Origin of the sequence: Chryseobacterium indologenes, from assembly GCF_018362995.1 — a bacterium.
Lineage (GTDB): Bacteria > Bacteroidota > Bacteroidia > Flavobacteriales > Weeksellaceae > Chryseobacterium > Chryseobacterium indologenes_G.
In genome coordinates, this window is the sequence record NZ_CP074372.1 from 692,058 (window position 1) to 749,728 (window position 57,671).

Annotated in this window: 50 protein-coding genes and 1 tRNA gene (2 of these 51 cut by a window edge); 22 read left to right on the forward strand and 29 right to left on the reverse strand. The window is 36.6% G+C overall.

Translation table 11 applies throughout. The features are described 5' to 3' along the window. A protein-coding gene (locus DYR29_RS02880; protein WP_213279216.1) for a lysozyme crosses the window boundary here: on the forward strand, window positions 1-59 show its final stretch. 382 nt of this gene lie to the left of the window's left edge; 59 of the gene's 441 nt are visible here — the last part of the coding sequence; its start codon lies beyond the left edge, outside the window; the stop codon is at window positions 57-59. An 848-nt stretch (window positions 60-907) separates the two neighbouring features. On the opposite strand, the gene DYR29_RS02885 is transcribed toward DYR29_RS02880, so the two are convergent. Both DYR29_RS02885 and DYR29_RS02890 read right to left on the reverse strand, forming a co-directional pair. After that, window positions 908-979, reverse strand: a tRNA-Arg gene (locus DYR29_RS02885). Window positions 980-1,690: 711 nt separating this feature from the next. Beyond that, on the reverse strand, window positions 1,691-2,800 hold the full coding sequence (locus DYR29_RS02890) for an epoxide hydrolase family protein (protein WP_213279217.1): 1,110 nt from the start codon (window positions 2,798-2,800) through the stop codon (window positions 1,691-1,693). A gap of 346 nt (window positions 2,801-3,146) precedes the next feature. Between DYR29_RS02890 and DYR29_RS02895 the strand changes: the two genes are divergently transcribed. Continuing rightward, complete coding sequence (locus DYR29_RS02895; protein WP_213279218.1) at window positions 3,147-3,788, forward strand: NAD(P)-dependent oxidoreductase; 642 nt, start codon at window positions 3,147-3,149, stop codon at window positions 3,786-3,788. 70 nt (window positions 3,789-3,858) lie between these two features. On the opposite strand, the gene DYR29_RS02900 is transcribed toward DYR29_RS02895, so the two are convergent. Beyond that, window positions 3,859-4,626, reverse strand: a complete 768-nt coding sequence (locus DYR29_RS02900) for a methyltransferase domain-containing protein (RefSeq protein ID WP_213279219.1) — start codon at window positions 4,624-4,626, stop codon at window positions 3,859-3,861. A gap of 128 nt (window positions 4,627-4,754) precedes the next feature. Continuing rightward, window positions 4,755-7,547, reverse strand: a complete 2,793-nt coding sequence (gene uvrA, locus DYR29_RS02905; protein WP_142716718.1) for an excinuclease ABC subunit UvrA — start codon at window positions 7,545-7,547, stop codon at window positions 4,755-4,757. Between the two features lie 642 nt (window positions 7,548-8,189). On the opposite strand from uvrA, the gene DYR29_RS02910 reads away from it, so the two are divergent. Continuing rightward, window positions 8,190-10,001, forward strand: a complete 1,812-nt coding sequence (locus DYR29_RS02910) for a TonB-dependent receptor plug domain-containing protein (RefSeq protein ID WP_213279220.1) — start codon at window positions 8,190-8,192, stop codon at window positions 9,999-10,001. Between the two features lie 71 nt (window positions 10,002-10,072). Continuing rightward, the gene (locus DYR29_RS02915) at window positions 10,073-10,789 is read left to right on the forward strand and encodes a DUF2490 domain-containing protein (RefSeq protein ID WP_213279221.1); all 717 of its coding nucleotides are present in this window, start codon (window positions 10,073-10,075) and stop codon (window positions 10,787-10,789) included. On the opposite strand, the gene DYR29_RS02920 is transcribed toward DYR29_RS02915, so the two are convergent. The 13 genes from DYR29_RS02920 to DYR29_RS02980 form a co-directional block, all read right to left on the reverse strand. Next, the gene (locus DYR29_RS02920) at window positions 10,786-12,186 is read right to left on the reverse strand and encodes a hypothetical protein (protein WP_213279222.1); all 1,401 of its coding nucleotides are present in this window, start codon (window positions 12,184-12,186) and stop codon (window positions 10,786-10,788) included. The genes DYR29_RS02915 and DYR29_RS02920 overlap by 4 nt on opposite strands. A gap of 11 nt (window positions 12,187-12,197) precedes the next feature. Then, the gene (locus DYR29_RS02925; RefSeq protein WP_047375800.1) at window positions 12,198-12,644 is read right to left on the reverse strand and encodes a phosphohydrolase; all 447 of its coding nucleotides are present in this window, start codon (window positions 12,642-12,644) and stop codon (window positions 12,198-12,200) included. 80 nt (window positions 12,645-12,724) lie between these two features. Beyond that, entirely contained in the window at window positions 12,725-13,060 is a 336-nt protein-coding gene (locus DYR29_RS02930; RefSeq protein WP_047422779.1) for a YegP family protein, read from the reverse strand. Between the two features lie 27 nt (window positions 13,061-13,087). Next, entirely contained in the window at window positions 13,088-13,357 is a 270-nt protein-coding gene (locus tag DYR29_RS02935) for a hypothetical protein (RefSeq protein WP_213279223.1), read from the reverse strand. A 180-nt stretch (window positions 13,358-13,537) separates the two neighbouring features. Then, the gene (locus tag DYR29_RS02940; protein WP_213279224.1) at window positions 13,538-15,313 is read right to left on the reverse strand and encodes an acyl-CoA dehydrogenase family protein; all 1,776 of its coding nucleotides are present in this window, start codon (window positions 15,311-15,313) and stop codon (window positions 13,538-13,540) included. 105 nt (window positions 15,314-15,418) lie between these two features. Next, complete coding sequence (locus DYR29_RS02945) at window positions 15,419-15,796, reverse strand: four helix bundle protein (protein ID WP_213279225.1); 378 nt, start codon at window positions 15,794-15,796, stop codon at window positions 15,419-15,421. A gap of 69 nt (window positions 15,797-15,865) precedes the next feature. Continuing rightward, window positions 15,866-17,044 carry a thiolase family protein gene (locus tag DYR29_RS02950; protein ID WP_047431107.1) on the reverse strand — a complete coding sequence of 393 codons (1,179 nt, stop codon included), beginning with the start codon at window positions 17,042-17,044 and terminating at the stop codon, window positions 15,866-15,868. A 107-nt stretch (window positions 17,045-17,151) separates the two neighbouring features. Continuing rightward, window positions 17,152-17,616, reverse strand: a complete 465-nt coding sequence (gene tnpA / locus DYR29_RS02955; RefSeq protein WP_213279226.1) for an IS200/IS605 family transposase — start codon at window positions 17,614-17,616, stop codon at window positions 17,152-17,154. A gap of 84 nt (window positions 17,617-17,700) precedes the next feature. After that, window positions 17,701-20,094 (reverse strand): 3-hydroxyacyl-CoA dehydrogenase/enoyl-CoA hydratase family protein, encoded by a 2,394-nt coding sequence (locus DYR29_RS02960; protein ID WP_213279227.1) that lies wholly within the window; start codon window positions 20,092-20,094, stop codon window positions 17,701-17,703. 54 nt (window positions 20,095-20,148) lie between these two features. Continuing rightward, on the reverse strand, window positions 20,149-20,601 hold the full coding sequence (locus DYR29_RS02965; protein ID WP_034694513.1) for a MarR family winged helix-turn-helix transcriptional regulator: 453 nt from the start codon (window positions 20,599-20,601) through the stop codon (window positions 20,149-20,151). Between the two features lie 165 nt (window positions 20,602-20,766). Beyond that, the gene (locus DYR29_RS02970) at window positions 20,767-21,690 is read right to left on the reverse strand and encodes an ABC transporter ATP-binding protein (protein WP_213279228.1); all 924 of its coding nucleotides are present in this window, start codon (window positions 21,688-21,690) and stop codon (window positions 20,767-20,769) included. A gap of 225 nt (window positions 21,691-21,915) precedes the next feature. Continuing rightward, window positions 21,916-22,887 carry a FecCD family ABC transporter permease gene (locus DYR29_RS02975; RefSeq protein ID WP_213279229.1) on the reverse strand — a complete coding sequence of 324 codons (972 nt, stop codon included), beginning with the start codon at window positions 22,885-22,887 and terminating at the stop codon, window positions 21,916-21,918. A gap of 25 nt (window positions 22,888-22,912) precedes the next feature. Continuing rightward, a complete protein-coding gene (locus DYR29_RS02980) occupies window positions 22,913-23,473 on the reverse strand; it encodes a TlpA family protein disulfide reductase (RefSeq protein ID WP_142716729.1) in 561 nt (186 codons plus the stop codon). 33 nt (window positions 23,474-23,506) lie between these two features. Between DYR29_RS02980 and DYR29_RS02985 the strand changes: the two genes are divergently transcribed. Together DYR29_RS02985 and DYR29_RS02990 are read left to right on the forward strand one after the other, a co-directional pair. Beyond that, window positions 23,507-24,631: a ferredoxin--NADP reductase gene (locus DYR29_RS02985; protein ID WP_213279230.1), complete on the forward strand. Its 1,125-nt coding sequence runs from the start codon at window positions 23,507-23,509 to the stop codon at window positions 24,629-24,631. Window positions 24,632-24,687: 56 nt separating this feature from the next. Then, window positions 24,688-25,245, forward strand: a complete 558-nt coding sequence (locus tag DYR29_RS02990; protein WP_374200534.1) for a SanA/YdcF family protein — start codon at window positions 24,688-24,690, stop codon at window positions 25,243-25,245. On the opposite strand, the gene DYR29_RS02995 is transcribed toward DYR29_RS02990, so the two are convergent. Then, window positions 25,242-27,851, reverse strand: a complete 2,610-nt coding sequence (locus tag DYR29_RS02995) for a BamA/TamA family outer membrane protein (RefSeq protein WP_213279231.1) — start codon at window positions 27,849-27,851, stop codon at window positions 25,242-25,244. The two genes, DYR29_RS02990 and DYR29_RS02995, sit on opposite strands and share 4 nt — an antisense overlap. Here DYR29_RS02995 and DYR29_RS03000 point away from each other — a divergent pair. Beyond that, window positions 27,837-28,562, forward strand: coding sequence for a TrmH family RNA methyltransferase (locus DYR29_RS03000; protein WP_213279232.1), 726 nt, complete (start codon window positions 27,837-27,839; stop codon window positions 28,560-28,562). The two genes, DYR29_RS02995 and DYR29_RS03000, sit on opposite strands and share 15 nt — an antisense overlap. 68 nt (window positions 28,563-28,630) lie before the next feature. Here the strand turns inward: DYR29_RS03000 and DYR29_RS03005 are convergent, their stop codons facing one another. The 5 genes from DYR29_RS03005 to porQ form a co-directional block, all read right to left on the reverse strand. Next, the gene (locus tag DYR29_RS03005) at window positions 28,631-29,131 is read right to left on the reverse strand and encodes a hypothetical protein (protein WP_047375134.1); all 501 of its coding nucleotides are present in this window, start codon (window positions 29,129-29,131) and stop codon (window positions 28,631-28,633) included. Between the two features lie 3 nt (window positions 29,132-29,134). After that, complete coding sequence (locus DYR29_RS03010; protein WP_034694332.1) at window positions 29,135-29,443, reverse strand: phage holin family protein; 309 nt, start codon at window positions 29,441-29,443, stop codon at window positions 29,135-29,137. 79 nt (window positions 29,444-29,522) lie between these two features. Continuing rightward, a complete protein-coding gene (locus DYR29_RS03015) occupies window positions 29,523-29,873 on the reverse strand; it encodes a YtxH domain-containing protein (protein WP_047375131.1) in 351 nt (116 codons plus the stop codon). Between the two features lie 96 nt (window positions 29,874-29,969). After that, window positions 29,970-30,644 (reverse strand): (d)CMP kinase, encoded by a 675-nt coding sequence (cmk, locus tag DYR29_RS03020; RefSeq protein WP_213279233.1) that lies wholly within the window; start codon window positions 30,642-30,644, stop codon window positions 29,970-29,972. 83 nt (window positions 30,645-30,727) lie between these two features. Further along, window positions 30,728-31,720: a type IX secretion system protein PorQ gene (porQ, locus tag DYR29_RS03025; protein WP_213279234.1), complete on the reverse strand. Its 993-nt coding sequence runs from the start codon at window positions 31,718-31,720 to the stop codon at window positions 30,728-30,730. Window positions 31,721-31,886: 166 nt separating this feature from the next. Here porQ and pyrH point away from each other — a divergent pair, with 166 nt between their 5' ends. Beyond that, window positions 31,887-32,594 (forward strand): UMP kinase, encoded by a 708-nt coding sequence (gene pyrH / locus DYR29_RS03030; protein ID WP_047375127.1) that lies wholly within the window; start codon window positions 31,887-31,889, stop codon window positions 32,592-32,594. An 80-nt stretch (window positions 32,595-32,674) separates the two neighbouring features. On the opposite strand, the gene DYR29_RS03035 is transcribed toward pyrH, so the two are convergent. Beyond that, complete coding sequence (locus tag DYR29_RS03035; protein WP_213279235.1) at window positions 32,675-34,033, reverse strand: lipase family protein; 1,359 nt, start codon at window positions 34,031-34,033, stop codon at window positions 32,675-32,677. A gap of 418 nt (window positions 34,034-34,451) precedes the next feature. Here DYR29_RS03035 and frr point away from each other — a divergent pair, with 418 nt between their 5' ends. After that, the gene (gene frr, locus DYR29_RS03040; protein ID WP_047422796.1) at window positions 34,452-35,006 is read left to right on the forward strand and encodes a ribosome recycling factor; all 555 of its coding nucleotides are present in this window, start codon (window positions 34,452-34,454) and stop codon (window positions 35,004-35,006) included. Between the two features lie 230 nt (window positions 35,007-35,236). Then, the gene (locus tag DYR29_RS03045; protein WP_213279236.1) at window positions 35,237-36,298 is read left to right on the forward strand and encodes a 3-oxoacyl-ACP synthase III family protein; all 1,062 of its coding nucleotides are present in this window, start codon (window positions 35,237-35,239) and stop codon (window positions 36,296-36,298) included. 198 nt (window positions 36,299-36,496) lie between these two features. Here the strand turns inward: DYR29_RS03045 and DYR29_RS03050 are convergent, their stop codons facing one another. The 5 genes from DYR29_RS03050 to DYR29_RS03070 form a co-directional block, all read right to left on the reverse strand. Further along, complete coding sequence (locus DYR29_RS03050; RefSeq protein ID WP_213279237.1) at window positions 36,497-37,006, reverse strand: hypothetical protein; 510 nt, start codon at window positions 37,004-37,006, stop codon at window positions 36,497-36,499. A gap of 75 nt (window positions 37,007-37,081) precedes the next feature. Further along, entirely contained in the window at window positions 37,082-37,879 is a 798-nt protein-coding gene (locus DYR29_RS03055; RefSeq protein ID WP_213279238.1) for a hypothetical protein, read from the reverse strand. A gap of 108 nt (window positions 37,880-37,987) precedes the next feature. Further along, window positions 37,988-39,445, reverse strand: a complete 1,458-nt coding sequence (locus tag DYR29_RS03060; protein ID WP_213279239.1) for an LptF/LptG family permease — start codon at window positions 39,443-39,445, stop codon at window positions 37,988-37,990. A 111-nt stretch (window positions 39,446-39,556) separates the two neighbouring features. Beyond that, entirely contained in the window at window positions 39,557-40,204 is a 648-nt protein-coding gene (locus tag DYR29_RS03065; protein ID WP_047375113.1) for a LolA family protein, read from the reverse strand. Between the two features lie 64 nt (window positions 40,205-40,268). Next, window positions 40,269-42,848: an FtsK/SpoIIIE family DNA translocase gene (locus DYR29_RS03070; RefSeq protein WP_213279240.1), complete on the reverse strand. Its 2,580-nt coding sequence runs from the start codon at window positions 42,846-42,848 to the stop codon at window positions 40,269-40,271. A 372-nt stretch (window positions 42,849-43,220) separates the two neighbouring features. On the opposite strand from DYR29_RS03070, the gene DYR29_RS03075 reads away from it, so the two are divergent. The 12 genes from DYR29_RS03075 to DYR29_RS03130 form a co-directional block, all read left to right on the forward strand. After that, a complete protein-coding gene (locus tag DYR29_RS03075) occupies window positions 43,221-43,862 on the forward strand; it encodes a cysteine hydrolase family protein (RefSeq protein WP_213279241.1) in 642 nt (213 codons plus the stop codon). 66 nt (window positions 43,863-43,928) lie between these two features. Next, a complete protein-coding gene (locus DYR29_RS03080) occupies window positions 43,929-44,507 on the forward strand; it encodes a Crp/Fnr family transcriptional regulator (RefSeq protein ID WP_213279242.1) in 579 nt (192 codons plus the stop codon). Between the two features lie 277 nt (window positions 44,508-44,784). Continuing rightward, window positions 44,785-48,060, forward strand: coding sequence for a cytochrome c biogenesis protein CcsA (gene ccsA, locus DYR29_RS03085; protein ID WP_213279243.1), 3,276 nt, complete (start codon window positions 44,785-44,787; stop codon window positions 48,058-48,060). A 351-nt stretch (window positions 48,061-48,411) separates the two neighbouring features. After that, complete coding sequence (locus DYR29_RS03090; protein WP_047422804.1) at window positions 48,412-49,278, forward strand: SPFH domain-containing protein; 867 nt, start codon at window positions 48,412-48,414, stop codon at window positions 49,276-49,278. A 79-nt stretch (window positions 49,279-49,357) separates the two neighbouring features. Then, window positions 49,358-49,546 carry a hypothetical protein gene (locus DYR29_RS03095; protein ID WP_047431047.1) on the forward strand — a complete coding sequence of 63 codons (189 nt, stop codon included), beginning with the start codon at window positions 49,358-49,360 and terminating at the stop codon, window positions 49,544-49,546. Window positions 49,547-50,022: 476 nt separating this feature from the next. Further along, window positions 50,023-51,573, forward strand: coding sequence for an L-piperidine-6-carboxylate dehydrogenase (gene amaB / locus DYR29_RS03100; RefSeq protein WP_213279244.1), 1,551 nt, complete (start codon window positions 50,023-50,025; stop codon window positions 51,571-51,573). Window positions 51,574-51,685: 112 nt separating this feature from the next. After that, on the forward strand, window positions 51,686-53,011 hold the full coding sequence (gene lat / locus DYR29_RS03105) for an L-lysine 6-transaminase (protein ID WP_142716748.1): 1,326 nt from the start codon (window positions 51,686-51,688) through the stop codon (window positions 53,009-53,011). A 61-nt stretch (window positions 53,012-53,072) separates the two neighbouring features. Beyond that, complete coding sequence (locus DYR29_RS03110; RefSeq protein WP_213279245.1) at window positions 53,073-53,303, forward strand: DUF2007 domain-containing protein; 231 nt, start codon at window positions 53,073-53,075, stop codon at window positions 53,301-53,303. A gap of 164 nt (window positions 53,304-53,467) precedes the next feature. Then, window positions 53,468-53,980 (forward strand): GNAT family N-acetyltransferase, encoded by a 513-nt coding sequence (locus DYR29_RS03115; RefSeq protein ID WP_213279246.1) that lies wholly within the window; start codon window positions 53,468-53,470, stop codon window positions 53,978-53,980. A gap of 115 nt (window positions 53,981-54,095) precedes the next feature. Then, a complete protein-coding gene (locus DYR29_RS03120) occupies window positions 54,096-54,551 on the forward strand; it encodes a transcriptional regulator (RefSeq protein ID WP_047422811.1) in 456 nt (151 codons plus the stop codon). 1 nt (window position 54,552) lies between these two features. Continuing rightward, a complete protein-coding gene (locus tag DYR29_RS03125) occupies window positions 54,553-55,740 on the forward strand; it encodes an efflux RND transporter periplasmic adaptor subunit (protein WP_213279247.1) in 1,188 nt (395 codons plus the stop codon). After that, window positions 55,740-57,671 carry the 5' portion of an efflux RND transporter permease subunit gene (locus DYR29_RS03130; protein ID WP_213279248.1) on the forward strand. 1,215 nt of this gene lie beyond the right edge of the window, so the window shows 1,932 of its 3,147 coding nt (coding positions 1-1,932); it begins with the start codon at window positions 55,740-55,742; its stop codon lies off the right edge, out of view. The genes DYR29_RS03125 and DYR29_RS03130 overlap by 1 nt, the downstream gene beginning before the upstream one ends.

Below are 57,671 nucleotides of genomic sequence, written 5' to 3' on the forward strand. Positions count from 1 at the left end.
TTTTAAACGGGCTTATCCGAAGAAGAAAGGCGGAAGCTGATCTGTTTTTTTCTAAATAAAAAATACCTACTTTTAGATGGGGAGGTTTTAATAAACCTTAAGATGAGCTATTTGGATATTTAAAATAAAGACTATTTATATTCTTATTTGCGTTTAAAGCTTCATTTTGTTTATTAATTTTTTCATTTTTCATCTTGTTTGTAGTTTATTTATGAACTAATAAATATTCATGTGCTACTCTTTTTGAGAGGTTTTTTTGTTTGTAGGTCCTATGAATAAAGGATTTTTGATGAATCATTCATTATATCACTTATTAATGAAATAATTTATATATTTAAGTGTTCGATTTTTTCTTAAAAATTTCGGATGATATGTATTTAACCTCCTATTGAACTGGGAGGTTTTTTTATATTAATCGATAGCTCGAATTATCGTCTACTTAATTTATGTTGCCTCTGTACATTGGGAGGTTTTTTATTTGGCATTTAAAAACCATATTTTGATTTATGTCGTATATCAATACGCAACTCATTAGTTTGAGTTTTCATGGTTATTAGTTTTATCCCCGGTTTGCCGGGGATTTTTGCGTCAAAAGAAAATGTACCACAAAAAGAACGATTTCATTAAACAGTGAAGTTTATGGCATATGCATTGTTAATGATAAAAAAGAGTTTTTAAGAGAGACTTTATTTAACACCACATCATTATAACTTATATCATTTTGCACTTTTACCTCCCTATTGACACGGGAGGTTTTTTTATGACTCAGATCATAATTCAATTAATAGAGATTTATTAATTTTGAAATGTTAATAAAATTTTTTATTATAAGTTTGTATCCCCGGAGAAATCCAGGGATTTTTCTTTTTAAAAAGAATGTAGTACTGAAGATTTTAAGTATGAATTGTGACCTCACCAAGGATCGAACTTGGATCTAAAGTTTAGGAAACTTTTATTCTATCCATTGAACTATGAGGCCTGGTTTAAAAAGTGCTGTCTTTATTTTTTAACTGCATTGTTTGAAATTTTTTTAACGCAAAGACAAAATTCAATCCATTATTAATAAGGGAGCTAAGAAAGCGACAATGTCGCAGATGAAGCTAAGCGTTTGCTTATAAAGAATCAACGAAGTTGATTACATCTCTGCTCCCTTTAGAATATACATTTTATATTATTAAACCTTTGCGTGAAAATGTAAGCAATACAAAATACTTTTTTCAGATTTTGACTGAATCAAATAATCTTCCGAAAGTGTTATTTAAAAGGGTATATGGATAAAAGAATCTGCCCTTTAGGAGCAGATCCAGTAGATAAATACATCTCATTTTTTTAATTAGACAACAATAAAAAGCACAGCCGACAATGCTGTGCTTAAATTTTTATTTCAAATTTAATTGCAATTTCAATAGTAGTAAGAAAAGCAAATAAAGTTTCCACTTCGATGTTTATTACATAGTAAATGTAGTAATAATTTTAATACGAAATATAAATTTAATGTTAAAATTCACAAGTTATCCACAATTTGTTGTGGATAACTTGTGAGGTTCTTTGAAATTAGCCCTCAGAAAGGTTAAAGTATCCAGTTTTTACTTCATAATCATGACTTTCAGTGTGTTTATTTTGTACAACACAGCTGGTTATAAAAAGAGGAATAGAAAAGGAGGGCAAAGAAGTACTTCATGGATGGTTTTTATTTGACAGAATAAAAGAATGATCTTAGTTCATCTGCAAATATATAAGGTAATTCCAGGGCGGCAAAATGACCACCTTCATTCATCTTTTTAAAGCTGGTTACATTCACGAAACGTTCTGCCCATTCTTTTGGAAACTGAGCCTCACGGGGAAATACGAGTACGCCGGCCGGAACATTGCTCTTTTGATGAACATGCATTCCGCTCCATAAGGCTGCTGCATCTTCTTTGTACATTTTCGCAGAAGATCCTATCGTTTGAGTTACCCAGTAAATCATAATATTGGTAAGCATCTCATCCCTTCCTCCAAACGCAGTCTCTATTAATTCAGGTGGTGCTCCGGCGTTTATGAAGCTGATAATCCAGCCTGCAAGCCCTACAGGAGAATCGTTCAGTCCATAAGCAAGGGACTGAGGTTTGGTAGACTGTACCATTGCATAAGCTCCTTCGCTATACCACCAGTGCTGGACAAACTGAGCGAACTGTTTTTCATCTTCACTCATTGTTGCCGGATCTTCCTGTCCGGTTGGATATCCAACGTCTGTAAGATGAACCGCTTCCATGACATCAGGATATTTTGAAATCAACGCTTTTACGACTCCCATGCCTATATCACCTCCGGCAGCACAGAATTTTTCATACCCAAGCACTTCAGTCATCAGCTTTTTCCAAAGATCAGCAACTCTTGCACTGCTGACCACAGTTTTATCGGAAAAGCCAAACCCGGGAATAGAAGGGATAATCAGATCAAAACTCTGTTCGCTTTCGGTGAGCAAAGGAATAATTTTATGAAAACGGTAATAGCTGTCCGGCCAGCCATGGGTAAGGATCAAAGGTTTGGGATTGGAACCTTTTCCTCTGATGTATTGAAAATGAATCAGAATTCCGTCTATGCGGGTTGTATACTGTGGATGTTGATTTAACTGCTGCTCATGCATTTTCCAGTTGTAATCATTTAGCCAGTAGGTAGTAAGCTCTTTCAGATAAGTTTCGTTGGTGCCGTAGTTCCAGCCAGAGCCTTCGGGTTCTTCGGGCCATCGGGTGTTTTGGATACGGTTTTTCAGGTCGGTTATTACCGATTCGGGAATGTTAACAGTAAATGGTTCCATATTAATAGATTAAATTGGTGTAAAGTGACTGTTTTGAAAGTTGCTGATAATAAGATTGTTATCAAAGTTATAAACTTTCTCTTTTAATAAGTGTTGTCAAAATCATAAATTTTTTGATTTTTTAATGATGAAAAAAATGTAACTTTATTTCATTAAAATCTCGTAATACATATTACTGATTCAGGAATCATTCTGAAACCTGAAAATCTTAGGTTCAATTTTCTGAACCCAATACATTTATTATATCATATCTAAAAAGCAAAGGCAATACGTCATTTGTAGTGTCAACAGTCATTAGCGGCTAATCTGCTGTTGATTATTGATGTTTAATATTAAAAAAATCATTATGAATACCTATAAAATTGCCGTTATCGGCGGAACAGGAAAATCTGGTCAATATCTGGTTCAAAACCTTTTGGAAAAAGGATATTCCCTTAAACTTTTAGTAAGACATCCTGAAAATTTTACCATTCAAAATTCCTTAATTGAGGCGGTAAAAGGAGATGTAAGAGATGAAGCAGCTGCCCGTTCATTAATTGAAGGGACTGATATTGTAATGAGCACTTTGGGGCAACCCAAAGGGGAGAAATCTATTTTCAGTGATGCTGCGAAAAATATTATCGGAGTGATGAATCATCATGGGATCAGTCGTTATGTTGTAACTACGGGTTTGAGTGTGAATACAGCATCTGATCAAAAAAATGAAAGGGTAAAAATGGCAACCGACTGGATGTACCAGAATTATCCTGAAACAACAGCAGATAAGCAAAAAGAGTATGAACTTCTCATGGAAAGCAGTCTGGACTGGACGGTGGTAAGATTGCCACTCATTCATCTTACTGATGAAAGTTTTAAAAACGAAACAAGTCTTACAGATTGTAAAGGAGAAAGCATCAGTGCCACAGACCTGGCTGAGTTTTTGGCTTCTCAGATTGAAAATTCTGAGTATATCAGAAAAAGTCCGTTTTTGTATAATCTGAAAGAATAAAAAATCCGGATATATCAATGTAATAAAGAATCAGCTACAGTATTGTGGCTGATTCTGTTTTAAATATCTTCTATTTTTTACGGCCATACATCAGTATCCGCTTAAAGGCATAGATGGCCGGATATTTTGTAAATCTTTGTGCGATACGTGATTTAAATTCGGTAATGAAACTTTCTTTTTGATTTCCTTCCAGGCGCTCCAGATAAGGTAATAAGGCTGTTCCTGAAATGAATTCATATAAAGCTTCATGATCATCTGCAATAATGGGATAAACCTTCTGGAAAATTTCTATATCCTGAATTCCGTTATCAAAAAGAATCTGAGCATAATCATCCATCGAAAGCACCGGTGAATCACGGTTGAAATGATTTAACTGTGATGCATAAGGTTCTTCATCTGCCATTTCCGTAAGAATCTGATTGAGGATATTTTCTTTCTGAACAGGCATCTGAATAGCGAGCTGCCCTTCGGATGATAGCAATCCGATGATCTTAGGAAATAAAGTTTCATGATCGTCCGCCCATTGCAGCGCAGCATTACTGAAAACAAGATCCCACTTTTGATCAGACTGTGCTGTTTCTTCGATGCTCTGAAGCTTAAAGTGTAAATTGTCATTTTCAAACTTTTTTGATTTTTCGAGCATTTCTGCTGATGAATCAATTCCTAAAAATGTAGAACCTGTCAGTTTTTTGGCTAAAATGGAGGTTTGTTCTCCGGTACCACAGCCTAAGTCAATGGCTTTTATATTGTTTTCAGGCTTGATTAATGCTGCTAAATCGTAAAAAGGTTTATAGCGTACATCTTTGTACTGATCGTATAATTCGGGATTCCAGGGCATAAAAATAATTTTGAAATGATATATAAAGATAAAGAATCTATCTTAAAAATAAGAGTCAAAATACTGCCAGTTAGTATTATAAATTGGCATAAAAAAGCGACTGTTTTTACAACAGTCGCTCTTAAAATTTATTGTTCAAGTTTTTCCTTGATATATTTTGCGGTGTAAGACTTTTTATTTTTTGTCAGATCTTCAGGAGTTCCTGCAAACACAACTTCACCACCGTGTTTTCCTGCTTCCGGACCAATATCAATGATATAATCGGCACATTTGATGATATCCGGCTGGTGTTCAATAACAATTACGGAATGTCCAAGGTCAATCAATGCCTGCAGTGATTTCAACAGCTTCTGAATATCATGGAAGTGCAGTCCTGTAGAAGGTTCATCAAAGATAAACAAGGTTTTGTCCGTTGTTACCCCTTTTACAAGGAATGAAGCCAGTTTTACACGTTGTGCCTCACCACCGGAAAGGGTAGAAGAGCTCTGCCCTAGCTGCAGATACCCTAATCCTACTTCCTGAAGAGGTCTCAGTTTCGTTACGATTTTCTCTTCATTATTATCTTTAAAGAATTCCAGCGCTTCATTTACGGTCATGTGAAGAATATCCGAGATATTTTTCTCATCAAATTTCACTTCAAGGATCTCGTTTTTGAATCGTGTTCCTTTACAAACCTCGCATTCAAGCTCGATATCTGCCATGAACTGCATAGAAACGTTGATAACGCCTTCTCCTTTACATTCATCACATCTTCCGCCATCTACGTTGAAGGAGAAATGTTTAGGTTTATAGCCCATCATTTTTGCTACTTTCTGCTTGGCAAAAAGATCACGGATATCGTCATAAGCCTTCAAATAGGTTACCGGATTTGAACGGGATGATTTTCCGATCGGATTCTGATCAATCAATTCAATGTTTTTGATCAGTTTTTTAGGGAATTCTACAGAATCATAGTCTCCTTTTTTACCACCCATTCCAAGCTGGATCTGAATATCATTCGTAAGGATTTCCTTCATCAATGTAGATTTTCCGCTTCCTGAAACTCCGGAAATAACAACCAGACTTTCCAGTGGAACATCTACATCTATATTTTTAAGGTTGTTCTGGCGGGCTCCTTTAATATGGATCCATTCTTTTCCTTTTCTTCGTTTCTTTGGAACTTCAATTTCCAGTCTTCCCGTAAGGTATTCTGAAGTAAGGGTATTGGCTTTTTTCAGATCTTTATAATCTCCTGCAAATACCAGTTCACCGCCAAGGTAACCCGCTTCCGGACCAATGTCAATAATATAATCCGCGGCCCTCATTACATCTTCATCGTGTTCTACCACAATTACGGTATTTCCAAGGTCACGCAGATTTTTCAATACTTCAATCAGGTTTTCCGTGTCTTTAGAGTGAAGACCGATAGAAGGTTCATCCAGAATATAAATTGAACCTACCAAAGAACTCCCTAAGCTTGTTGCTAAGTTGATTCTCTGACTTTCTCCTCCTGAAAGTGTATTGGAAGTTCTGTTTAATGTTAAATAGCCTAATCCTACCTTTAATAAAAACTCCAGACGGGTTGTGATTTCATAGATCAGTCTTTTAGCCACTTCTTTGTCATGATCTGAAAGCTTTAGTCCATTGATCACCGGAGCCAGCTCATCCAAAGGAAGTTCTATCATCGACTGGATATTATGTCCGTCTACTTTTACCCAGCTTGTTTCTTCACGCAGTCTCAATCCTTCACACGTAGGACAAAGGGTTTTTCCTCTGTAGCGTGAAAGCATTACTCTGTACTGGATTTTATATAAGTTTTCTTCAAGCATCTTGAAGAAATTATTGATGGATGGGAAACTGCTTTTTCCGTCACCTTTCCAAAGGAAATTTTTCTGCTCTTTTGTTAATTGGTGATACGGTTTGTGAATAGGGAAGTCACCTGCTTTTTTGATGAAGTCTTTTTTCCATTCACTCATGGTTTCACCTCTCCAGCTGACAACGGCATCTTCGTAGATGGATAATGTTTTATTGGGAACTACAAGATCTTCGTCTATTCCGATTACTTTTCCGTATCCTTCACATGCAGGACATGCTCCGTATGGATTATTAAAGCTGAAAAAATGAACATTCGGTTCAAGAAATTCAATTCCGTCCAGTTCAAACTTATTGGAGAATTCCTTTACTTTTTCAGTATCTGTATTTTTTAATGAACAGTAGCCGCGTCCTTCATAAAATGCCATCTGAATAGAATCCGCAAGTCTCTGTAAAAAACTTTCGTCTTCTTCATAAGAGAAGCGGTCAATAACAAGATTGATCGTCATTCCTTTTTCCGGAGCAAATCCAAAGCTTTCCAGATCCTCGATTCCTGCCAGGTTTCCGTTGATTTCAAGTCTTGTGAAACCTGCCAGTTTTAAGACATTCAGCGTTTCTTTAAAATTGTCAGCATCATATTCCAAAGGAGCAGTCAATAAAAAAGAAGTATCTTTTTTGGACGCTTTGATAAAATCTACCACATCAGAAACCGAATCTTTTTTCACTTCTTCACCCGAAACAGGAGAAAAAGTTTTTCCGATTCTGGCAAAAAGAAGTTTCATATAATCGTAGATCTCCGTAGAGGTTCCTACCGTAGAACGCGGATTGGAAGAAATTACTTTCTGCTGAATCGCAATAGACGGCGCAAGTCCTTTAATATCATCTACTTTTGGCTTTTCTAATTTCCCCAAAAACTGACGCGCATAAGAACTTAAACTTTCAACATATCTTCTCTGTCCTTCAGCATAAATAGTATCAAAAGCCAGAGATGACTTACCGCTTCCTGAAACTCCTGTAATAACAATCAGTTTATTCTTCGGGATCAGGACATCTATATGTTTCAGATTGTTAAGATGTGCATTCTTAACGAAAATCTGTTTTTTTATGTCTATTTCTGTTGTATTAGCCATATTTTGTTTATTCATAAAAGTGACTGTACAGCATAAGGCTGCCAGTATAATGGTGTTTTGCCACAGAATATTCCAAGGCTGTCATCAATTGAATTTTTCCTCTATTCTTGAATCTGTCTGATCTTTTTAGCCCCATTTTTTAAAAGAATGCATTAAAAAAATACAGTTGAAACAGAATAGTTTCATCATAAAATTAAGACCCACAAAATTACGAATTTTTAGTGAAAATTTTATGCATATATTATTGTTAAAAATTATTATTATAAATGGTAAATCAGGGAAATAAAATTGGAAAATAATCATCGTAAAATGATAAAATAAAGCTGGTTTTGTGATTTATTCTTGTTTTATCGTTTATTTCACTGTACTTTATATAGTTTTATAAATTATGTTAATTTTTTTTATGAAACTATTGTTTTGTATTTTAAAATTATTTAAAATTGTACCCTTAAATATGTAATAAGAAATGAGAAAATTATTCAGAGATCTGGTTACACATTTAATGAAGAAAAGATAGAATTACTCCCTCACACAGATGCAGCATTACGCTGCATCTTTTTTTATGACAACTATCATTTGCCTGTCTTGGTGAACTCCCTTACTTTTGGAATCTGTTATAAAAGAAAAACTACGGAAACGATTATGATCAAAAAGATAGGAAGTGCTTTTTTTCTGGGATCTTTACTTTGGGTAAATGCACAGGAGAAGACAACAGATATTGAAAGCATTGAATTTCAGGGAAAATTTATATCTACACCTTATAAAAGTGCCAATCAGAATATCAGCGTTATCAGCAGAGAAGATATTGTAAATTCTCCGGCTAAAAGTATAGACGAAATTCTTCAGCAGGTACCCGGAATGGATATCAGAAGGAGAGGAGCCAATGGGGTGCAGAGTGATATCGGTTTCCGGGGAAGTTCTTTTGAGCAGGTTCTTCTGCTTCTGAACGGAATCAGGATGAATGACTCCCAGACCGGACACAACAATATGAATATTCCGGTTGATCTGGATGAGGTAGAAAAGATTGAAATCATAAAAGGGCCTGCTGCCAGACGTTTTGGGCAGAATGCTTATGCCGGCGTTATCAATATTATTACTAAAACTATTCCTGGAAAAAAAGTGAAGATCAGTGCAGAAGGGGGAGATTTCGGTACGTATGGTCTTGGCTTCAATGCGCAGATAGGAAATGAAAAGTTTACCAATTCCCTTCAGGCCAATTCTGCTTCTTCAGAAGGGTATATGTTTAATACTGATTATGAGATCAGAAATGTATTTTATCAGGGAAAACTGAATATCAAAAACGGAGATGTAAGAGTACAGGCTGGTTTTTCGGAAAAGAAATTCGGAGCCAATGGTTTTTATGCTTCAAAAGATGCTACAAAACAATATGAGGAAACACAGGCTTCTATTGTAAGTGTAGCCCATCAACAGACTTTTGGGAAACTGAAACTGAATTCAAATGTATACTGGAGAAGAGGGCAGGATATGTACCTTTATAACAGATGGGATCCTGATTTTTACAGAAATATGCACATTGGAAATAACGTAGGTGGTGAAGTAAATTCCAGCTACCAATGGGGGTTGGGTACAACCGGAATTGGAGTAGAGCTTAGAAAAGAATTTTTGGTGAGCAGTAATCTGGGTGACAGAAACCGTTTTGTATCTCAGGTTTTCTTTGAACATCATTTTTCATTACTGGATAAAAAGTTGAACATCAGTCCGGGAATTTCATGGGCCAGCTATTCTAAAGAAGGAAATTTCTTTTACCCTGGTTTGGATGTCGGCTATAACTTTAATCCCAATAGTAAAATCTATGGAAATATTGCAAAAGTACACCGTATACCAACCTTTACCGAACTTTATTATGTCAGCAGAACGGAACAGGGAAATCCCGATTTACAGCCTGAAAATGCGCTTTCATCCGAGGTAGGATATCAATATCAGAATAACAGAATTTTAGCTAAAATAAGCGGGTTTTTAAGGAACTCCAGCAATTCTATTGACTGGGTTAAAAATGACCTTAAAGACAAAGTCTGGTTTGCAGAAAATGTAGGAGATATCAAAACCAAAGGAATAGAAGCAGAGTGGAGCCATAGGCCCGTAGACTGGCTGAAATATACGATTGGCTATACTTATATCGACAGCAAATATGAAGAGAAAACCGGATTGGTTTCGAGATATATTCTGGATAACCTGAGACATCAGTTTATTTCCAAATTAGAGGTTAAATTCCTGAAAAACTTTACCAATGAGCTTGTTTACCGTTATAATGAAAGAGTGAATCTGGGAACTTATAATCTTGTTGATGAAAAGCTGAGTTTTGCTAAAAAAGACTACTCAGTGTATGTTTTGATTAACAATATTACCAATACAAACTACACGGAAGCATTTGGAGTGGCAATGCCGCAAAGGTGGTTCCACATTGGGTTTTCTTATACAATTAATATTAAGTAGGTGTTAATTTAATATTAATGAAAGTTAATATTAACAAATTGTTAAAAAATATACATTTGCAAAAATTTTTTATGAAACGTCTTATAGGCTTAGGTTTACTACTTGGTATTTCTTTTTTTAAAGCACAGGAACATATTTCCAGCTTCAATGCAGTGACTCTGACCTATAAGTTTCATCCGAAATTTTTCCTTTATGCAGAAGGGCAGATGCGTGGTAATGAAGATTATACCTACCCTGATTATTATGAGATAAAAGGGGGAATAGGGTATAATCTCACCAAAGACCACAAGCCTTTCATAGGATTGGGAAGATATGTCAACTATAAAGACCACAGTTTAAGCAGAGAGGAGTTCAGGGTATGGCTTCAGGATGTAATTGATATTAAAAAAGGCATCGTCAAGTTTGAAAACCGTTTTCGTGTTGAAAAAAGCTGGTTCTATGAGCCTAAAACAGACCTTACTTCCCAGAGAATGCGTTACAGATACCGTCTGAACGTAAGTGTCCCTTTAAATGCCAAAACCATCAAGAAAGGAACTGTTTTCGCCAATGCTTATGACGAAGTTTTCTTTGTCTCACCGATGAAGCCTACTTTCGCCAGAAACAGGGTCTATGGCGGTTTCGGCTATCAGATTGATGATTATTTTGGAATCGTGAGCGGATATCTTTGGCAGCGTGAATTTGAAGCAAAAGGGAATAAAAATTTACATTTTATTTATCTTGCCTTAAACATCAACATTGATGGAACGAACCATCACACGAAGACCTACGATTTCCCGGGTGCAGATTAATTCTTATTTAAACCTGACTGAAAATTTAATAAATCCAGCTTAGAATTAAGGTAGTGGTCGCTGAGTAATGCCCGGTATTTTTCAATCAGCAAAGATACAGCACTTACTTCATGCTCAAGATATTTGTCTTTGTTGAAGTAAATGTATTCGGAATCTACAAATTCCTGTAAAAGGGTTTTATCTTCATCACTTAAGGCTTCCTTATAAGCTGAGTTTTCAAGAAGTTCCCTGGTCTTTTGTTTAAAAGGCTCTTCTGCTTTTAACAGCTTGGCTCTATGTTTACGGATTTCTTCAAAGGGTAAAGTGACCGCCATAAACTGCAGGTATACCGTAAATTCATTAAGACTTTTCTGATAATCGTCAAATTCTCTGTCAATAACTGCCAGTTTCTTATACTTGGCAAGCAGGTCTTTTTTCAGGTCCTCATCAGAAATATGGTAATAATGCTGAAAGATAGCTTTGTCATTTTCAAGAAGTTCTTCCTGTACCTTTTTCAGCTCATTTTCAAGACCGGGAATAAGATTTCTGGCATCTTTTGCTTTGTATAGACTGCCATCAAATCTGAAGGTTTTTATTTCCTTTGGATAGGAAGCCAGATATTGCAGAGTCTGAATATCACTCTCTATTCCGGATTTTTCGTAGACTAAAGATACTTTTTTGTCACTGAAAAGCTCAGAAGCATTACGAGGTGAGGAGTCTGAAATTACAGCTTCAATATTTTCTACAATAGGATTATGTCTTTCGTAATATCCGTTAAAATCTGAACTGAAAGTTTTATAGGTGTTATCGTCCAGATAGAGTTGTATAAAGCTTTCATCATCTATCACTTCTCCTACATTTTTTACACTGCGTAAAGTAAGGAATTTCGACGTCATGGTTTCGCAGATCGTATCAAAACCGCTGATGATTTCTTTCGCATACCTATGATCTGCAGCTGTATTTCGGGTTTCGTTTGTTTTAATCCTTTCAATTCTTTTTAGGATATCCGGATGTGAAGTCCATTGATCTTCAATTTCTATTCTGGATTTATTATATCGCGTAAGATCTTCGGTATCTATTTTAGGAAGCCCGTTTACGTAGGGATGATTGTTTCTTTCGCATAAGATTTTCATTAAAGAAATCTGGTTCTTATAAAGATCTTTTGGAAGGTATTTAAATTTAACAAGAAATATAAATACAAAAACTCCAACACTTAGCAATCCTGCTGCACCAAAAACTGTAAAGTAATTGAGAGAAATACTTAACAGCTTTATTGCCCCGTATCCTAATAAGAATATCATCAGAAGTGAGGCGAGTATAAGTATCAGATAGGTCAGGAAAAAAACTGAAACAGATACAATAGCAGAGACCAGCTTGGATTGATAAGCTGATGAAATTTTAGGCAGGTTATTAGTCATGTGTTTTTTTATTAATATTTCTCTATCAGATAACGATACGCTTTCAGATATTTGTTGAATCTTTTAATATCCTTAGGAGTAAGTTCTCTGTTGACTCTTCTAAGATCCATGTTGTCACGAAGGTCATTCAGCTTTACTGCAACAGAGAGCAGAGATCTTTCTGTTCTTTTAATGAAATCATCGTAATCTTCTTCAGGATCAAACTTGGTAAGACAGCTGATAGCGAAAATAATATATTCAGGAAACCCTTCAGACCTTAAATAATCCAGACTGAACTCTTCCGGATGATCTTCCACTACATCATGCAGTACACCTACAATTTTTTCGTCCAGTGTTTTACCATAATTCATCACACGCATTACGTGGGCTATGTATGGGGCATGGTATTTATCTGTTTGTCCTTTATGGGCTTTGTCGGCAATTTTGATTGCTCTATTCAGTAATTCTTCTTTTGTCATTTCTAATGAAAAATAGAGTACAAAAATAAAAAATGCCTTAAAAAAATAAGACATTTTTATTAAGATTATTTCAATTCATTTTAAAGATCCGCTTCATCCTCTACGTGAGCGTGTGGAGCATTGTTTTTTACAGATTCTATTCCGTTTTCCATGCCGTTGTCAGATTCATACATCTGGCTGGTTCCTATGATTTGTCCGTTGCCTGCTTTTAGATTGAAATAACATCTGCCGTCTTTGGCTGTATTTCTTTCAAATTTTGAATCTTCCTGTGAATAGGTCTTTACAGATCCGATCCCGTTTTCGCAAGATGGCTTTGTGCTGTAACCCTGGCTGGTTAAAATAACCTGTCCGTTTCCTGCTTTGAGGTTAAACTGAAAGTCTCCGTTTGTTCTCTTAGAGATAATAAATTTTCCCATGTTTATCGTTTTTAAATTTGTGTTGTGTTATTTAGAGGGTGTGAGTTTCTTTGGACTTGTCTGGAACTTGTCAGGCGTAATAGCGTTTAAAATTTTGTATTGCGAATAGTCCCTTGCGGGTTCTTTCAAAGCCAGATATATCATCGTATCATTAGGTTTCTTAATCAGAATTTTATAAAGTCCTGTCGGGGACTGATCTGATTTCAAGGCAAAGTATCCGGGGAATTTTCCTTTGCTGACTGTTTTTACGGTATCTGTTTTGGGAATTGGAAGTAAGTTTTCCTTTTTTTGTGCCATCAGAGCAGCAGATAAAAAGGAGTAGGGGAAATAATGTCTTCATATTATGTTTTCGTGTTTTTATGGTTTTTAGTTATACTAAAATTAGCAAAAATTATTGATATTTAAAGCTATATCAATTTAAATATATAAAAAACGCCCCAAAATGAGGCGTTTGAATCAAATTTATGTTATTAAAGACTAATAAGCCCCTTTCTCGATATAGTGAGCTGCCACTTTTTCAGTTAACGCTACTACATTCGGGTGGTTGGTATATTTCGTGAATCTTCTTAATCCGGAAAGCATCATTCTCTGCTCATCTCCTTCAGCGAAAGAAACGATTCCTTCTTTAGCCGCAGTGATGATTTTCTCAACAGCTTTGTAAAGATTTAACTGAGCCATAGCTGCTTCTACAGAATCAGGAGAGAAATGTTTCTCTGCTCTTAATACTGCAGATTCTGCCATATAGATCTGGTTAAGGATTTCAGAAGCATTTAATAATAAGTGCTGCTGTTTTTCAATATCCATCATGAATTTCTGAAGTGCAGCTCCGGAAACCATTAAGAATACTTTCTTAAGATTTGCGATAATTGATTTTTCTTCGCTCATGAATTCTGAGTAATCAGGAACTTCAAATGAAGGAATACCCATCAATTCTTTGCTGATTGCCATTGCAGGAGATAAAAGATCCAATTCACCTTTCATTGCTCTCTTAATAAGCATTCCTACCGCTAATAATCTGTTGATTTCGTTGGTCCCTTCATAGATTCTTGAAATTCTTGAATCTCTCCATGCTGCTTCCATAGGAGTATCTTCAGAGAATCCCATACCTCCGTATACCTGGATTCCTTCGTCTGCAGTGTGCTGAGCAAGGTCAGAAACGAATACTTTAAGGATTGAACATTCTACCGCGAATTCTTCAACACCTTTCAATTCTGCTTCCTGGTGGCTTAATCCACCTGCTACCAACTCGTCTATTTTATCCTGAACGTTTTTAGCCGCTCTGTAAGAACCAGCCTCACTTACGAAAACTCCGGTTGCCATTTCTGCCAGTTTCTTTCTGATCGCTCCGAAAGTAGCAATAGAAACACCAAACTGCTTTCTTTCGTTAGAGTACTGGATAGAGTGGTTTAAGATTCTTCTTTGTGCATCAAGACAAGCAGCAGCTAATTTGATACGGCCAACATTCAATGCATTTAAAGCAATCTTGAAACCGTTGTTTCTTTCCCCTAAAAGATTTTCCACAGGGATTTTCATATCATTGAAGAAAACCTGACGGGTAGAAGAAGCACGGATACCTAATTTGTGCTCTTCCTCTCCGAAAGTTAAACTCTCAGGATTTTCAAGCTCAGATCTGTTGATTACGAATCCTGTGATATTTTTATCATCATCAATTTTCGCGAATAATGTAAATGTATCTGCAAATCCTGCATTAGAGATCCACATTTTCTGTCCGTTGATGATATAATGTTTCCCGTCTTCGGAAAGTTTTGCTCTTGTTTTTCCTGAGTTGGCATCAGATCCTGCATCCGGCTCTGTAAGACAGTAAGCACCAAACTTTGTTCCTGTTGCTAAATCCGGAAGGTATTTTTTCTTCTGCTCCTCAGTTCCGTAAAGAACGATAGGAAGAGTCCCGATTCCCGTATGTGCTCCATAAGCTGTTGCTAATGAACCCGTAGTTCCGGAAATATAATCGCACGCAAGCATTGTAGTCACAAAGCCCATTCCAAGACCTCCGTACTCTTCAGGAACAGCGATTCCCAACAATCCCATGTCACCCAATTTACGCATCGTCTCTTCAGTGAATGCATAATCTTTCTTTTCGAAACGCTCTCTCTGTGGAACTACCTCTCTGTCTATGAATTCTTTCGCTGAATCACGAAGCATTTTTTGCTCTTCGTTCAGTTCTTCAATACTGAAAATTTCGTTTGCAGGAATTTGTTTAATCAGGAATTCCCCGCCTTTTAATGTAGCCATATGTTATTTTGTTATTTTAATTTTTTGAGACTAATTTGATAATAGACGGATAGATGATAGACTTTCGTCGTCTATTTTCTTTCGGTCTATTATCTTTTAGTCTTTTTAGTCTTTGTAGTCTTTGTTTAAAGTATTCTGAAATACCATTGTTGCTTTTTGAAATTCCTCAATCTTATTTTCAAAGGTTTCGGTTTTTTCATCGGATAAATATTTCCTGTGATTTGCCAATAATATTTGTGTTTGCAATTCAAATGAAGAACCCAAAGAAATATCTAAGAAATGACTAAAAGACTTATTCGTTCTGCTTGAACCTTCAGCTATATTTGATGGAATTGAGATTGCAGACCTGTCCATTTGACTTTTCAAACCGTATTTTTCATAAATTGGAAAAGTATCTGTAAGATCTAAAGTCAATCTTGACAACTCCATGCTCATTTGCCAAATTTTAAGCTTCTTAAAATTGTGTCTTTTAAAATCATTCATGCATTTCTGGTGTCTTTACTTCTATTATCTATCCGTCTATTATCTATTTGTCTATTCTCTATTTGTCTATTAAAGTAGTTCAAAAATAGAAGCCGCTCCCTGTCCTGTTCCTACACACATAGAAACCATTCCGTATTTGTTGCCACGTTTTCTCATTTCGTCAAGAAGCTGAACCGTAAGTTTTGTTCCTGTACATCCAAGTGGGTGACCAAGAGCGATAGCTCCTCCGTTTACGTTTAAAATATCAGGATTTAAACCTAATTCTTTCTTGATCGCAACTGATTGCGATGCAAAAGCTTCATTAAGCTCAATCAGGTCAATGTCTTTTAATTCCAGACCTGCCTGTTTCAAAGCTTTTGGAATAGCATAGATAGGTCCCATACCCATGATTCTTGGCTCCAATCCGGCAGCTGCATAAGCTACTAATCTTGCTTCAGGCTCCAATCCTAATTCTTTGACCATTTCTTCACTCATTACCATTACGAAAGCTGCTCCGTCGCTCATTTGAGAAGAGTTTCCGGCTGTTACGCTTCCTCCGTTGGCAAATACAGGTCTTAATTTTGCTAAACCAGCTAATGAAGTATCAGCTCTTGGCCCTTCATCTACTGAAAAATCAAACTTTTTTGTCTGTAGTTTCTGATTTTCATCCAGAAAGTTATATTCTACAGGAATCGGAACAATCTGGTTGGCAAATTTTCCTTCCTGATTTGCTTTTAAAGCCTTCATATGAGATTCAAAAGCAAACTGATCCTGTTCTTCTCTTGTAATATTATATTGTTTAGCTACTTCTTCCGCTGTGTAACCCATTCCCCAGTAATAATCAGGGTTTGTTTTTGCAATATCAGTCTCGGGAACCGGCTTATAACCTCCCATTGGAATATATGACATCGATTCTGTACCACCCGCGATGATACAATCTGCCATACCAGCCTGAATTTTTGCAGAAGCAATCGCAATCGCCTCACTTCCTGAAGCACAGTATCTGTTTACGGTAACTCCCGGAACTTTATCAGTATTTAATCCCATCAGAGAGATCAGACGTGCAACGTTCAAGCCTTGTTCAGCTTCCGGCATTGCATTTCCTACGATAAGGTCATCAATTCTGTTTTTATCTAATTGGGGTAGCTCAGCCATTAATTTTTCAATAACGGTAGCCGCCATGACATCAGGTCTTGTAAATCTTAAACTTCCTTTTGGAGCTTTTCCAACGGCAGTTCTGAAACCTTTTACTATGTATGCTGTTTTCATTTGTTTTGTTTAATTAAATTGTTTTAAGAATTTTTTGCCTCGTAGAGGTAAACTGTTCCTAGCTATTTGTTGATGCTTTTTTTGCGGAGCTCCGTAGGAGCGACCTGTTAATCACTAATCCATTCAAATAAATATTTTGGATCATATTCTATTTCAAATTTTGACATAAAATCCAGATATTCTTCTCTAAAAGTTTTCTTTTTATGATGTTCTTCCTGATTTAAAATATATTTTACAACAGAATCAACACTGCTTTTAGAATAAGAAAAAGCTCCGTACCCTTCCTGCCAATTGAATTTTTCATTGATCCATCCTTTTTCATTGATGAATTTTGAAGAACCAGCTTTAATATCTCTTACTAAATCTGAAACCGATAGTGCCGGATTCATACTTACGAGAATATGGACATGGTCTGGCATTGCAAAAACTGCGAATAATTTTTGGTTTCTATTGGAAACAATACCTGTAATAAACTGATGTAATTCTTCTCTGTTTTCTTTTGAAATCAGATTTTGTCTTCCTTTTACAGCGAAAACAATTTGAATGTAAATCTGAGTGTAGGTATTTGCCATACATTAACAGGCCGCCTCTACGAGGCTCTCCAACTTTTAAAATTATTCATGCTATTAACAGTTCGCTCCTACGGAGCTTTCCCACTAGTTTCTTAATGGTTTTCCATTTTGTAACATATACTGAATTCTCTCCAGAGTTTTTCTTTCACCGCAAAGCTGAAGGAAGGTTTCTCTTTCAAGGTTCAATAGATACTGTTCTGTTACTACTGTTGGCTCAGACAGGTTTCCACCTACCATTACATTAGCTAACTTATCTGCAATTTTCTTATCGTGTGCAGAGATGAAGTTTCCGGTTAGCATCTGGTCAGTTCCTACGTAGAACATTCCTAATGCATCTTTACCAAGAACTTTTACTTTCTGCTCGATAGGTTGAGTATATCCTTGTTCTGCTAATAGTTTTGCTACTTTTTTAGCTTCAGCAATTTGTCTGTTTTTGTTTACGGAAACAATATCTTTTCCTTTTTCAAGGATTCCCATATCATAAGCTTCATATGCTGACGTAGCTACTTTACCCATTGCAATATTCATGAAAGCATCACGAAGTCTGTTATTTTTCACATCATCATTATGGAATTCTCTGGAAGTTCTTAAAGTCAGTTCTTTAGTACCACCACCACCAGGAATTACACCAACTCCGGTTTCTACTAGTCCGATATAAGTTTCTGCGGCTGCAACCACTCGGTCTGCATGCATTGTCATTTCGCATCCTCCACCTAGTGTCATTCCGTGAGGAGCAACTACTACAGGAATAGAGGAGTAGCGTACTCTCATCATAGATTTCTGGAAGTAAGCGATAGCCATATTCAAATCATCCCAATCCTGCTCGATAGCCATCATAAGAATCATGGCAAGGTTAGCTCCTACAGAGAAGTTAGCTCCCTGGTTTCCTACAACTAATCCGTCGTATTCTTTTTCTGCTAAATCAATCGCTCTGTTTAATCCATCAAGAACTTCGCCTCCAAGAGAGTTCATTTTTGAACGGATCTCGAAGTTGATAATTCCATCTCCTAAATCTTCAATAGCTGCGCCGGAATTACTCCACAGTGTTTTATTTTTTCGGATATTGTCTAAGATGATGAATGCATCCTGACCCGGGATTTTGTTATATTCTCCTGAATTTTTATCAACATAAATACTTTGTCCTTCGTCATTCACTTTATAGAAAGTTTCTACATTTTTCACCCAGTCTGAAACCTCGTATCCCGCATCTTTTGCCAGTTCAATACCTTTCTGAACACCTACAGCATCCCAGATTTCAAACGGTCCGTTTTCCCATCCGAAGCCAGCTCTCATAGCGTCGTCAATTTTGTAAACTTCGTCAGAGATTTCAGGAACTTTGTGCGAAACATAAGCGAATAATGCTCCTAAAGATTTTCTGTACAATTCACCCGCTTTATCTTTGCCTCCGATCAGAACTTTAAATCTGTCGATTGGTTTGTCAATCGCTTTTGTTAATTCCAGAGTAGGAAATGATGATTTTCCTTGGAGTTCATACTCTAAAGTATCAAGGTTTAATCCGTGAATTTCAGATTTTCCTTCTGCATTTTTCACTTTTTTATAGAAACCTTGTTCTGTTTTTGAACCTAACCATTTATTATCCATCATTTTCTGGATATAACCTGGAAGCGCAAATACATCGTTAAAGTCATTAGCTTCAGCGCCACTTTGACGAACTCCGTTGGCTACCATCACCAAAGTGTCAAGACCTACAACGTCAGCTGTTCTGAACGTAGCAGATTTTGGACGTCCGATCACCGGACCCGTTAATTTATCAACGTCAGAAACGGTAAGTCCTAATTTCTGTACATTGTGAAGAAGATCCATCATAGAGAATACTCCGATTCTGTTGGCGATGAAAGCAGGTGTATCTTTTGCTAAAACGGTTGTTTTACCTAAGAATTTCGCTCCGTAGTTCATATAGAAATCGATGATCTCAGGAGCTGTATCGTTGGTAGGGATAATCTCTAAAAGAGGAAGATACCTTACCGGATTGAAAAAGTGGGTTCCTGCGAAATATTTTTTGAAATCGTCGCTTCTTCCTTCTGTCAGGAAGTGAATAGGAATACCGGAAGTATTAGAAGAAATCAATGTTCCCGGTTTTCTGAACTGTTCAATCTTTTCGTAAACAGACTTTTTGATATCAAGCCTTTCTACTACTACTTCAATGATCCAGTCCGTATTTTTTATTTTCGGCAAATCATCATCAAAGTTTCCGATTTTAATTCTGTCTGCAAACTTTGGTGAATAAAGAAGTGCAGGACTTGCTTTTTTAAGTTTTTCAAAGTTTTCAGAAGCAATTCTGTTTCTTACTACTTTGTCATCTTTGGTCAAACCTTTTTTTTGTTCAGCTTCAGTAAGTTCAAAAGGAACAATATCCAAGAGTGATACTTCAACACCGATGTTGGCGAAGTGAGCAGCGATACCGCTTCCCATAATTCCTGAACCAAGAACCGTTACATGTTTGATTCTTCTTTTCATATGTAAATTTTTATTTTTATAAGATTATATGATCCCCAAAGGTTTCATCATAATTTACTTTCTGTTGTTTAATAATTCGTTTGCTATTTTCATGATTTCGGTCATCACGTCTTTAAAAGCATCCAGCTTTTCGGGAGCAATTTTTTCCATCACCTTCTTGTTGAAGTTGACTACGACTTCCTTTGACATATTTCTGGAGTTTAATCCTTTATCTGTAAGCTTAATGATAACCTCTCTTTTATCAGTAGTTGTCTTTTCCTTATAGATATATCCGTTATCTTCCAGAAGTTTGATGATTCTCGTTAATGAAGTGGGTTCAATAGCCATCTTGGGACCAAGATTGGTACTTCGGGTTCCTTCTTTAGGGTCAATTTTAAGAAGAGTAAGGGCCTGTACCGCTGTGGAATCATGTTCCTGGGCTAGTTCTGTGTACATTTTAGAAACAGCCAACCAGGTCTGCTTTAAAATTAAATCTACGTTTTCTATTTTTTCCTTATTATTATCCATCATTTTTGCGCCAATGGTTTTACCCAAATATAATAAATATTATGCATGCATAGTATTTATTAACGTTAAATTTTGTTAATAACCTGATAATAAATAGATTAAATTATATGATTAGCATAATACTATGCATGCATAGTATGTGGATTAATCAAAGAAAACCTAGTATTAATGAATGTTTGGGATCAAATTGATGATTTCTTCAAAAGATTCACATTGGTATCGGGCTGAATCTTTAGTAATTACCCAAAAAGCATTCTGAAAGTCAAAATTAAGGGCTGACAGGTCTTTTGGGAAGTTTTTTTGAAGCAGAGAATACAGCATTTCCTTATGAAACTGCGGTGCTGAGATGAAAGGCGGAATAAAAGTCTCATTGATTTGAAATAATGATGCGTTGGTGAGTTCATCATGCTGGAGAAGAATATCCTCCACAATTCCTGAATACAACTGTTTTTCCTTTACATACCATATTTTGTCTGCAAATTCTTTGGCTAATCTCCAGTCATGGGAAGAAAACAGGATAAGTTTATTCTGTTCTTTAGCCAGTTTTCTTAAGGTTTTAAGAATAATGATCTTGTTTTTTTCGTCCAGATGGGTCGTGGGTTCATCCAAAATAATGATCGGAGCATTCTGAGTTATTGCCCGTCCGATAAAAGCTTTCTGAAGGTTTCCGTCCGACAGGTTTTTCAGAAGGGTATATCTGTATTGATTTAAATCCAGTTCTTCAATGATGTGCGCCACTTCTTCACGGTCTTCTTTTTTCAGTTCAAAATAAAAAGGGTAGTAGATATATTTTCCAAGAGAAATAAGATCCTCAACGGTATAATGCTGCGGAATAACCGATTTTGAAAAAACAATAGCAATATTCTCCGCAATTTCTTTTACAGAAAGGCTTTTTACATTTTTTCCATGAATAAAAATTTCTCCATCTAGTAAAGGGAGCTGGTGCAGAATAGATTTGATCAGCGTTGTTTTTCCTACACCATTATTACCAATCAACAGGCATACATCGCCAAGCTTCAAGTCCGCATTGGCATTGGAGATTAATGTTGTTTTGTAACCGATATTTGCCTGTTTGATCTGTAGGTGCATAGTTAAAATGAGATGTTCATTGTTTCGTTTATAGCTTGATAAGTCGCGTTGATTAGGTCATGCTGAAAGCATCTCTGCAAATTTTGTTCAGATTCCTTCGGAATGACACATTATAAGCGTTTTCCCTTTTTGCTCACCGGAGAAAGTTATAAAATTATTCTTAAATACTATGAGTAATTTTCTTGATTCACATTAAATTTGAATTGATTGGTTTATATACTAATATTATACCTTATTCTGTTTCAAAAGCATCATCAGAATCACAGGAATCCCAAATACAGAGCTTATCACATTCAGAGGAATCTGTGTTTTTTCTGCAATCACCGAGAAAAGCAGCATGATCAGCATTCCAAGAAACATATTAAGAATCCACTGTTGCCAAAGTTTTGAAGGATTATAAACAAGTCTGCAGAAGTGGGGAACAATAATTCCAATAAAGAGAATAGGTCCCAAAAATGCCGTAATAGAAGCTGAGAGGAGAGAAGAAGCAACTATTATTAAAAACTTCAGCTGTTTCAGATTTACACCTAAACTTTGTGCATAGGAACTGCCGAGAGAATTTCCAATAAGTGGTTTTATGGCCCTAAAACAGATAAATGCTCCAATTAAAACCAAAATAAACAATACATAGATCTGGTTTCTGGTTACCATGTTATTGGCTCCGAAAGACCATAATATATAGTTTTTCAAACTTTGATTCTCCGCATAAAACTGAAGCAATGATACAATGGCTCCGGCAAAAGCAGAGACAAGAAATCCAAAAATAATAAGATAAGATTTGTCCTGAAATCTGTTAGACATCGACAATAATATCAGCATCAGAAGTAAACTTCCTCCAATAGCTGATAAACTGAGGAAGCTGTTCTGTAAAAACTCTGGAAGTAAAATATCGTGGGAAAAGAAAATATAGAAGGCAACAGACAAGCTGGCTACCGAAGTGATTCCCAATATATCAGGTCCTGCCAGCGGATTTTGAAAATATTCCTGCATCAGAAAACCTGAAGTAGGAATTGAAATTCCGGCTAACATCATTACAAGAACACGATTGATACGGATTTCAGCAATTTGATTATGATCAGAATTCAGAAAAAAATCCTGAAAATTTAAACTTAAAAATCCTGTATTCAGATTGATGACCGCACTAATAATAATGGCAATCACGAATAGCAAACACAGGATTTTAAATCTTTTTGACATGATTCAGAAAGAGTTCAGTCTATTTTTATTGTAAGAAAGAATCGATTTTTGAATTTAATACATCTTCCGTCATCATTCCCAGATATTCATCGGTCTTATCTCCTTTTCTCATAAAGGTAAAAGGAATAGAACCTCCGTCCCATTGTTTGAAATTGGAAGTGAAGAAATTTTGATCTAATTTTTGTCCATCCAATAAGATCACACTTTTTCCCAACTTATTTTCTGTAGCAAAATTCTTTACAGCATCAGCCCAGTCAGCTTTATCATCAAGATTGATGAAAGTGAATTTTACGGGTTTACCCTTCAGCTCTTCCATTTTACTTTTAAAACTTGGAATTTCTCTCATACATGGCCCGCACCAGGTTGCAAAAAAGTTAGTGACATATAAAGTATCATTATTTTTTGCTAAATACTGACTTACATTTTCAGGAGAAAGCTCTTTGGGAACATACGTACTTTCTTCAGCACCTGTAGATTGGGCTACAGAAACAGAATCTGAAGCTGCTGTATTTTCGGTTTTCTGACCTTCTTTTTTACAGCTGTACAATGCAGTAAGGAGTAACGTGGATAAAATTATCTTCTTCATAAATTATTTTTTATCTATTTTTGAATTGAAGTTATGGAACAACAAATCTATAAAGGGAAACTGATACAGTTTCATCCGTTAAAAATAGCGAAAAAGGAAGAGCTGACCAAAAATACTTTTTCTCTGGAGTTTGATATTCCTGAGAATTTAAAGGAAAATTTCAGGTTTGAAGCAGGGCAGTTCGTCAGTATAAGATTTCAGGCACATGGGAAAGAGGTTATTAATGATTATTCAATGACTTCGGCTCCCTATGAAGGTAAAATATGTCTGGGGATAAAAGTTAATTCCGTTGAAGGGGCTACTTCGCAATTATTTCAAAACTATAACGCTGGTGACGAACTATGGGTGAGTGAACCCGCAGGAAGATTTACTATCGTATCCAAACCCAGTGAATTCAGGACGATTGTAGCCTTTGCTGCAGGTATTGGAATTACCCCGATTTTGAGTCATTTTAAAAATATTCTTCACAACGAACCCAGAACACGGTTATTTTTATTTTTTGGAAATAAAAGTTCTGACGATCTAGTGTATCGGGACCAACTGGATAATCTTGCCAGAACTTGTGGTGACAGACTTCAGATTTTTTACTTCTTCTCGCAGGAGAAAACAGGAGATCAGTTTTTTTATGGCAGGCTGGATGCCAAAAAATTAAATCTTATCATTAATCAGATTCTTCATCTGGATGATACAGACGAAGAATCTACGATCTGGGATGCGGTGGACGAAGTGCTGATCTGCGGAAAAGGGGAAATGATCAAGACATTGGCCAATGCCTGCTATCACCATGGAATTCCAAAAAAGAACATTCATTTTGAACTTTTTGAAGAATTCAATGATGATATTTATCCTGTAGAAAAGGAATTTCCTCTGATTGAGGATATAGAGGTTGAATTTACCATGCTCGGAAAAAAATATACTACTCATCTTCCTGATAACAAGGATAAAATCCTGCAGCAGCTTTTGATTCAAAAGTTTCCGGTTCCTTATTCGTGTAAGTCCGGAATTTGTGGAAGTTGTGAATGTTCTTTGGAAGAAGGTGAAGTGGAACTGCTGGAAAATGAATATCTTACTGAAAAAGAGGAAGAGCAGGGACACATATTATCTTGTATGTCTATTGTGAAAAGTAAAAAAATAAAGCTTAACTTTGATCTTAGTTGAGAGTTATTAGGAACATATTTAACCTGGGTTTTATATCATTGGAATTAGGAATTCTGATGATATGCTTCTGTAATGTATGGGTTTTCGGGCTTACCAACGGGAGAACCTATACTAAAATCTCAAAAATCCCACCAAGAGAAGTAGCATTGGTTTTGGGAACATCTCCGAAAATGAGATCCGGAAAATCTAATCCCTATTTTACGAAAAGAATGGATGCTGCGGCGCTTCTTTATCATCATGGGAAGATCAAGAAAATTATAGTGAGCGGGGAGAAGAGTACAGGTTACAATGAACCGAGAGCAATGAAAAATTACCTGGTTTATCTGGAAGGGGTTCCTGAAGATATTATTGTGGAAGACCCGAAGGGTTTCAATACCTATAAAAGTATTCTCCGTTGTAAGGATGTGTATAAAAAGAAGAACGTCATTATTGTATCTCAGGGATATCACAACCTTAGGGCTTTGTTTTTTGCGAGAAATAATGATATGAATGCTTTGGGATTTGATGCTCAGGATGTCACAAAGTCCGAAAGCTTCTACAGAAACCAGACGAGGGAAATCCTCGCCCGTGTGATTGCTGTAGTCTATTTTATTTTAGGTGTTTCTCCGGATTAGAAAGGATATCCGAACGCGATATTAACAGTAGGTTTAAAAGGCTGGATATATTTGAATCTCCATCGGTCTCCATCAGGTTTATTCGGGTCATAGATCTTATAAGCAAGGTCAATTCTGGCCGTTACATAGGCGATATTAACCCTTAATCCGAATCCACTTCCGATACCTACCTGCTTCAGGAACTTATTGAATTTAAACTCATCCCCATATCCGTCATTATAGTTACGAAGACTCCATGTATTTCCTATATCGGTAAATAAAGCTCCCTCATAAGTCTTATTGAACGGAATTCGGTATTCAATATTGGTAGTAAGCTTCAAATTATCTGTCATGTAAGTACGTACTCTTTCATCCACCTGAGAATCTGCAGGACCTAATCCTCCAAATGCTACCCAGGCTCTGATATCGTTGGAACCTCCATTGAAATATGATTTGATGATCGGCATATCCTGAGAATTTCCATACGGTATTCCCACCCCGATAAACTGGCGAAGTACCAATGTCTGATTTCCATTGAATTTAAAATACTTTCTGGCATCAATATCAAATTTTATAAACTGTGCATATGGAAGCCCGAAAATGGTTTTTTGAGGACCGGTAACAACACCTCCGTCGTTACCTTTTTTATTGAATAAGCTTAAAATGTTACCTGCAAGCTCAACTTTCCCATTAAAATAAAAGGCGTTTGGATATTCTTTTTTTCCGATTTCACTGTATACAAAGTTATAAATCATGGAAGAAATAAGAACATCCTGCGTCTGCCTGTCTTTGTTCACCAATGTTCCGGTAAATGCCGTTAAAAGATCTCTTCCCTGCTGATCAAGACTTCCACGGTAAGCATCATTCTCAATAATCTTTTTGGAAACCTCATCTACACTGAGTTTTCCATCTTTATAATCTTGTCCGGTTTGCGCAGTTTCCGGGTTAAACATAAAATAATTCCCGAAAACTTCATCTTTTACCCTTCCGTCATTCACAAAATAATCGTAGTAGGCATCTTTATTTTTTGTCAGGCTGACCTGAGTATTGAATAAGGTAAGCTTATGATACACCTGATCATTAACACTTGCCTGATAGTTCAGCCCTGTATTGAAAATCAACCTTCCCAAACCGATATTGTTCTGTATGGATGCCCCCAACAAAATAGATGAAGTAGGCGTGTATCGCTTAGGAATGAATTTATAGTAATTAAAAGGAAGCAAAAGCCTCGGGAAATTCAAAGATGCCTGAGCTGATATCTCATAGGCGGCAACTCTTTTATCAATATCCTTGGTACTTCTGATCGATCCAAATGTTCCTGAAAGACTCGTTGAAAGGTTTTCTGCCCCTCTGAAAACGTTTCGGGTCGTAAGGTCTACGGAAGGAGAGATACCGAGATTTAAGACCTGAGAATAATTGATATCTGTTCCCAGTTTAAATTCGTACTTCGGAAGCGGTTTTAATACATATAATAAATCAACAATACTGTCGTTAGGTGAAGCCATTCCTCCTTGTCTCAGGGAATCTCTTGCCTTAACGATGCTGAAATTGTTCATGGCCAAAAGGTTTCTCTTGGTTACATCAAGTTTAGTCTGATCAAAAACTTTTTTACTGTCCGGAATAATAGCTCTCCATATAGATGAAAGTTTATATTTATCATTCATCGTATGGAACCTTATTCTTCTTAAGCTGTCTTTTTTTGTATTTTTAGGGTAATCACCAGGCTCATCTACAATGGCAACATCTATATTTCCGAAAGTTGAAATCTTATAAGGTGTATCCAGAGAGTCTTTATGGATTTCCAGTGTCAAAGGAATCTGCTTTCTGCTTTTAAGAGAATCTGCCACAAAATAAACCTCATCATTGGAGGCGTTGAATCTGTAGAAACCAAACTCTCTCATCATATCAGTAATTCGGGTTACCTCTCTCTCCAGAACGGTCTGATCAAGTATCTGCCCGGATCTCACAAGACTTTTGTTCAGATTATAATTGTAGTAGCCTTTGATCCCCTGATCCGGAATATTGTAAAAATAATCCTTGATCATGGTAGGATCGTTATGTTTAATAGAATAATTAACGGTTGCTTTTTTTGAAGCAGAATCCAAATTATGTTTAAAGGTTACGTCTGCATCCCAATATCCTCTGTAAGTAAGCCTTTTTTTAATAGACTCAGCACTTTTTTCACTTCTGGTCTGGTCAAGAATTACGGGCGGTGTTCCCCAATTATGCAATAAACGATCGAACAGCAAACTTTTTCCGACACTGCTTTTCATATTATATTTAAGGAATAAAGAGTCTCTCAGCTTCTGATTTCTCATCTCACCGGGATAGGTCATGTATTCATTAAGTATCGTATCATATTTCGGATCAGCCATATTATACAGAAGAAGACTTAATGGCATGAAAAGGAATTGCTTTTTATTGGGCTTTTGCTGAATATAATCTTTCAGTTCCTCATCGAAAAATTCTTTCTTATCCTCGAATCCTAATGTGTTCTTGGTAAGCAGATATTCGCCTTCAGGAACTTTTTTTGTTGTACTACAAGCATAAAGGAGACCAACAAATGTTGCAAATGAGATAATTTTATAATATTTTTGAGGAGAATTCTTATAATGCTTACAGCTCATACAATAAAAGTTTTACAATCTTTAGATAAAAAGAAGTTCAGACAAAAATACAATTTGTTTTTGGTTGAAGGTAATAAAATCATTTGTGAACTTTTTAATTCTAACTTTAAAGTTAAAGAAATATTTTCAACCGATCCACAAAAATTGGACCGTACTGATATTCCCGTTATCCATATCTCTGAAAATGAATTAAAAAAAATCAGTTTTCTTAAAACGCCGAAAGATTCCGTAGCGGTATGTTATCTTGCGGAGGAAGAAAAGTTGGCGGATAAGAATATACAGCTGGTTTTGGATGGAATACAGGATCCCGGAAATTTAGGAACGATTATACGACTGGCAGACTGGTTCGGAATAGAACAGATTATCTGTAGTGAAGATACCGTGGATGTCTACAATCCGAAGGTGATTCAGGCTACTATGGGCTCTTTTACCAGAGTTAATATGGTGTATACTGATCTTGTGGAATATCTTTCTGAAACGGAAAATATAAATATCGGGACGGATATGGAAGGGGAGAACATCTACACGTTTGATAAACCTGAAAAAATCAATCTGATCTTAGGAAATGAAGGAAACGGAATGAGACCGGAAACCGAGAAGCTTTTACAAAAAAGTATCAGTATTCCGAGATTTGGAAAATCCCAGTCTACAGAAAGCCTGAATGTTTCAATGGCTGCGGGGATTATTTTAGGGCAGTTATTTTCAAAATAAAGATTTAAAAATTAGGGCCCAGGAAGTGAAAATGTAAAACTATTTTCTAAATCCTAAGCCCTAATTCCTTAAATCAGTTGTTCCATACTGGAAACACTTTTATTTTTCTGATATACTTCCATCTTTTTTCTGACATACTTCAATGCTATAGGCGCAAGGTAGATCAATGCAGCACCAATAAGCTTTTTCTTCCAGTTGGAGCTCTTCATGTTCTTTTTGGCGTAATTTCCTACAATAGCGGTAACTCCTAGTTTAACAAGGCTGTCTGTAATATTACCACCTTTGAAAGCGGAGCTTGCAATCCCTACAGCGGTATTTTTGTTAATCAGCAAATCTTTTACTTCTGAGGTAAGCTGCTTGGCAATGACGTCCTTTCTCAGAACTACTTTTTCATCACCGTCTTCATCTATCTTTTCCTGAAGGTACTGATCACTTAATCCGTTGGTAAAGGCACTCAGGCTTTCCTTCGTATTTTTGAAGGTAAGAAGATTCTCCAGATCACTTATTTCACCTTGAAGCAGTTTTTTCTTTCTTCTTAATTCTTCTATGCTCTCGTATTTTCTGCCCATAGTTTAATGATTTAAAAATTTAATAACCTGATCTGCAACAGTATTTACGATCTTAGTTTTGAAGGCAACAACGAATGCCATTACCAGTGCATAGAATGCAGCAACAATTAAGAATCCGTAAGAGTAATTATCCAGTGCCTTTCCGATAAGGAAAGCGATTCCAAAATTGAAAAGGATAATAAAAAAAGCAAAAGCAACAAGCAGTACTACAAAGTAAGTAATGAGCCCGGCAGAAAGAGACGACTTTTCAGTTGCTTCAATTTTCAGAAGATCTATTCTCTTGGAGGCGTATTCTTTAATAGTTTCTATCATTGTTTTTTTTTAAAGTTACAAAAAAAGGAACTTTTGCACAAAAGTTCCTTTCTGTAATTTACTTAAAAAGATAAATTACTTATTTTTTTAGATCGTTCAGTTCTGCTTCTACATCTTTTGCCAAATCTGCAGTTTTAGAAACAATCTGATCTTTATATTTGTCATATCCGTCTTTCACAGTATGTGCTACGCTGCTTGCCGTTTCTTTGAAAGTAGAAGAAATATTGCCATATTGGTCTTTTACTTTTTCAGAAACCTCTCCGTATTTATTTTTAGCCTGATCTTTAAGATCATTTGCTTTATCCTTGATTTTTTTTCTGGTTTCTTTACCTTCTTCCGGTGCATAAAGCATTCCTAAGATTACACCTGCCGCAGCACCTGCAAGAAGTCCTGCCAATATACCTGCTGTATTATTTCCTTTTCTAGACATTTTAAGTTTTTTAATAATTAATAATAAGATTAGTTTTTACAGTAATAAAACTTACAATTTGTATACCAAAGGAGGCTGGGAGCCTATTAAAAATTGTTAAATCTTTTCGATGTGAGATAAAATAAGCTCTATAGTTTCTTCTTTGGTCAGTTCCGAATTATCAATAACGGTAGCGTCGTCAGCCTGCTTCAAAGGGGCTATTTCACGCTCGCTGTCAATCTTATCTCGTTCTATAAGGTTCTGCTTTACCTGTTCTTTATCTGCTTCAATTCCCAGGCCCTGCAGTTCCAGAAACCTTCTGTTAGTTCTTTCGTCAATGCTGGCAGTAAGAAAGAATTTATAGTCTGCATTTGGCAGAACTACTGTCCCAATGTCACGTCCGTCCATAATGACACCTCCTTTTTCTGCCAAAGTGCGCTGTGACTGCAGCAAAAAGTCTCTTACTTCTTTCTGTTTGGCCACAAGGCTTACATTGTCAGATACTATATTGGTACGGATTTCTTTAGAAATATCCGTGTCATTAAGGAAAAGAATAAGAGTTCCGTCGTTATTTTTAAACTCAAGGCTGATCTGGTCTAAAGAAGAGAATAATGTATTCAGATCAATTCCTCCATTTTCGTCCAGACAATGCTGCAATGCATACCAGGTAACTCCTCGATAGAGAGCTCCTGTGTCCATATGAATAAGTCCCAGTTTATCTGCAATGATTTTAGAGATAGAACTTTTTCCGGTAGACGAGTACCCATCGATAGCAATTACAGGTTTTTTCATACTGCAAATTTCAAGATTTTTTCTTAAAAATCAAGAGGAAGTAAGAAAAATTCAGAATAATTAAGAAAATTTAAGCCGGAATATTATTCTCCTCTATGACTTGAAAGGTCCATAGAAATTCCTATCTGATTGACATTGGAAGAGTTGTGATATCTTACGTGTGCATAATCTATACGGAATCTGGAAACTTTTACTCCAAATCCTGCAGAAAGTCCTGAGAAGTTTCTCTGATCTGCAACCGCCAGTTCATTTCCTCTTTTTACATTATATCCCAACCGGATGTTGAAATTCTTTTCCGGAAACAATTCAGCGCCCAATGAAAAGTGGTCTGCAATTTTTCTGCCGGCATTCACTTTCTGTCCGTCCAGGTTATATTCTGAAGAAATATCGAACTTCTGAAGATCATGCGCCGTAATGGTAATCGCAAGAGGGAAGTTCTTGATGATTTTGGTATACCCCAGATCAATTCTGAAAGGAAGATTTTCTCTTGTTCCATTGAATGACTTCAGCTGGAAACCAAAATTTCTCATCACCAAAGAAAGTACTTCTTTGTTCTTTTTATTATGATAGGTAACTCCCGCTGTTCCTGAAATTGCGGAAGAAGTATAGTTGTCAATTTTTGAGGTAACGAAATTAAGTCCTCCACCAATCGTCCAGTCTTCTTCAAACTGGTAGGCATAGCCTGCGCCAATGGCTACATCCGAAGCTTTGAACTCTCCGTTTTCAAAACCGCTTTCATCCGTTCTCGGTGTACTTCCATAGCTCATATACCTGGCATTGATGGTAGCCATGTGGCCATTATCAAAGTCTTTGGCATAAGCAATAGTTCCGTATTTTGAATCGGCAAGATAAGCTGTTGCGTTTACAGAAAGCTGTTTGTCAGAATCTCTATTTAACAGGGCAGGGTTTGCAATAGCAAAGGAAACATCATAATCTCTTATCGAAATTGCATCACCACCCAAAGCAGCCTGTCTTGCAGATACAGGTACATTTAAGAACGGATAAACATTTGTTCCTGTTTGCGCATAAGAAACAATTCCTGATAGAAATAATGAAAAAATGATAATTTTCTTCAACTCAATTTATAATTAATGCAAAAATAATCCTTTTTCGTACTTTTCAAAATATTTCTTACATTATTTCTATTTAATATTTTTCTTTTATCAAAATTTTTAATGATTATATTTGCAAAAGCAAAATCGGGGTAGACCCACACTAATAAAAAGTTACTAAAAATAAAAGATGAAATATAAAAGAATCCTTCTGAAACTGAGCGGTGAGGCCTTAATGGGAAACAGACAATATGGTATTGATACCGAAAGACTACAGGAATATGCTGTTGAGATCAAGAAAGTAGTCGAAAAAGGCTGTGAAGTTGCGATCGTGATTGGAGGAGGAAATATCTTCCGTGGTGTTGCAGGAGCTGCAAAAGGAATGGACAGAGTGCAGGGAGATTATATGGGAATGCTGGCTACTGTCATCAATGGCATGGCGTTGCAGGGAGCATTGGAAGATGCAGGAATCAAGACAAGACTTCAGTCTGCTATTGAAATGGATAAAGTAGCTGAACCTTTCATCAAAAGAAGAGCGGTAAGACACCTTGAAAAAGGAAGAGTAGTAATCTTCGGAGCAGGAACAGGAAACCCTTACTTTACTACAGATACAGCGGCTACTTTAAGAGCAATCGAAATTGGAGCGGATGTAATCTTAAAAGGAACAAGAGTAGACGGCATCTATGACAGTGATCCTGAAAAAAATGCTGATGCTGTAAAATACAATTCATTATCGTTCGATGAAGTATTTGAAAAAAATCTTAAGGTAATGGATATGACTGCCTTTACTTTGAGCCACGAAAACAAATTGCCAATCATCGTATTCGATATGAATAAAGACGGTAACCTGTCAAAAATTGTAGACGGAGAAAATGTAGGTACTTTGGTTGATTTATAATCAATTTATTAGAAAAAATATAAAAAACACCTGCCACGATTATCGTGACAGGTGTTTTGTTTTTATAGCAATTGTAATACCTATTTATCTGCTTCAATATTTTGCGTTGCATTTTCCTTTTCAACTAGAGTGTAATGGGAGAAAACCCATTCAATGATCTGATTTATAATTTTCATGATCATCTCAAACTCGGTGACGGCAGTTACTCCCGGTACCAGTTTCACAACGTCCGGTTTGGGCAATGGCTTTGGTAGAATAAGACCGGTCACCTGAGGATCAGATCCGGTTGCAGGAATACCATTATACATGCCCACATGCTGTACTGATAACTGAAGCATATAATCCTGTAAGGTTGCCGGAGGTGTTTTGATGCTGATCGAGGAGCTGCTTGAGTGCTGCAGTTGGCCCGGAAGTGATTGGTTTTGTATCCTTGTATAGCTGGCTCCTGATTTTGAAGAATCATCAATAGCCATCTTCTGTAAAGCTTTTAATATGGAGGCCGTCATATTGGTAGTAGCCTGTCCATATATAGTTGCAATTTTTTCCAGTTCTGATACCTGCCACGCATGAGGGACAACATCCAGATCATTCCAGTGCATGGTATTCCAGCTTTGGTAAGTGCCTGATTGTTGCTGCCATCCTGGTGGCAATGGCGGGAATTTGCTGTTGAACAGGCTGGCAAATGCTGCCTCACCCGGAGTTGGCCCGGCGGTAGGATATACAAGTGTTACACCGAATGCATTCAGATCTTTATTTTCTTTCAGATAAAGAGCAAGGGTAGGTGATAATGCTCCTGCAAGACTGTGTCCGCAAAATATAATAGCTGTACCCGGTTCCGGATTTAAGCCTGCAAGAAACTGCTGCAGTGTAGTTTTAGGTGAAGCTGCAGAATCCGGGCTCTCAAGTCCGAGAAGGATACTTACACCGGTAGCAGTACCTTTTGAAATATAAGGATCGGTGCCATTATAAGCTGACGGAGTGAAATTGGAAGGATTGTAAGTCGTCCAGTTTACCACTTCTGAAACTGAGAAATCTTCTGTTTCCCAATCGTAAAGGGATGATGGATTAGTTGCTGCAATAGCTACGACATAAGCAGGCAATGTAGGGCCTCCCGGAAATGCAACAGCCTCACATTTAACTACGTATAATGCATTATCTGCAACTCCTGTAGGAACTCCCTTTTCATTTTTTTCCTCGATCAGAGCAGGGCCCCAGACAAGATCCCAGCTTCCTAATTCCGATAGAACTGAAGGGTTAGCTGTGGAAGGTGTTTTCTGATCCATCATTTTAACCGGAGGAACATTGTTAAAATAATAGGATAAATCATATTGAAGCTGTTGTTGCAGCTGGATACCAAAACCGTTGTAGCCTCCTGCGCGGTTGGCAAGACCTGCCATACCAAATACTTGTTGATAGGCATCTAAAGATGGATTTGTCATAATGTGATTGGTTTAAATTAGTTTATAAAGTGATGATGAATTCTTTTACATGAAATTCTCTTTTGTGTGATATTATAATCTCTGTTGAGAGCTTTACTAAATGATAAAGTAAAATAAGCCATAAAAAATGGCTTGTAAATCAGTAGAAATAACCAAAATATCCTATAGGTATTTGTACCGGAAGACTTCATGTAGGATCATTAAAAGCCATCTTCTTTTTTCAAAACAGAGCCAAGTACACAAAATCCATCTGTGAAATACCTATTATTCAAAAACAATCATTATTTTTGCAGCACTGAATAGAAAAAAATAGTTTAAAACAGTGAAAGAACACTGATGCTTACAGGATTTTCAGGCTTTAACTAGTTGATATTCAGGTTATTAATAGATGTGTAATTTATCAAACTTTAATATAATAATGGAAGAATTAGATCTTATATTAGAATCTGTAAAACAAGACATGGATGCAGCTGTAAAGCACCTGGATCACGCATTTCAAAGAATTAGAGCAGGACGTGCTTCTACATCAATGGTTCAGGATGTAATGGTAGAATACTATGGAGCAATGACTCCTATCAACCAGGTTGCGAATGTTTCTGTTCCGGATGCAATGACAATCTCTATTCAACCTTGGGACAGAACTGCAATCAATGCGATTGAGAAAGCGATCATCAATTCAAACTTAGGTTTTGCACCTTCTAACAACGGAGAAAACATTATTCTGAATGTTCCGCCTTTAACAGAGGAAAGAAGAAAAGAACTTGCAAAACAGGCTAAAGTGGAAACTGAGAACACTAAAGTAACGGTAAGAAACGCCAGACAGGACGGTTTGAAAGAACTTAAAAAGTTAGATGGTGTTTCTGAAGATGTGGTAAAAGGAGTGGAAGAAGAAATCCAGACTTATACCGACAAATATGTAAAGCTTTGCGATGAGCATCTTAAGACAAAAGAAGCTGAAATTATGAAAGTATAATTTTCAGTTGTTGAAAATAATAAAGAGGTTTCCGATGGGAGCCTCTTTTTTTTCTTCCGGATAAGCTGGTTATATTGCTTTTAAACTATGTATTTGGTTTTTTTGTTTAGAACTTTATCGTAAAGAGGTCACATTCCATAATATATTGGTGAGTATTTACGTTAATTCATTATATTTATAGAATTATTCCTGCAGACTTAACTTAAAACAGGAAATTAAACATTTTAAAAGTGATGACGAAGATTATTGGTGTAGGCAACTACATACCATCTGAAACGATAACCAATCTGTTTTTTGATAAGCATATTTTTCTTAATGAAAAGGGTATATTATTAACAGAAAATAATACATCTATTACAGATAAATTAAAAAAAATTACGGGTATTGAAGAAAGAAGATATGCTCATAGTACTGAGGTTACTTCAGATCTTGGATTTATTGCAGCAAAGGCTGCCATTGAAAATGCAGGAATAGATCCTGAGACATTAGACTATATTATTTTTGCCCATAATTTTGGAGATGTTCGTATTGGAACAGTTCAATCCGATGCGGTTCCAAGCCTTGCGGCAAGGGTAAAGCATTTATTAGGAATCAGAAATAACTTCTGCGTGGCGTATGATGTTCTTTTTGGATGTCCCGGCTGGATTGAAGGTGTGATACAGGCTAATGCATTTATTAAAGCCGGTATGGCTAAACGATGTCTGGTGATTGGCGGGGAAACTCTTTCCCGTGTAGTGGATATTCATGACAGAGACAGTATGATCTATGCTGATGGAGCAGGAGCGGCCGTACTGGAAGTAAACAATGATGATGACTCCGGAATAAAGGCTCATTTGTCAGCTTCTTATACCTTTGAAGAGAAAGATTATCTGTATTTTGGGAAATCTTATAACAATGATAAATGCCAGGATACAAAATATATCAAAATGGATGGACGTAAAATATATGAATTCGCCCTCATAAATGTTCCGGATGCCATGAAAAAATGTCTGGACAGCAGTGGATATTCCATTAGTCAGTTAAATAAAATTATCATTCATCAGGCTAATGAAAAAATGGATGAAGCTATTGTTAACAGGTTCTACCAATTGTATAATACACCGGTTCCTGAAAATATAATGCCTATGGTCATTCATAAACTTGGAAACAGCAGCGTGGCGACCATTCCGTCTTTGCTGACTATGATTTTAAAGGATGAACTTGAACATCATAAAATCCAGAAAGATGATGTGGTATTATTTGCTTCTGTGGGTGCAGGAATGAATATCAATGCTTTTGTATATAAGTTTTAAGCTTAAAAATTTAAATTTTCAATACTAAAAATAAAAAAGAGGTTTCCGATTGGAAGCCTCTTTTACTTTTACAGACATTTTATAGGTTCTTTCTGGTCTTTATGTTTTAGCAGCAATTGATATGTTTTATACAATTCATTCGTATCACATTGAATTTCTTTGTTTGGAATGTTATCAGGAGCGGTTTTTTCTTTCTGATCAGATTTTATGCTGTATTTTTTTTTCGAGGCATTTCAAGGGTTTGTCATTCTGAAGATAGATACGGGTTTCTGTAATATCATCTTTCGTAACAGGTTTTTCCGGAGTGCCACCATCAAAATTCCATACGGTTTCCTGTCTGAATATAAAAAAAGGCTTTCCATCTTTTATAAAATATTTTTCAGATCCGGAGAAATGGCTGTGTTCTGCATAAAAATGCTCTATCACCTTGATCTCATTTTTGTCGGAATAAAAAATAACTTCGCCTGAAGGTTCATCATTACAATCATAAGTAAATTTTGACTGACTTAGTTTTTTAGCCTCCAGTTGAGCCTGAAGGGCGGCATATTCTTTTTTAATCTGATCAATAGGATCTTCTGCTGTTTTGGTTTGTACAGAATCTTTTTTGGCAACAGAACTGTCCATTGAAGCAGATTGTTTATGAACTGCTTTATCATTTTTACATGAAAAAACAAGAAAGAGACTCGTTGTGAGAAATACAATTTTCATAAGACAAATGGTTTGTTGGTGAATAAAAATACAAAAAATGTCACAAAAAAGGCTTTCGATTGAAAGCCTTAGTTTTTATTTGCAATTTTCATTGTAATCATAGATTACTTCATTGATAATTGAAAGTTTATCTACTGTAGCATTGCTGATTTCATCCCGGATAAATTTCCCGAAACCGGACCTTTTTTTTTCTTCATTTTTCAGAGAACCATATTCTCCTTTTGCTATTTTTGCTTTTACATATGGACAGTCTGCAAGGATGAGTTTTGCTTTTGCAGGCGTCAGTTCTTCCACTTTTCCGCCTTTTTTAGAAAAGATGTAATTGGGATTTTCTCTTAAACGGTCTGTTTCTGCCTGTGTAATTGCCTGTGTGCTGTTGGGAGAAAGAGCTGTAGGATAACCATAGAGTTTATAAACGGTTACCTTACCCTCTGTCACTACTTCTGCGAACTGATCTGTTCTTGAAAGGTTATTGATCGCTTTAAAACCTGCTGACAATCCTGTTAAGCTTTCAGAACTGTTTAAAGCTTCTCTCATGTTCGAATATTTAACCGATTTAAAGATTCTTGGAGTATCCCCTTCATACACCATATATTCTTTAATATCGCCTGTGTCGTAGGTTTTGAATTTGATCTTGTTTTTTACTTTGTCAATATCTGCAATGGCTGCAAATTTTACTTTTAACTGATTTTGCCACGGGCTGGAATATCCTCCGTGCAGATGGACAACGCCTTCTGTTTTTTTTCCGCTTTTATCAATAATGTAGCCGTATTTTTCACCGTTGTAGGTTCCGTTTTCATCCTGATCCTGAGCCTGAGCATAAGCATTCAGAGATACAAGACCGAAAAGGCCAATAAGTAGTAATTTCTTCATGGTATTGTTTTTAAGTTCCAGCAAATATAATTTTTTATATCCGAAATAACTCAACAAAAAAGCTCCGAAAAGTAATCGGAGCTTTTTATTTTTATTGTGATATCAGAATTATTGATATCTCTGATGTTCTTTACTTTTGGTAAACCTTTTAGTAATAGGTTTGAATAGTGCTTTGTATTTTTCAGCATCAAATAATTGTGAATCTGTAAGGGCTTTATACGTCATCCAAACTCCAAAAGGCAGAAGGATCAGATTAGGAAGCCACGCGGCAAGGTAAGGATTCATTTTTCCGCTCCATGACAAGTTTTCTACCCCAACATTCATTACATAAAAGACAATAAAAATTACAATAGCGATGATTACCGGAAGTCCCATTCCTCCTTTTCTGATGATAGAACCTAAACTGGCTCCAATCAGGAAGAAAATAATACAGGTCACCGAATACGCTACAATTCTCTGTTGATAAATAACAACCTTGCTGAAATATTTTACATTGGAACTGTATTCATTCTTTTTAGATTCCAGTGTAGACTTCAGGTTATCCAGTCTGGTGTAAGAATTATAAAGGATTTCCAGCTTTTTTTCTCCTTTTACCGTATCCAGTTTGATCTGTGTTTTTGGCACTACTTTATGCTTGTTGCCTTTATCCATATAGGTCACAACAGAATTGGTCTGGTTAAGAACTTCGGAGCCAATATTATCAAAGAACTGTTTATTGTCTTTTTTGTTTTTGTTAATTGTTCCGTCAAGCTGGTTGTAAGTCTGAAAACGGTAGTCGTCCGTGATCTGCTCTTTTTCGATCGCTTTATTAATGATTTCACTGATGTCAAAGTGAGAAACCAATGTGTCAAATTTAATGGCCTGATCGGGTTGTTTCTGTCTTACATTATCTCCTTTTCCGGCAAAGGCATCTTCAAATACATATCCGTTATATAAAACAAGCTTCAGGAAATTCTTATTAGCTGCAGGAACAAATTTTCCCTTTTCTGCTACAACAGATTGTTGATTTTCGTAAGCATTGGCTTTTTTATGTACAAAAACCCCTTCAATATTTTTTCCGTTTTCCCCGTATATTTTGTCAAATTTCACCATATAACCGGGAATCTGATCAATAAACTGGCCAGGAGTAAAGTTGATTGCCGGTTTTGTCTGGGCAATATTGAAAAGCATGTTTTTGGCTTTTTTCTGAAAATCCGGGATAATATTATTGGAGAAGAAAAACAACATAATCGCAAGCGCTGTTGAAATTCCCAGTAGGGGAGTCATTACCCTGGTCAAAGGAATTCCTGCCGCTTTCATCGCTGCAAGCTCATACCGTTCCCCAAATTCCCCGAACGACATGATGCTCGCAAGGAGAATGGTAAGCGGTAACACCATACTGATGACATTTACCCCAAGATAAAAAAGAAGTTTAAGGATCTGCCAGTAGCTTAATCCTTTTCCCATAAACTGTCCTAACTGAACCCAGATAATGTTTACAATAAAAATAAAAAACAATACGCTGAATATAAAGAAAAACGGTCCAAAGAAGGTTTTTATGATATATCGGTCTAGTATTTTTAACATGAGCCAAAATTAATCAAAAAGCCACAAAGTTTTACTTGTGGCTTTTTATATTTTGTTATTTTTTTAACTTAAAAAGCAAATTTGCTTAGTTGCCAATTCACTTTCAGCTTTTTAAAGTTCTGTAATTACGTAATTTTTAAACTTATTCTTGTCAAAAACAAACATATTAGGGTCCAGTTGCTGATTTTCTTTGTATTCTTTAATCGCAATTACGGCCACATCTTTGTTGTTTCCGTGTTGTTCCAGTTTTACCATTTGCTTTTTAGCAGAATCTACAAATAAATATACGAACTGTATTCCGTTTGCTTTTACAGGAGTCAGCTTAATGAAATCAGCATTTACCCCGTTTACCATCTTCTTACCGTTATAGGTTACATTATAATCATTTCTGTAAGTTGTAAGGTAGTTGATAGGGGAGAACATGGTACCGCTTCCGTTAGGCTTAGCGATTGTTACTTCCATATCATCTGCATTGATATTGTAAATCTTGCTTCCGTCGAAGATCTGTTCCGTGTCCATGATCTTCAGTTTGTATTTTTCCCCTGCAGCGTAATAAATACCTGGTTCTGTTTTCGTCACCTGCCCGTTAAGGCCGCTTCCAAAAGAAAATTTGAAGTAAGAATTCTTTTTAGAATTGTAGTTGGCTGTAATATCATCCAATATCTTCTTAGCCTTAGCATCAATCTTCTGAGCATTGGCCATACCTACTGCACCTACAACAAAACTTCCTAATATAACTTTTGAAATAATATTTTTCATTTTTTTATTTAATAATCTTTAGACATTGTAAACTCTGAAAGGTTAAATCATTCAATTTTTCCCTTTAACTACGCAGATCTTCCAAAAACTGTTCCAAAGAATGAAGATCGCTGATCAGAACCTCTCTTGCTTTAGCTCCGTTAAAACCTCCCACAATACCACTGGCTTCAAGCTGATCCATAATTCTTCCGGCCCTGTTGTATCCCAGTTTCAATTGTCTCTGAAGCATTGATGTAGAACCTTGTTGGGTTGAAACGATAATTCTTGCCGCTTCTTCAAATAAAGCATCTTTTTCGTTCGGGTCAAAAGTACCTACTGTACTTGTAGAGTCTTCAGAAACATATTCAGGAAGTAAGAATGCAGAAGCATATCCTTTCTGCTCTCCAATAAACTCAGCAAGTCTTTCTACCTCTGGCGTATCTACGAAAGCACATTGAAGTCTTAATATCTCATTTCCATTGAAATAAAGCATATCTCCTTTACCAATCAGCTGATCTGCGCCCGGAGAGTCAAGGATCGTTCTGGAGTCTACACTGGAGATTACTCTGAAGGCTGCTCTTGCAGGGAAGTTGGCTTTAATCATACCTGTAATTACGTTTACGGATGGCCTTTGTGTTGCTACAATAAGGTGAATTCCTACGGCTCTTGCAAGCTGTGCCAGTCTGGCAATCGGTAATTCTACCTCTTTTCCTGCTGTCATGATCAAATCTGCAAACTCGTCTACTACCAATACTATATAAGGTAAGAAACGGTGTCCGTTGTCAGGGTTTAATTTTCTTTCTGCAAATTTCTTGTTGTATTCTTTCAGGTTTTTGCAGAAAGCATTTTTAAGAAGATCATATCGTGTGTCCATCTCAATACAAAGAGAGTTCAGCGTATTGATTACTTTATTGGTATCAGTAATGATTGCTTCTTCCGCATCCGGCAGTTTTGCTAAATAATGTCTTTCAATTTTTGAATATAAAGAAAGCTCCACTTTTTTAGGATCCACCATGACGAACTTCAGTTCGCTTGGGTGTTTTTTGTAAAGAAGTGAGGTAAGGATTGCATTAATCCCTACAGATTTACCCTGACCTGTTGCTCCCGCCATCAGTAAGTGAGGCATCTTTGAAAGGTCAGCCATAAAAATTTCGTTAGAAATCGTTTTTCCGAAAACCACGGGAAGATCCATGTCTGTATTCTGGAATTTCTGAGAAGCAATTACAGAACGCATAGAAACCATCGTAGGGTTTTTTCTTGGTACCTCAATACCAATTGTTCCTTTCCCCGGCATCGGAGCAATAATCCTGATTCCTAACGCGGAAAGGTTCAATGCAATATCATCCTGCAGTTTTTTAATAGCTGCTACTCTGATTCCCGCTTCCGGTACAATTTCATATAATGTGACAGTAGGACCAATTGTTGCCTTGATCTCTGCAATTCCTACGTTGAAGTTTTTCAGAAGCCCAACGATCTTATTCTTATTTTCTTCTAATTCTTCTTTGTTGATGGAGATTTCTTCACTTCCATAATCTTTCAGTAATTCTACAGGTGGCATCTGGAATTTAGCCAGATCAAGCTTGTGATCATATAAACCGTGTTTTTCTACAAGTTCCTGAGATTTTTTATCAGAATCATCCAGAATGTCAATTACAGGGGCTACTTCTACATTGAATTTAATGTTTTCCTGTGCCGGTGCAGTGTTTACAGCAGAAGATGGAGAAGATGGTCTGATATCAAATGCTTCTTCCGGAGTAGAAACCGGAACAATAGGTTTTGTAGAAAGATTTAAACTTACCGGCTGGGCAACCTCTCTTGGCTCCACTTCAAAAGAAGTGTGGTTTGGAGTCGTAATGGTTTCTATACCGGTTGAAACCGGAACTTCCGGAAATCCTTTCGGAACACTTACAGGTTCTGGTTCTTTTATTGTATGGATTGAATTATTGGAAGTGCTATTGGTAACATCACTTACCGTAACACGAGATGGAGCTGTTTCTTCAATTTCTTCAGCTTCTTCTTTCAATTCCTCATCTGCCTCGAAGTCATCATTAGAGTCCGGAATCATAGATTTTACTTTTCCAATAGTATTTTCATTGATCTTATCCAATTTTGCTTTGATAGAACTTGGACGAAGATTAAATTCTAGAATAAAATACAAAAGAATACTTGCCACCAACACAGTCCATAGACCTACCGCTCCAATAATAGAATTAAGGTAATCCATAATCTGATATCCATATACGCCTCCTAAAACACCTTGTCCTTTAGTAAGTGCTCCCATAAAAATTGGAAGCCAGCAGATAAAAAACAAAGAGTGCCCGAAGGTTTTCCATGGTTTGAAGATTTTCTTCTTAAGGATTAGAGTGCCGACTACAAGAAATAAAAATGCAATGATGAATGAAGCAATACCAATACTTTCGAAAATGAAGATATTCCCCAGCCAGTCACCAGCCTTGCCAAAGATATTTGAAGATTTTATAGTCTTGTCCAGCATCGTTCCTGCCTGGCTTTGATCTGCTTTCCAGTTCATTAAATAAGAAATGAATGAGAATGCAAGAACAGCCGATAAAAGTATAAAAGTAAGCCCGGAAAAAATACGTGGCTTAGATAAAATTTTGCCTGTTTCAGGCGATTCAGTCTGTTTTTTTTGTGTCTTTTTATCCATAATATCAATGTCGCAAATTTAATGTTTTTTCAACACTAAAAGAATCTTTTTTCTCCAAAAAACATTTTGGAAATCCCACTTTTTACAACGATTATTTAAAATTTGATTAAAAAATATTGTTCGCAATTATAAAATAAAAATAGGGCTATTTTTTTTGTTTATGCAAATCTGATGCTGTTAAATTATATTAACTAATCATATTTGTTTTTCTTTAAAAAAGATAATACAATTTCTGATTTAAATTTAGAGAAATGAAAAAAATAATAATATTAAAAATTATGATTGATATTATTGAAGGTCAGGTGCATTTTTTGAACTAGTTCAAAGGTCAGGATTGGTAACAATTATAATTTTGTCTCAGAAATTTCACACATGGAAAATAAATTCAAAACAATTCTGACCTTAGGTCTGATATTTATTTCACTGATTACAATGAACGCACAAAAACAAAAAATGGAAAACACAGCATTATTAATTATCGACGTACAAAATGATTATTTCCCGGGAGGAAAAATGACATTGGAGAAAGCTGAGCAGGCTGGAGAAAATACCAGGAGAATTTTAGAATATTTCAGGAGCAGCAATCTTCCTGTCATTCATGTCAAACATATCTCAACGAATGAAGGGGCTACTTTTTTTCTTCCGGATACAGATGGAGCTAAGATTAATCAGCTGGTTTTGCCGAGAAAGGATGAGAAAATAATTACCAAGCATTTTCCCAACAGCTTCAGAGAAACGGATCTCATGAACTATCTCCAGTCAAAGAAAATCAAAAACCTGGTGATTACAGGAATGATGACGGATGTTTGTGTAGAGGCAACTACCAGAGCGGCTTTTGATTTTGGATTTAATAATACAATTATTGGAGATGCTACAGCCACCAGAAATCGTGAACTGAATGGGGAAGTGGTAAATGCTGCGGAAGTTCAAAGATCTTTTTTAGCGGGAATTTCCGCTCTTGGGAATCTTTATGCCCGTGTAGTTAATACCAATGATTTTTTAAACAGAAAATAACTTAACATAACTTAGTTTTGTAAAGGTGTCAATAATTTGATACCTTTATTTTGCTTAAATAACATAATGTCCGATCTGCTATATAAAAACATCAGCAAATATGTAAATCTTTCCAAAGAAGATTTCAATCAGTTTATAAAACCTTTTGAATGCCGAAAGTTTAAAAAGAAGGAAATTGTTCTCAAAGAAGGGGATTATTGTGCTTTTGAAGGATTTGTTCTGAATGGCTGTTTTAAAATCTATTACCTGAACGAAAACGGATTTGAACAAACCCTGTATTTCGCGGTAGAAGGATGGTGGATCACAGATATTGACAGTCTTATCAATAATGTACCGAGCATTCTGAATATTGAGGCCCTTGAAGACAGTGAAGTATTGATGATTTCCAAAAAAGACAAAGAATATTTGTATGAGACCATGCCTCAGATAGAAAAACTTTTCAGGATAATGAACCAGAATTCTTCAGTAGCATTGCAGAGAAGGATACTTTCTTTAACGGGGAAAACGGCAGATAAGCGCTATCTTGAATTTCTTGAAAAGTACCCCGGATTGGAACAGAAAATTACCCAGCAGCAGGTGGCTTCTTATTTGGGAATTACTCATGAATTTTTAAGTAAAATCAGGAAGAAAATCTTTGAAAAATAATTTAAAAATGGTTTCGGAATAATTCAGAATATGGATTATTTTTGAAAGTTTTCCGGGCACATGTCTTGAGATTAAAAATAGAAGCCTTCGATCACGGATATAGGTATTATGAATCTGTATTTTTTCGGTTTTAAGAATTGAATTTTTCCTAAAGTCTTCAGGCTTATTAAGAATGTTTCAAAATAAGCAAAACGGAGGCCAAAGTGACAAAAAACAGCTTTTTTTAAGCTCTTTATGGTTTATCATGCTTATTTTTGCATGTCAAGTACAATAAATCATGAAGAAGCTCCAAGATATTCTTATCTCAACCAGGACAATGGCTGTATTGCTGCTGGTTTATGCATTCGCGATGGCCTATGCAACGTTCTTAGAAAACGACTACGGAACTCCTACAGCAAAAGCATTAATTTATGAGGCCAAGTGGTTCGAACTGATCATGGTCCTGCTCATTCTTAATTTCATAGGAAATATCGGAAGATACAGACTATGGAAAAGGGAGAAATGGCCGGTTCTTGTTTTCCACCTTGCTTTTATTTTTATTTTTATTGGTGGTGCCATCACAAGATACATCAGTTTTGAAGGAACTATGCACATCAGAGAAGGTGAAACTTCAAACGAAATCGTAACGGATAAAAATTTCTTTAAAATCCAGATCGAAGAAAAAGGTGATGTTCTTAATTATCAGGATGTTCCTTATCTGATGTCCCCATTGAATAAAGATTTCAAAGCAACCTATGACTTCCACGGAAAAGAAGTGAAAGTGTTTGCGAAAGAATATATTCAAAGAAAAAAAGACAGTCTTGTCGCTGAGCCAAACGGTGCGGAATATCTTCATCTGGTATCTACCGGAAATACCGGAAGACAGAATATTTACATCAAACCGGGTGAGACAAAATCGATCAACGGAACTTTGGTGACGTTCAACAGAGCGATTGAAGGAGCGGTTGAATTTAAAAATGAAGGAGGAAAATTATTCATCAAAACACCTGTAGATGCAAGCTATATGACCATGGCTACTCAGGCAACAGGAAGTACTGTAAAAAATGAGTTCCAGCCTTTGGCATTGAGAAGCTTATATACCATCAATGAACTGAAGCTTGTAGTTCCTGAAGGTCTTAAAAAAGGAAGACTGATCGCGATTGAAGGTGACAGAAAGAAAGATGCTAATGTTCCTGATATGCTTCAGATTGAGCTTCAGGGTCCAAAAACAAAACAATTGGTAGATCTTTCTGTTGAAAAAGGAAATCCTAATGCTTACAAGCAGGTGACTATGGATGGTTTAAACATCATGGTTGGATTCGGACCCAAAGTATACAATACCCCTTTTGCGTTGAAGCTGGATGACTTTGTAATGGAAACTTATCCTGGAAGCTCATCTCCAAGTGCTTATGAAAGTCACGTGAAAATCATTGATGAGGGTAAAGAAACTCCTTATAAAATCTATATGAACCACGTTCTTAACCATAAAGGATACCGTTTCTTCCAGTCAAGTTTTGATCCTGACAGAATGGGAACTGTTCTTTCTGTAAACCATGATTACTGGGGAACTTTGATTTCTTACATCGGATACGGACTTTTATTCTTAGGAATGTTTGTGATCTTCTTCTGGAAAGGAACTCACTTCTGGAAACTGAATAAAATGCTGATTGATGCAAACAAAAAGAAAACAAAAATTGCAACAATACTTTTAGTGTTTTTAAGCTTAGGGTTGAACGCACAAAAAATCGAAACTCACGGGACTACGGACGGAAGCAGAGAACACATTCATGTGGAAGGTGATAATCATACCCACGCTCCGGCTCCGTCTGCTCAACCGCTTGATGGCGCTGCTCCAAAGCAGAATTCTCTGGCTACACCGATGGGTAAAATGAGATCTATCACTCCGGATGAAATCATTGCGAGAAACAAAATCAGTAAAGAACATGCTGATAAATTCGGATATCTTTTGGTGCAAAGTTTTGAAGGAAGAATTGTTCCTATCAATACAGAAGCATTGGATGTTTTAAGAAAATTATACAAAAAAGACGAATTTAAAGGAACAGACGGAAAGTATCTTACAGCTAACCAATGGTTTCTTTCAATCAATACAGACACACCAAGCTGGACTATGGTTCCGATGATCAAAGTGGGAACGAAAGGAGGTGATGAACTGAAAAATAAAACAAAGGCAGATGAAGATGGGTATACTTCACTGATGAACCTTTTCCCGGCTGATGCCAATGGTAATCTGACTTATATTTTAGAGCATGATTATAATACGGCATTCCGTAAAAAACCAGCTGAACAAACGAACTACGACAAAGAAGTAATTGCTGTAAATGAAAGAGTGCAGATTTTCAATGAGTTCTTCAGCGGTCAGTTTATGAGAATTGTTCCTGTGAAAAATGATGCCAACCACACATGGCATTCATGGTTAGATCAAAAATTTGAACCGGACATGGAATCTCAGCAGGTGATGGGACCTTATTTTGCTGAAGCTCTTACCGCACAGAAAACCGGTGATTGGAGTAAAGCGGATGCTGAGTTAGCGAAACTTTCAGAATACCAGCAGAAATGGGGTAAGGCAGTAGTTCCTGCAAAATCTAAAGTTGATCTTGAGGTTTTCATGAATAAAGCAGATATTAACTTTAAACTCTTGATTTTCTATACTATTATCGGAGGGCTTCTTTTAATCTTAGGGTTTGTTGAGCTGTTTAAATCCAATAAAGTTTTAAATAAAATCATTAAAGTAATCATTGCGGTTGGTTTAGTAGGATATCTTTGCCATTTCTTAGGACTTGTAGCAAGATGGTATATCTCAGGACACGCACCTTGGAGTAACGGATATGAAGCCATTATCTTCATCTCTTGGGTAGGTATTACGGCAGGTTTATTATTATACAGAAATTCCAATGCATTAATTCCTGCAGCCGGATTTATGGTGGCAGTTATTATGATGGGATTTGCGCACGGAGGTTCAGCTCTTGATCCGCAGATCACGCCGCTTGTTCCGGTATTGAAATCTTATTGGTTAATTGTTCACGTAGCCATTATTACATCAAGTTATGGATTCTTCGCACTGTCGATGATCATTGCTGTAATCTCATTGGTATTCTATATTATATCCAATAAAGAAACTTATAAAATTCACCACGATACAACATTAAAGGAATTGGTAATTGTTTCTGAGATGTCATTAACCATCGGATTGTTTGCATTAACGGTAGGAAACTTCTTAGGAGGAATCTGGGCAAACGAATCATGGGGAAGATACTGGAGCTGGGACCCGAAAGAAACATGGGCGTTCATCTCCATCATGGTATATGCATTTGTACTGCACATGAGGTTAGTGCCTGGCTTGAGAAGCAGATGGGCATTCCACGTAGCAACGATGTTTGCATTCTGCTCAATGGTAATGACTTATTTTGGAGTAAATTACTACTTAAGCGGACTTCACTCATATGCAGCGGGAGATCCGGTACCAGTACCAGCTTGGGTATACATCGGAATCTCTACAATGATCATTTTATCAGCTATCTCTTATATGAAGTTTAAAACTTTAACAAAGAAATAAAGATCTGAACATAAAAATTAAAATCCTGGAATTTACTTTCCGGGATTTTTTTATTCCCGTTGTTTTTGTTATTGAGGGGAATTGTTTTAACGCTAAGTTCGCAATGATTATATTATGATGATTATTGTTCGCAAAGGCGTTTCACTCAGCAAATGAAGTAGTATCCATAGCTAAACGAAGTACCTTTGCGAACAAAAATAAAGCACTAATATAAATTAACTTCGTGAACTTTGCGTTTAGTTAAGCACCACGAATCCCGAATCCCGTAAAAAATTCATAATTCATAACACATAATTCAAAATTTATCACCATCTTTATGATATCAAAATAATATCAAATTAAAATTCAATCATGGAAAAAACATTAAAACCCATGTCGGGTTATCTTACACTGGTCATCTGCCTTGCCTTGTTTGTGGCAGCAGTTTACTTTTTTGTTAGTGGAGTAGATCAAAGTATAGCCTATGTAGTTATCGCCATGCTTTGCTTTCTTCTTTCGTGCTTTTTCTTAAAAGGCTTAATGATTATTCAACCCAACCACTCAAGAGTGCTGAACTTTTTTGGAAAATATGTTGGAAGTGTAAAAGAGAACGGATTATTCTTCATCAATCCTTTGTATTCATCACAGAAAATATCTTTACGTTCTGAAAATTTACAGGGACAGACTTTGAAAGTAAATGATAAAATGGGAAATCCAATTGAAATCGCGGTTGTCATCGTATGGAAAGTTGGGGATACTTATAAAGCAGCTTTTGATGTAGAGCGCTATTCTGATTTCGTGAAAATGCAGAGTGAAGCAGCGGTACGTCATTTGGCGATGAGCTTTCCTTATGATAATTTAGAAGATGATCATGCTCCAATTACCCTGAGAGAGGGTGGAGATAAAATCAATTCTATCTTGGAGCAGGAACTTACAGACCGTCTTTCAAAGGCAGGAATTGTGATTCAGGAGGCCAGGATTTCGCATTTGGCTTATGCTTCGGAAATTGCAGGAGCTATGCTTCAGAGACAGCAGGCAACAGCTATTGTAGCAGCAAGAACCAAGATTGTGGAAGGAGCTGTAGGAATGGTGGATCTTGCATTGAAAAAACTTTCAGAAGAGAATATTGTTGAGCTTGATGATGAAAGAAAAGCAGCAATGGTAAGCAATTTAATGGTGGTTCTTTGCGGAGAAAAAGCTGCAACACCGGTATTAAATGCGGGAACACTTTATAATTAAAAGTGAAAAATTAAAAGTAGATTGTAGTGGTTATATTTCTACACTACAATAGTCAGAATAATGTTAGAGAATTTAGAAAATGAAATCAGAAAAAGCTCAGAACTCTTCAGAAAACAAAAGCAAAAAATCTTTTGTGATAAGGATAGATGAGTCTACTTATAAACTCCTCGAAAAGTGGGCCAATGATGACTTCAGAAGTGTGAACGGACAGATAGAATACCTGTTGCATCAGAGCCTGGTTAATGCAGGGAGGAAGAAGAAAGAGTAGTTTGAAAAAGATGAATTGTGGAGTATATATGCTATTTTCAGGGAATATAGCTGTTAAAAGACGGTACTTCTTCTCTTTTTGAAATTACAGAAAATATAAAAAAGGATTCTTTTTTTAGCTTTTCAATAAATAAATAACAATTCAATTAACCTTATACCAAAAAAGAAAGCAGAGAAAATTTCTCTGCTTTTTTATTTTATACAACTTTGAAGACTATCTGCTCCAACGTAGAATATGACGAGCCAAATCAAGCCTTTAATGGTAAAGAAAGCAAGTCCTGCCCATCCCACACGCTTGAACCACTTCTTAAGCTTTGAGTTATTTTTTTGTGAATTTTCCATTGGTGATTATCAAAATGATTACCCTGCAAAGATAAGCATGTTTATAATTAGTCCAAATAAAAAACACATTAAAAATTAAAGTTTTGAGGTTCACATAATATTTTTATCTTTAGAGAGAACGAAAAGTAAGATTTTATGTCAAAAAAAGTAAAGGATTTCGGAATTGAAAAAACGCTGAAAAATTTAGGTATTAAAGAAGAGAACAAAGGTACCTCAACAGGCGGCAAATATTTCGCTTCAGGAAAGGTGATAGAAAGCATTTCTCCTGTGGACGGAAAGTTGATCGCTAAAGTAAAAACTTCCGGAGAAAGTGATTATGACAAAGTAATTGAAACGGCTCAAAAGGCGTTTCAGGAATTCAGACTGATCCCGGCTCCCAAAAGAGGAGAGATCGTAAGACAGCTGGGCTTAAAATTAAGAGAATATAAAGATGATCTTGGTAAACTTGTTTCTTACGAAATGGGTAAATCATTACAGGAAGGACTTGGTGAAGTTCAGGAAATGATAGACATCTGCGACTTCGCTGTAGGACTTTCAAGACAGCTTCAGGGGTACACCATGCACTCTGAAAGACCTGGACACAGAATGTATGAGCAATACCATCCGCTGGGAGTTGTTGGAGTTATCACTGCATTCAACTTTCCGGTAGCCGTTTGGTCCTGGAATACAGCTTTGGCTTGGATCTGTGGTAACGTTACTATCTGGAAGCCATCAGAAAAAACACCGCTTTGTGCGATTGCATGCCAGAATATCATGATGGAAGTAATTAAGGAAAACAATCTTCCTGAAGGAGTTTCAAGTGTATTGGTATCAGACCACGAAATCGGACAGAAATTAGTAGATGATAAAAGAGTGGCCCTTGTTTCTTTCACAGGATCCACAAGAGTGGGAAGAATGGTTTCTTCTAAAGTGGCAGAAAGATTCGGGAAATCTATCCTTGAATTGGGTGGAAACAACGCTATTATCATTACAAAAGAAGCTGATATTGATATGTCTATCATTGGAGCCGTTTTCGGAGCTGTAGGAACTGCAGGCCAGAGATGTACTTCAACAAGAAGACTGATTATCCACGAAAGTGTATACAATGAAGTGAAAACAAGATTAACAAAAGCTTACGGGCAGCTGAAAATCGGAAATCCATTAGATGAAAATAATCACGTAGGTCCTTTGATTGATACTGATGCAGTAAACCAATACGAAGAAGCTATCAAGAAATGTAAAAAAGAAGGTGGAAAATTCGTTGTTGAAGGCGGAGTTTTAACCGGAAAAGAATATGAATCCGGATGCTATGTGAAACCTTGTGTTGCTGAAGTGAAAAACTCTTATGAGATTGTTCAGCATGAAACTTTTGCACCTATCTTATATCTGATCAAATACAAAACACTGGAAGAAGCTATCGCAATTCAGAATGATGTTCCTCAAGGATTATCTTCCGCGATCATGACCCAGAACTTAAGAGAAGCAGAATTATTCCTTTCTCACGCAGGTTCAGATTGTGGTATTGCCAACGTAAATATCGGAACTTCCGGTGCTGAAATTGGTGGAGCTTTCGGTGGTGAAAAAGAAACCGGAGGAGGAAGAGAGTCTGGATCAGATGCCTGGAAATACTATATGAGAAGACAAACCAATACTATCAATTATACCGCACAACTTCCTTTGGCACAAGGAATTAAATTTGATTTATAAAAGCTTTACTTAAAGTACTCAAAAAACATAAAACTTAATAACCTGAATGTTTAAATGCTTCATTCTTTGGATCATTTAATCATTCATTTATTAAATCACACAACAATTTATTATGGAACAGACATTAGATATAAAAGCAAATAAAGTAAAAGAAACAGTAGGAAGACATGTGTTGGCAGACGGTTTCGATTTTGTGATGGATATTGAAAAATCACACGGATCATGGCTTTATGATAAACTTACAGACAAGGAGTACCTGGATATGTTCTCTATGTTTGCATCAGCATCTATCGGATACAATCACCCTTATCTTTTAGAAAGATCAGAATGGTTGGGAAGAATGGCTGTAAATAAACCTACTCTTGCTGACGTTTACTCCGAAGAATACGCTCATTTCCTTGAAGTATTCGAAAGAGTGGTTATCCCTGAAGAACTACAATATGCTTTCTTTATCGAAGGCGGATCTCTGGGCGTTGAAAATGCAATGAAAGCATGCTTCGACTGGAAAACGCGCAAAAACTTTGCAAAAGGATTAGATACTGAAGCAGGAATCTGTATTCACTTCAAACAGGCTTTCCATGGAAGAAGCGGTTATACTTTGAGCTTAACCAATACTTCTGACCCAAGAAAGTATCAATATTTCCCAATGTTCAACTGGCCGAGAATTTTAAACCCGAAATTAAAGTTCCCGATTACAGAAGAAAACCTTGAAGAAACAATCAAAAATGAAAACCTTGCTTTACTTCAGATTGAAGAGGCTATCCTGATGCACCCAGATAAAGTAGCCTGTATCATCATAGAACCTATTCAGGCAGAAGGAGGTGACAATCATTTCAGAGACGAATTCCTTTTGGGATTGAGAAGAATCTGTGATGACAACGAAATCTTACTTATTTTTGATGAAGTTCAGACAGGGATTGCCATTACAGGAAAAATGTGGGCATTCCAGCACTTTACAGCAAAACCGGACATTATTTCTTTCGGGAAAAAAGCACAGGTTTGTGGTGTTTTAGCAAATAAAGAAAAATTTGATGAAGTTCCGAATAATGTTTTCAGAGAAAGCTCAAGAATCAATTCTACATTCGGAGGAAACTTTATTGATATGCTTCGTTTCCAATTAGTAATGGAAGTGATCGAAAAAGAAAACCTTGTAGAGAATGCAAGAGTAGTGGGAGATTTCTTATTGGAAAGCTTGAAAGCGCTTGCTGAAAAATATCCTGAAAAAATTTCAAATGCAAGAGGAAGAGGCTTGATGTGTGCCGTTGACCTGCCGTCTGCAGAACAAAGAAATCACCTGATGAACGAGCTTTTCAAAGATGGATTAATTATTCTTCCATGTGGAGATCAGTCTCTTCGTTTCAGACCTCATTTGAATGTGACAAAGGAAGAAATTCAACTTGCTTTAAATAAAATTGAAAATAATATTAATAAAATTTAAAACACGGGATTTGTAATTTTAAAAAAAACATCGTATATTTAGATACTCAAACAATTAGAATATGGAAAGAAGTACGAGAGTATCAGTTTATGAAAGTGATAACCCTTCAGAAATTCAGTTGGTTAAATCTAAATTGGATGACGCACAAATTACAAACACCGTTGAAAATAACTATCTTACGTTTACCACAACCCCAACAGCAACTTCGCTGAAGGTAATGGTAGATCTGGAAGAAGAAAGAAAAGCATTTGAAATTATTGATGCTTACCTTCAACAAAGTGAAAATCAATAAACAATTTCATAATTTTAAATTTTACTACTTCGAACCGAAAATTAATCTTAATTAATTTTCGGTTTTTTAATTAATTACGAACCAAAAGATTATTGATATAATTATTAGTTATTCTGATTTTTAATCATTCAATCTTTTAATTTTTTTTAAATCAACTTTATAACATGAACCCAGAGATTAAACTAAGACAAGCGGAAATCGAAGACAGAAATAGAATTTGGGAAATTATCCAGCAATCTATTGAAAGAAGAAGACAAGACGGAAGCACCCAATGGCAAAACGGATACCCTAATCTGGGAACGGTGGAAAGTGATATTGCCAAAGGTTTCGGACATGTTTTAACAGTAGACGGAGAAATTGCAGTGTATGGAGCTTTGATTCTGAATGACGAACCTGCTTACAGTACCATTGAAGGAGCGTGGTTGAGCGACGGTGAATTCGTAGTGGTTCACAGAGTGGCTGTAGATGAAAAATTTGCAGGACAGGGAATGGTGAAGAAGTTTTTTGATCACATCGAAGATTTTACTAAATCCCATGACATTCAGAGTATTAAAGTAGATACGAACCATGATAATATTGCCATGTTGAAAATCCTTGAAGGCAGAGGATATTCCTATTGTGGAGAGGTTCTTTTGAGAGACGGCATGAGAAAGGCTTTTGAGAAGATTATAATTTAAGCAAAAAGTTAAATCATCTTTCATTGAATTTTTAAAACGGCCTGTATTTATAAACTCTATCAGGTTTGTTCGTTTGGTTCTGAACTAATTTCTACTTTTGTTCAAATTTTTATATATGCACCAGAGTATAGAAATTGATGAGAAAATTTTTCAGGATGCCGTAAGATTTTATGGCACCGTGTTCAGCTTACCTCCTTTAGCATCAAAAATCTATTCCTACCTTCTTTTTGACTATGAGAAAGTAGGAATTACTTTTGACGAATTTGTGGAAGTGCTCTCCGCGAGCAAAAGCTCTGTTTCTACCAGTATTTCATTATTGTTAAATGCTCAGCTTATTGTTGATCATAACAAAATGGATGAGAGGAAACGGTATTTTTTCATCAATGATGAATACAAAAAAATACGATTCGAGAAAATTGTCCAGAAAATGCAGGACGAATTGAAGCTATTAGATGATTTAAACAATTTTAAAACAAGTAAAGACGATGGATACAATGAAAGAATAGAAGTTTACAAAGCACTCTTAAACAAAAACATAGAAAATATACAGGAATCTCTTAATAAACTATAAAATGAATAATAAGCTAGTTATACTTTCCATTGCAGCGCTTTCACTGACTGCCTGCAAAAAAGAAGCTCCGAAACAGGATGGTGCCAAGCCGTATCCTGTTGTTTCCGTGGAGTCAAAAAATATAGTGGGTTATCAGACGTTTCCGGCTACCATCCAGGGTAGGGTAAACAATGATGTACGTGCAAAAATACAGGGGTATATTACCCAGGTATTGGTAGATGAAGGACAATATGTTACAAAAGGACAACCTCTGTTCCGTCTTGAAACCAATATCCTGAACGAAAATGCAGCTGCTTCCAAAGCAGGAATTGGTGCCGCTGAATCCAGTATTGCTGCTGCACAGGCTTCTGTAAATGCTGCCCAGGTTGAAGTAAACAAACTAAAACCTCTGGTTCAGAAAAATATCATCAGTAATGTACAGCTGCAGACTGCACAGGCTCAGCTGGCGCAGGCTCAGGCTCAGTTACAACAGGCCAATGCTTCCAAAAGACAGGCCCAGGCCAATTATAAGGGGGTAGAAGCCAATATCGAATATTCCATCATTCGTGCGCCTATTTCAGGGGTGATCGGAAGACTGCCATTGAAAGTAGGAAGTTTGGTAGGACCGTCTGATCAGACTCCTCTTACAACGATTTCTGATACTTCTGAGATCTATGCTTACTTTGCAATGAATGAAAAAGAGTATTTTGATTTCCTTGAAAAGTCTCCTGGTGCTTCTATGCCTGAGAAAATCAAAAACTTACCGATGGTTGAGCTTCAGCTTGCTAACGGAAGTCTTTATCCTGAAAAAGGTAAAATTGAAGCTATTACCGGACAAATTGATCCTACAACAGGAACTATCCAGTTCAGAGTTGCTTTCTCGAATGCTCAGAAGTTATTAAGTAACGGTAACAGTGGAACAATCAGATTCCCTCAGCGATATGATAATGTTCTTGTAGTGCCTGAAAGTGCTACTTACGAGCAACAGGGTATTGTTTACGTTTACAAAGTAGAAAAAGGAGATACTGCGAGAAATGTTGTTGTCAATGTTATTGATAGAATCGACAATTTAGCGCTTATCAAATCAGGAATTAATAAAGGTGAAACAGTTGTTGCAGCTGGTATCGGAGGTCTGAAACCGGGAACAGCAGTGAAACCGAAGCCCATCAAAATGGATAGTCTTGTTCAATCAATAAAACCGAAATTCTAATGATAAAAAACTTTATTAACAGACCGGTTTTATCTACCGTAATCTCAATCCTGATTGTGATTCTCGGTGTGCTGGGGCTGATCTCGTTACCGGTTACACAGTATCCGGATATTGCACCACCTACAGTGAGTGTTTCCGCAAACTATACGGGAGCCAATGCTGAGACGGTGATGAAAAGTGTAGTAGTGCCCTTGGAAGAACAGATCAACGGGGTGGAAGGTATGGATTATATCACTTCCAGTGCCGGGAACGATGGTTCTGCTCAAATCCAGGTTTTCTTTAAACAGGGGATTGACCCGGATATTGCAGCGGTAAACGTACAGAACCGTGTGGCCAGAGCGACACCTCTTTTGCCGTCTGAAGTAACCCGTTCAGGGGTTGTAACCCAGAAGCAGCAGACCAGTGCCCTGATGTATATGTCTTTCTATTCTGAAAATAAAGACCTGGATGACGTATATCTTCAGAACTTTTTGAATATCAACATTATTCCAAACCTTAAAAGGGTAAATGGTGTAGGGGATGCCAACGTTTTCGGAGGTAAAAACTATTCAATGAGAATCTGGCTGGATCCTGCAAAAATGGCTGCCTACAGCGTAACTCCTACCGATGTTACCAATGCGATCAATGAGCAGAGTAGAGAAGCAGCAGCGGGTTCTATCGGACAAAACAGCGGAAGTTCTTTTGAATATATCATCAAATACGTAGGTAAATTCAACGATAAAGAACAGTACGATAATATTATCATCAAATCTCTTGCAAACGGACAAAACCTGATGCTGAAAGACGTTGCTAAAGTAGAACTGGCAGGACAGTCTTATACAGGAATCGGGGAGAACGGAAACAATCCTTCCATCAGTATGGGGATCTTCCAGACTCCGGGATCCAATGCACAGGAGATTATTAAAAATATCAAAGCCTATCTGAAATCAGCCGAAGGAACTTTTCCAAAAGGTGTAAAGTATACTTTCAACTTTGATACCAACGAATTCCTGGAAGCTTCTATTGAAAAGGTAGTACATACCCTGATCGAAGCCTTCATTCTGGTATTTATTGTGGTATATATTTTCCTTCAGGACTTCAGATCTACGCTGATCCCGGCCATTGCGGTTCCGGTATCTATTGTGGGGGCTTTCTTCTTCCTGAATCTCTTCGGATATTCATTAAACCTCTTGACCTTATTTGCATTGGTACTTGCGATTGGTATTGTGGTGGATGACGCCATTGTCGTCGTCGAGGCCGTTCATGCCAAGATGGAGCATGGTATTTCAGATGCTAAAAAAGCAACGGTAGAAGCGATGGATGAGATTACAGGGGCTATTATCTCTATTACGTTGGTAATGGCAGCAGTATTTATCCCGGTGACGTTCATTACAGGTCCTACAGGGGTATTCTACCAGCAGTTTGGTATCACGCTGATTATAGCCATCATCATTTCTGCGATTAATGCATTAACGTTGAGCCCGGTTTTATGTTCATTATTCTTAAAACCTCACGCAGAGCATCATAAAGAGTATAAAAACTTAAACCTGTTACAGAAGTTTTTCTATAAGTTTAATATTGCTTTTAAAACAACTACTGAGCGTTACGGAAGAGGATTTGTATTCCTGTTAAGACATAAATGGGTAACTCTTATTATTTTCGCTGTTACCGGAGGGATTTTATTCTGGGCAAGCAGCAGTATGAAGAAAGGGTTTGTACCTACAGAAGACAGAGGGATTATCTTTACAGATGTTCAGCTTCCTCCGGGAGCTTCTATGGAAAGAACTTACAACGCTTTGAAAACGCTTCAGGCGAAAGCACTGAAAGTTCCGGGTGTGCAGAATGTAACGATTTCCACGGGAAGAGGATTCTTATCCGGAAACGGAAGTAACAACGGTCTTGCTTTTGTTAAACTGAAACCATTTGAAGAAAGAAAAAAAGACGGACAGACT

Coding starts and splice junctions, on each gene's coding strand:
- DYR29_RS02890 (WP_213279217.1), bottom strand. CDS start 2,800: ATGGAACCATTTACTGTTAACATTCCCGAATCGGTAATAACCGACCTG.
- DYR29_RS02895 (WP_213279218.1), top strand. CDS start 3,147: ATGAATACCTATAAAATTGCCGTTATCGGCGGAACAGGAAAATCTGGT.
- DYR29_RS02900 (WP_213279219.1), bottom strand. CDS start 4,626: ATGCCCTGGAATCCCGAATTATACGATCAGTACAAAGATGTACGCTAT.
- uvrA (WP_142716718.1), bottom strand. CDS start 7,547: ATGGCTAATACAACAGAAATAGACATAAAAAAACAGATTTTCGTTAAG.
- DYR29_RS02910 (WP_213279220.1), top strand. CDS start 8,190: ATGATCAAAAAGATAGGAAGTGCTTTTTTTCTGGGATCTTTACTTTGG.
- DYR29_RS02915 (WP_213279221.1), top strand. CDS start 10,073: ATGAAACGTCTTATAGGCTTAGGTTTACTACTTGGTATTTCTTTTTTT.
- DYR29_RS02920 (WP_213279222.1), bottom strand. CDS start 12,186: ATGACTAATAACCTGCCTAAAATTTCATCAGCTTATCAATCCAAGCTG.
- DYR29_RS02925 (WP_047375800.1), bottom strand. CDS start 12,644: ATGACAAAAGAAGAATTACTGAATAGAGCAATCAAAATTGCCGACAAA.
- DYR29_RS02930 (WP_047422779.1), bottom strand. CDS start 13,060: ATGGGAAAATTTATTATCTCTAAGAGAACAAACGGAGACTTTCAGTTT.
- DYR29_RS02935 (WP_213279223.1), bottom strand. CDS start 13,357: ATGGCACAAAAAAAGGAAAACTTACTTCCAATTCCCAAAACAGATACC.
- DYR29_RS02940 (WP_213279224.1), bottom strand. CDS start 15,313: ATGGCTACATTAAAAGGCGGGGAATTCCTGATTAAACAAATTCCTGCA.
- DYR29_RS02945 (WP_213279225.1), bottom strand. CDS start 15,796: ATGAATGATTTTAAAAGACACAATTTTAAGAAGCTTAAAATTTGGCAA.
- DYR29_RS02950 (WP_047431107.1), bottom strand. CDS start 17,044: ATGAAAACAGCATACATAGTAAAAGGTTTCAGAACTGCCGTTGGAAAA.
- tnpA (WP_213279226.1), bottom strand. CDS start 17,616: ATGGCAAATACCTACACTCAGATTTACATTCAAATTGTTTTCGCTGTA.
- DYR29_RS02960 (WP_213279227.1), bottom strand. CDS start 20,094: ATGAAAAGAAGAATCAAACATGTAACGGTTCTTGGTTCAGGAATTATG.
- DYR29_RS02965 (WP_034694513.1), bottom strand. CDS start 20,601: ATGGATAATAATAAGGAAAAAATAGAAAACGTAGATTTAATTTTAAAG.
- DYR29_RS02970 (WP_213279228.1), bottom strand. CDS start 21,690: ATGCACCTACAGATCAAACAGGCAAATATCGGTTACAAAACAACATTA.
- DYR29_RS02975 (WP_213279229.1), bottom strand. CDS start 22,887: ATGTCAAAAAGATTTAAAATCCTGTGTTTGCTATTCGTGATTGCCATT.
- DYR29_RS02980 (WP_142716729.1), bottom strand. CDS start 23,473: ATGAAGAAGATAATTTTATCCACGTTACTCCTTACTGCATTGTACAGC.
- DYR29_RS02985 (WP_213279230.1), top strand. CDS start 23,507: ATGGAACAACAAATCTATAAAGGGAAACTGATACAGTTTCATCCGTTA.
- DYR29_RS02990 (WP_374200534.1), top strand. CDS start 24,688: ATGATATGCTTCTGTAATGTATGGGTTTTCGGGCTTACCAACGGGAGA.
- DYR29_RS03000 (WP_213279232.1), top strand. CDS start 27,837: ATGCTTACAGCTCATACAATAAAAGTTTTACAATCTTTAGATAAAAAG.
- DYR29_RS02995 (WP_213279231.1), bottom strand. CDS start 27,851: ATGAGCTGTAAGCATTATAAGAATTCTCCTCAAAAATATTATAAAATT.
- DYR29_RS03005 (WP_047375134.1), bottom strand. CDS start 29,131: ATGGGCAGAAAATACGAGAGCATAGAAGAATTAAGAAGAAAGAAAAAA.
- DYR29_RS03010 (WP_034694332.1), bottom strand. CDS start 29,443: ATGATAGAAACTATTAAAGAATACGCCTCCAAGAGAATAGATCTTCTG.
- DYR29_RS03015 (WP_047375131.1), bottom strand. CDS start 29,873: ATGTCTAGAAAAGGAAATAATACAGCAGGTATATTGGCAGGACTTCTT.
- cmk (WP_213279233.1), bottom strand. CDS start 30,644: ATGAAAAAACCTGTAATTGCTATCGATGGGTACTCGTCTACCGGAAAA.
- pyrH (WP_047375127.1), top strand. CDS start 31,887: ATGAAATATAAAAGAATCCTTCTGAAACTGAGCGGTGAGGCCTTAATG.
- DYR29_RS03035 (WP_213279235.1), bottom strand. CDS start 34,033: ATGACAAATCCATCTTTAGATGCCTATCAACAAGTATTTGGTATGGCA.
- frr (WP_047422796.1), top strand. CDS start 34,452: ATGGAAGAATTAGATCTTATATTAGAATCTGTAAAACAAGACATGGAT.
- DYR29_RS03050 (WP_213279237.1), bottom strand. CDS start 37,006: ATGAAAATTGTATTTCTCACAACGAGTCTCTTTCTTGTTTTTTCATGT.
- DYR29_RS03055 (WP_213279238.1), bottom strand. CDS start 37,879: ATGAAGAAATTACTACTTATTGGCCTTTTCGGTCTTGTATCTCTGAAT.
- DYR29_RS03060 (WP_213279239.1), bottom strand. CDS start 39,445: ATGTTAAAAATACTAGACCGATATATCATAAAAACCTTCTTTGGACCG.
- DYR29_RS03065 (WP_047375113.1), bottom strand. CDS start 40,204: ATGAAAAATATTATTTCAAAAGTTATATTAGGAAGTTTTGTTGTAGGT.
- DYR29_RS03070 (WP_213279240.1), bottom strand. CDS start 42,848: ATGGATAAAAAGACACAAAAAAAACAGACTGAATCGCCTGAAACAGGC.
- DYR29_RS03075 (WP_213279241.1), top strand. CDS start 43,221: ATGGAAAATAAATTCAAAACAATTCTGACCTTAGGTCTGATATTTATT.
- DYR29_RS03080 (WP_213279242.1), top strand. CDS start 43,929: ATGTCCGATCTGCTATATAAAAACATCAGCAAATATGTAAATCTTTCC.
- ccsA (WP_213279243.1), top strand. CDS start 44,785: ATGAAGAAGCTCCAAGATATTCTTATCTCAACCAGGACAATGGCTGTA.
- DYR29_RS03090 (WP_047422804.1), top strand. CDS start 48,412: ATGGAAAAAACATTAAAACCCATGTCGGGTTATCTTACACTGGTCATC.
- DYR29_RS03095 (WP_047431047.1), top strand. CDS start 49,358: ATGAAATCAGAAAAAGCTCAGAACTCTTCAGAAAACAAAAGCAAAAAA.
- amaB (WP_213279244.1), top strand. CDS start 50,023: ATGTCAAAAAAAGTAAAGGATTTCGGAATTGAAAAAACGCTGAAAAAT.
- lat (WP_142716748.1), top strand. CDS start 51,686: ATGGAACAGACATTAGATATAAAAGCAAATAAAGTAAAAGAAACAGTA.
- DYR29_RS03110 (WP_213279245.1), top strand. CDS start 53,073: ATGGAAAGAAGTACGAGAGTATCAGTTTATGAAAGTGATAACCCTTCA.
- DYR29_RS03115 (WP_213279246.1), top strand. CDS start 53,468: ATGAACCCAGAGATTAAACTAAGACAAGCGGAAATCGAAGACAGAAAT.
- DYR29_RS03120 (WP_047422811.1), top strand. CDS start 54,096: ATGCACCAGAGTATAGAAATTGATGAGAAAATTTTTCAGGATGCCGTA.
- DYR29_RS03125 (WP_213279247.1), top strand. CDS start 54,553: ATGAATAATAAGCTAGTTATACTTTCCATTGCAGCGCTTTCACTGACT.